This window comes from Vreelandella nigrificans (genome assembly GCF_002374315.1).
Classification (GTDB): domain Bacteria; phylum Pseudomonadota; class Gammaproteobacteria; order Pseudomonadales; family Halomonadaceae; genus Vreelandella; species Vreelandella nigrificans.
This window is the reverse complement of record NZ_NWUX01000004.1, coordinates 173,015-230,357: the sequence shown is the minus strand read 5'-3', so window position 1 is coordinate 230,357 and position 57,343 is coordinate 173,015. Positions and strand designations below refer to the sequence as shown.

55 protein-coding genes (2 of these 55 cut by a window edge) are annotated in these 57,343 nt (G+C 53.9%); 25 read left to right on the top strand and 30 right to left on the bottom strand.

The annotated features are described in order from the left end of the window. On the top strand, positions 1-63 hold the final stretch of the coding sequence (locus CPA45_RS07840; RefSeq protein ID WP_096650997.1) for a TVP38/TMEM64 family protein. It extends 657 nt beyond the left edge of the window; the window shows 63 of its 720 coding nt (coding positions 658-720); its start codon lies off the left edge, out of view; it ends in the stop codon at positions 61-63. A gap of 515 nt (positions 64-578) precedes the next feature. Here the strand turns inward: CPA45_RS07840 and CPA45_RS07830 are convergent. The 5 genes from CPA45_RS07830 to CPA45_RS07810 are packed head-to-tail and all read right to left on the bottom strand — an operon-like array spanning position 579 to position 5,777. After that, a complete protein-coding gene (locus tag CPA45_RS07830) occupies positions 579-2,120 on the bottom strand; it encodes a TolC family protein (RefSeq protein WP_096650995.1) in 1,542 nt (513 codons plus the stop codon). Then, positions 2,110-3,945: an FUSC family protein gene (locus tag CPA45_RS07825; RefSeq protein ID WP_096650994.1), complete on the bottom strand. Its 1,836-nt coding sequence runs from the start codon at positions 3,943-3,945 to the stop codon at positions 2,110-2,112. The genes CPA45_RS07830 and CPA45_RS07825 overlap by 11 nt, the downstream gene beginning before the upstream one ends. Continuing rightward, positions 3,938-5,077, bottom strand: a complete 1,140-nt coding sequence (locus CPA45_RS07820) for an HlyD family efflux transporter periplasmic adaptor subunit (protein WP_096650993.1) — start codon at positions 5,075-5,077, stop codon at positions 3,938-3,940. The genes CPA45_RS07825 and CPA45_RS07820 overlap by 8 nt, the downstream gene beginning before the upstream one ends. Then, positions 5,074-5,379: a YtcA family lipoprotein gene (locus tag CPA45_RS07815; protein WP_096650992.1), complete on the bottom strand. Its 306-nt coding sequence runs from the start codon at positions 5,377-5,379 to the stop codon at positions 5,074-5,076. Before CPA45_RS07815 ends, CPA45_RS07820 begins: the two co-directional genes overlap by 4 nt. Further along, positions 5,376-5,777: a PLP-dependent aminotransferase family protein gene (locus CPA45_RS07810; protein WP_096650991.1), complete on the bottom strand. Its 402-nt coding sequence runs from the start codon at positions 5,775-5,777 to the stop codon at positions 5,376-5,378. The genes CPA45_RS07815 and CPA45_RS07810 overlap by 4 nt, the downstream gene beginning before the upstream one ends. A 744-nt stretch (positions 5,778-6,521) precedes the next feature. On the opposite strand from CPA45_RS07810, the gene CPA45_RS07805 reads away from it, so the two are divergent. Then, complete coding sequence (locus tag CPA45_RS07805) at positions 6,522-7,676, top strand: linear amide C-N hydrolase (RefSeq protein WP_096650990.1); 1,155 nt, start codon at positions 6,522-6,524, stop codon at positions 7,674-7,676. 76 nt (positions 7,677-7,752) lie between these two features. Here the strand turns inward: CPA45_RS07805 and pobA are convergent, their stop codons facing one another. Beyond that, positions 7,753-8,952, bottom strand: coding sequence for a 4-hydroxybenzoate 3-monooxygenase (gene pobA / locus CPA45_RS07800; RefSeq protein WP_096650989.1), 1,200 nt, complete (start codon positions 8,950-8,952; stop codon positions 7,753-7,755). Between the two features lie 215 nt (positions 8,953-9,167). Between pobA and CPA45_RS07795 the strand changes: the two genes are divergently transcribed. Continuing rightward, the gene (locus CPA45_RS07795) at positions 9,168-10,070 is read left to right on the top strand and encodes a helix-turn-helix domain-containing protein (RefSeq protein ID WP_096650988.1); all 903 of its coding nucleotides are present in this window, start codon (positions 9,168-9,170) and stop codon (positions 10,068-10,070) included. Between the two features lie 179 nt (positions 10,071-10,249). Here the strand turns inward: CPA45_RS07795 and CPA45_RS07790 are convergent, their stop codons facing one another. The 6 genes from CPA45_RS07790 to CPA45_RS07765 all read right to left on the bottom strand — a co-directional run bounded on the left by CPA45_RS07790 (position 10,250) and on the right by CPA45_RS07765 (position 16,357). After that, the gene (locus tag CPA45_RS07790) at positions 10,250-10,948 is read right to left on the bottom strand and encodes a hypothetical protein (RefSeq protein WP_096650987.1); all 699 of its coding nucleotides are present in this window, start codon (positions 10,946-10,948) and stop codon (positions 10,250-10,252) included. A gap of 199 nt (positions 10,949-11,147) precedes the next feature. Next, the gene (locus tag CPA45_RS07785) at positions 11,148-12,599 is read right to left on the bottom strand and encodes an aldehyde dehydrogenase (RefSeq protein ID WP_096650986.1); all 1,452 of its coding nucleotides are present in this window, start codon (positions 12,597-12,599) and stop codon (positions 11,148-11,150) included. A 25-nt stretch (positions 12,600-12,624) separates the two neighbouring features. Continuing rightward, positions 12,625-13,914, bottom strand: a complete 1,290-nt coding sequence (locus CPA45_RS07780) for a TRAP transporter large permease (RefSeq protein WP_096650985.1) — start codon at positions 13,912-13,914, stop codon at positions 12,625-12,627. Further along, the gene (locus CPA45_RS07775) at positions 13,904-14,446 is read right to left on the bottom strand and encodes a TRAP transporter small permease (protein WP_096650984.1); all 543 of its coding nucleotides are present in this window, start codon (positions 14,444-14,446) and stop codon (positions 13,904-13,906) included. Before CPA45_RS07775 ends, CPA45_RS07780 begins: the two co-directional genes overlap by 11 nt. A 6-nt stretch (positions 14,447-14,452) precedes the next feature. After that, positions 14,453-15,484, bottom strand: a complete 1,032-nt coding sequence (locus CPA45_RS07770) for a TRAP transporter substrate-binding protein (RefSeq protein WP_096651027.1) — start codon at positions 15,482-15,484, stop codon at positions 14,453-14,455. Between the two features lie 192 nt (positions 15,485-15,676). Beyond that, positions 15,677-16,357 carry a GntR family transcriptional regulator gene (locus tag CPA45_RS07765; protein ID WP_096650983.1) on the bottom strand — a complete coding sequence of 227 codons (681 nt, stop codon included), beginning with the start codon at positions 16,355-16,357 and terminating at the stop codon, positions 15,677-15,679. 150 nt (positions 16,358-16,507) lie between these two features. Here CPA45_RS07765 and CPA45_RS07760 point away from each other — a divergent pair, with 150 nt between their 5' ends. From CPA45_RS07760 to CPA45_RS07750, 3 genes are all read left to right on the top strand, one after another. Further along, positions 16,508-17,590 carry an aromatic ring-hydroxylating dioxygenase subunit alpha gene (locus tag CPA45_RS07760; RefSeq protein ID WP_096650982.1) on the top strand — a complete coding sequence of 361 codons (1,083 nt, stop codon included), beginning with the start codon at positions 16,508-16,510 and terminating at the stop codon, positions 17,588-17,590. After that, positions 17,587-18,552 carry a PDR/VanB family oxidoreductase gene (locus CPA45_RS07755; RefSeq protein WP_096650981.1) on the top strand — a complete coding sequence of 322 codons (966 nt, stop codon included), beginning with the start codon at positions 17,587-17,589 and terminating at the stop codon, positions 18,550-18,552. Before CPA45_RS07760 ends, CPA45_RS07755 begins: the two co-directional genes overlap by 4 nt. Positions 18,553-18,624: 72 nt before the next feature. Continuing rightward, entirely contained in the window at positions 18,625-19,653 is a 1,029-nt protein-coding gene (locus CPA45_RS07750; protein WP_096650980.1) for a TRAP transporter substrate-binding protein, read from the top strand. 72 nt (positions 19,654-19,725) lie between these two features. Here CPA45_RS07750 and pcaG read toward each other — a convergent pair whose 3' ends face one another. The 8 genes from pcaG to CPA45_RS07710 all read right to left on the bottom strand — a co-directional run bounded on the left by pcaG (position 19,726) and on the right by CPA45_RS07710 (position 27,548). After that, positions 19,726-20,358 (bottom strand): protocatechuate 3,4-dioxygenase subunit alpha, encoded by a 633-nt coding sequence (gene pcaG, locus CPA45_RS07745; RefSeq protein WP_208858466.1) that lies wholly within the window; start codon positions 20,356-20,358, stop codon positions 19,726-19,728. 30 nt (positions 20,359-20,388) lie between these two features. Further along, on the bottom strand, positions 20,389-21,120 hold the full coding sequence (pcaH, locus tag CPA45_RS07740) for a protocatechuate 3,4-dioxygenase subunit beta (protein ID WP_096650979.1): 732 nt from the start codon (positions 21,118-21,120) through the stop codon (positions 20,389-20,391). A gap of 32 nt (positions 21,121-21,152) precedes the next feature. Then, entirely contained in the window at positions 21,153-22,349 is a 1,197-nt protein-coding gene (locus CPA45_RS07735; protein WP_096650978.1) for an alpha/beta fold hydrolase, read from the bottom strand. Between the two features lie 11 nt (positions 22,350-22,360). After that, a complete protein-coding gene (pcaF, locus tag CPA45_RS07730; RefSeq protein WP_096651025.1) occupies positions 22,361-23,563 on the bottom strand; it encodes a 3-oxoadipyl-CoA thiolase in 1,203 nt (400 codons plus the stop codon). 16 nt (positions 23,564-23,579) lie between these two features. Further along, the gene (locus CPA45_RS07725; protein ID WP_096650977.1) at positions 23,580-24,353 is read right to left on the bottom strand and encodes a CoA-transferase subunit beta; all 774 of its coding nucleotides are present in this window, start codon (positions 24,351-24,353) and stop codon (positions 23,580-23,582) included. Then, entirely contained in the window at positions 24,353-25,183 is an 831-nt protein-coding gene (locus CPA45_RS07720; RefSeq protein WP_096650976.1) for a CoA transferase subunit A, read from the bottom strand. Before CPA45_RS07720 ends, CPA45_RS07725 begins: the two co-directional genes overlap by 1 nt. A gap of 200 nt (positions 25,184-25,383) precedes the next feature. Continuing rightward, positions 25,384-26,724, bottom strand: coding sequence for a class-II fumarase/aspartase family protein (locus tag CPA45_RS07715; RefSeq protein ID WP_096650975.1), 1,341 nt, complete (start codon positions 26,722-26,724; stop codon positions 25,384-25,386). A 140-nt stretch (positions 26,725-26,864) separates the two neighbouring features. Further along, entirely contained in the window at positions 26,865-27,548 is a 684-nt protein-coding gene (locus tag CPA45_RS07710) for a TetR/AcrR family transcriptional regulator (protein WP_096650974.1), read from the bottom strand. A gap of 167 nt (positions 27,549-27,715) precedes the next feature. On the opposite strand from CPA45_RS07710, the gene CPA45_RS07705 reads away from it, so the two are divergent. The 7 genes from CPA45_RS07705 to CPA45_RS07675 all read left to right on the top strand — a co-directional run bounded on the left by CPA45_RS07705 (position 27,716) and on the right by CPA45_RS07675 (position 35,206). Then, positions 27,716-28,780 (top strand): DctP family TRAP transporter solute-binding subunit, encoded by a 1,065-nt coding sequence (locus CPA45_RS07705; RefSeq protein ID WP_096650973.1) that lies wholly within the window; start codon positions 27,716-27,718, stop codon positions 28,778-28,780. Positions 28,781-28,864: 84 nt separating this feature from the next. Next, on the top strand, positions 28,865-29,362 hold the full coding sequence (locus tag CPA45_RS07700; protein WP_096650972.1) for a TRAP transporter small permease: 498 nt from the start codon (positions 28,865-28,867) through the stop codon (positions 29,360-29,362). Then, positions 29,359-30,624 (top strand): TRAP transporter large permease, encoded by a 1,266-nt coding sequence (locus CPA45_RS07695; RefSeq protein ID WP_208858465.1) that lies wholly within the window; start codon positions 29,359-29,361, stop codon positions 30,622-30,624. Before CPA45_RS07700 ends, CPA45_RS07695 begins: the two co-directional genes overlap by 4 nt. A gap of 28 nt (positions 30,625-30,652) precedes the next feature. Further along, complete coding sequence (locus CPA45_RS07690; RefSeq protein WP_096650970.1) at positions 30,653-32,521, top strand: bifunctional sugar phosphate isomerase/epimerase/4-hydroxyphenylpyruvate dioxygenase family protein; 1,869 nt, start codon at positions 30,653-30,655, stop codon at positions 32,519-32,521. Further along, positions 32,518-33,396 carry a shikimate dehydrogenase family protein gene (locus CPA45_RS07685; RefSeq protein ID WP_096650969.1) on the top strand — a complete coding sequence of 293 codons (879 nt, stop codon included), beginning with the start codon at positions 32,518-32,520 and terminating at the stop codon, positions 33,394-33,396. The genes CPA45_RS07690 and CPA45_RS07685 overlap by 4 nt, the downstream gene beginning before the upstream one ends. 72 nt (positions 33,397-33,468) lie before the next feature. Then, the gene (locus CPA45_RS07680) at positions 33,469-34,419 is read left to right on the top strand and encodes an AEC family transporter (RefSeq protein WP_096650968.1); all 951 of its coding nucleotides are present in this window, start codon (positions 33,469-33,471) and stop codon (positions 34,417-34,419) included. A gap of 43 nt (positions 34,420-34,462) precedes the next feature. Next, complete coding sequence (locus tag CPA45_RS07675) at positions 34,463-35,206, top strand: SDR family NAD(P)-dependent oxidoreductase (protein ID WP_096650967.1); 744 nt, start codon at positions 34,463-34,465, stop codon at positions 35,204-35,206. 21 nt (positions 35,207-35,227) lie between these two features. Here the strand turns inward: CPA45_RS07675 and CPA45_RS07670 are convergent, their stop codons facing one another. The 3 genes from CPA45_RS07670 to CPA45_RS07660 all read right to left on the bottom strand — a co-directional run bounded on the left by CPA45_RS07670 (position 35,228) and on the right by CPA45_RS07660 (position 38,328). Next, a complete protein-coding gene (locus CPA45_RS07670) occupies positions 35,228-36,733 on the bottom strand; it encodes a tripartite tricarboxylate transporter permease (RefSeq protein ID WP_096650966.1) in 1,506 nt (501 codons plus the stop codon). 27 nt (positions 36,734-36,760) lie between these two features. After that, a complete protein-coding gene (locus CPA45_RS07665) occupies positions 36,761-37,267 on the bottom strand; it encodes a tripartite tricarboxylate transporter TctB family protein (protein WP_096650965.1) in 507 nt (168 codons plus the stop codon). A gap of 74 nt (positions 37,268-37,341) precedes the next feature. Continuing rightward, positions 37,342-38,328, bottom strand: coding sequence for a Bug family tripartite tricarboxylate transporter substrate binding protein (locus CPA45_RS07660; protein WP_096650964.1), 987 nt, complete (start codon positions 38,326-38,328; stop codon positions 37,342-37,344). A gap of 222 nt (positions 38,329-38,550) precedes the next feature. On the opposite strand from CPA45_RS07660, the gene CPA45_RS07655 reads away from it, so the two are divergent. Then, positions 38,551-39,330, top strand: a complete 780-nt coding sequence (locus tag CPA45_RS07655) for an IclR family transcriptional regulator domain-containing protein (RefSeq protein ID WP_096650963.1) — start codon at positions 38,551-38,553, stop codon at positions 39,328-39,330. Here CPA45_RS07655 and aroQ read toward each other — a convergent pair. Then, a complete protein-coding gene (gene aroQ, locus CPA45_RS07650) occupies positions 39,323-39,760 on the bottom strand; it encodes a type II 3-dehydroquinate dehydratase (protein WP_096650962.1) in 438 nt (145 codons plus the stop codon). The genes CPA45_RS07655 and aroQ overlap by 8 nt on opposite strands. A gap of 222 nt (positions 39,761-39,982) precedes the next feature. Here aroQ and CPA45_RS07645 point away from each other — a divergent pair, with 222 nt between their 5' ends. Continuing rightward, positions 39,983-40,837, top strand: a complete 855-nt coding sequence (locus CPA45_RS07645) for a DUF72 domain-containing protein (RefSeq protein WP_096650961.1) — start codon at positions 39,983-39,985, stop codon at positions 40,835-40,837. Positions 40,838-40,993: 156 nt separating this feature from the next. After that, positions 40,994-42,337 (top strand): sodium-dependent transporter, encoded by a 1,344-nt coding sequence (locus CPA45_RS07640; protein ID WP_096650960.1) that lies wholly within the window; start codon positions 40,994-40,996, stop codon positions 42,335-42,337. Positions 42,338-42,465: 128 nt separating this feature from the next. Here the strand turns inward: CPA45_RS07640 and CPA45_RS07635 are convergent, their stop codons facing one another. Beyond that, positions 42,466-42,678, bottom strand: a complete 213-nt coding sequence (locus CPA45_RS07635) for a PA3496 family putative envelope integrity protein (RefSeq protein ID WP_078089591.1) — start codon at positions 42,676-42,678, stop codon at positions 42,466-42,468. A 341-nt stretch (positions 42,679-43,019) separates the two neighbouring features. On the opposite strand from CPA45_RS07635, the gene hexR reads away from it, so the two are divergent. From hexR to CPA45_RS07620, 3 genes are all read left to right on the top strand, one after another. Beyond that, on the top strand, positions 43,020-43,874 hold the full coding sequence (gene hexR, locus CPA45_RS07630; RefSeq protein ID WP_096650959.1) for a transcriptional regulator HexR: 855 nt from the start codon (positions 43,020-43,022) through the stop codon (positions 43,872-43,874). 77 nt (positions 43,875-43,951) lie between these two features. Beyond that, on the top strand, positions 43,952-46,150 hold the full coding sequence (gene uvrD, locus CPA45_RS07625; RefSeq protein WP_096651024.1) for a DNA helicase II: 2,199 nt from the start codon (positions 43,952-43,954) through the stop codon (positions 46,148-46,150). Between the two features lie 131 nt (positions 46,151-46,281). Then, positions 46,282-47,370: a TRAP transporter substrate-binding protein gene (locus CPA45_RS07620; RefSeq protein WP_096650958.1), complete on the top strand. Its 1,089-nt coding sequence runs from the start codon at positions 46,282-46,284 to the stop codon at positions 47,368-47,370. 57 nt (positions 47,371-47,427) lie between these two features. Here the strand turns inward: CPA45_RS07620 and CPA45_RS07615 are convergent, their stop codons facing one another. Then, positions 47,428-47,841 (bottom strand): acyl-CoA thioesterase, encoded by a 414-nt coding sequence (locus tag CPA45_RS07615; protein WP_078089594.1) that lies wholly within the window; start codon positions 47,839-47,841, stop codon positions 47,428-47,430. Between the two features lie 84 nt (positions 47,842-47,925). Between CPA45_RS07615 and CPA45_RS07610 the strand changes: the two genes are divergently transcribed. The 6 genes from CPA45_RS07610 (at position 47,926) to cysZ (ending at position 53,878) form a co-directional block, all read left to right on the top strand. Beyond that, complete coding sequence (locus CPA45_RS07610) at positions 47,926-48,891, top strand: PstS family phosphate ABC transporter substrate-binding protein (RefSeq protein WP_422822017.1); 966 nt, start codon at positions 47,926-47,928, stop codon at positions 48,889-48,891. A 98-nt stretch (positions 48,892-48,989) separates the two neighbouring features. Next, positions 48,990-50,108, top strand: a complete 1,119-nt coding sequence (locus CPA45_RS07605) for an ABC transporter permease subunit (RefSeq protein WP_096650957.1) — start codon at positions 48,990-48,992, stop codon at positions 50,106-50,108. Next, positions 50,105-51,523: a phosphate ABC transporter permease PstA gene (pstA, locus tag CPA45_RS07600; protein ID WP_096650956.1), complete on the top strand. Its 1,419-nt coding sequence runs from the start codon at positions 50,105-50,107 to the stop codon at positions 51,521-51,523. Before CPA45_RS07605 ends, pstA begins: the two co-directional genes overlap by 4 nt. Next, a complete protein-coding gene (gene pstB, locus CPA45_RS07595; RefSeq protein WP_096650955.1) occupies positions 51,517-52,332 on the top strand; it encodes a phosphate ABC transporter ATP-binding protein PstB in 816 nt (271 codons plus the stop codon). Before pstA ends, pstB begins: the two co-directional genes overlap by 7 nt. Before the next feature lie 30 nt (positions 52,333-52,362). Then, entirely contained in the window at positions 52,363-53,088 is a 726-nt protein-coding gene (gene phoU, locus CPA45_RS07590) for a phosphate signaling complex protein PhoU (protein ID WP_078089599.1), read from the top strand. A gap of 70 nt (positions 53,089-53,158) precedes the next feature. Continuing rightward, positions 53,159-53,878 (top strand): sulfate transporter CysZ, encoded by a 720-nt coding sequence (gene cysZ, locus CPA45_RS07585; protein ID WP_096650954.1) that lies wholly within the window; start codon positions 53,159-53,161, stop codon positions 53,876-53,878. Between the two features lie 350 nt (positions 53,879-54,228). Here the strand turns inward: cysZ and CPA45_RS07580 are convergent, their stop codons facing one another. The 4 genes from CPA45_RS07580 to ubiA all read right to left on the bottom strand — a co-directional run. After that, positions 54,229-54,549, bottom strand: a complete 321-nt coding sequence (locus CPA45_RS07580; RefSeq protein WP_096650953.1) for a hypothetical protein — start codon at positions 54,547-54,549, stop codon at positions 54,229-54,231. A 388-nt stretch (positions 54,550-54,937) separates the two neighbouring features. Then, a complete protein-coding gene (gene phoR, locus CPA45_RS07575) occupies positions 54,938-56,245 on the bottom strand; it encodes a phosphate regulon sensor histidine kinase PhoR (protein WP_096651022.1) in 1,308 nt (435 codons plus the stop codon). A 2-nt stretch (positions 56,246-56,247) separates the two neighbouring features. Beyond that, the gene (gene phoB, locus CPA45_RS07570) at positions 56,248-56,937 is read right to left on the bottom strand and encodes a phosphate regulon transcriptional regulator PhoB (RefSeq protein WP_078089602.1); all 690 of its coding nucleotides are present in this window, start codon (positions 56,935-56,937) and stop codon (positions 56,248-56,250) included. A gap of 108 nt (positions 56,938-57,045) precedes the next feature. Continuing rightward, on the bottom strand, positions 57,046-57,343 hold the 3' end of the coding sequence (gene ubiA / locus CPA45_RS07565) for a 4-hydroxybenzoate octaprenyltransferase (RefSeq protein ID WP_096650952.1). 593 nt of this gene lie beyond the right edge of the window; 298 of the gene's 891 nt are visible here — the last part of the coding sequence; its start codon lies off the right edge, out of view — the gene reads right to left on this strand; the stop codon is at positions 57,046-57,048.

Sequence of the window (57,343 nt, the reverse complement as noted above, 5' to 3'; positions counted from 1 at the left end):
GCTTTCGCCATGATAATCGTGGCCATTGTCGCCCACCGCTGCCGCAAATTGCTGTTCACGTGACACATAATTGGGGCTCGATAAATACCCGTATTCAATAAAAACTGGTTACGAGGCGCTTTTCAAACTACGTTGGCTACTGAGCGGTTCGATCCATGCTCACGGACCTAGTTGTATTACATCACAGGTACACAGTCTGCTTGCTTACAGCTTGCTAGCGTTGGAGCTTTACCATGTTATCGGTTCGCTTTTATCCTTTGCGCTGCTGTGCTGGGACTGGGTATGCTGGTTGCTAGTAAGGCCGAGAGTTGCACACGAGTGGTCTACCTGGGGCCGGAGGAGCGCATACTGACCGGGCGCAATATGGACTGGAAGATGTCTATGGACAACGAGTTATTGGCGCATCAATACCTTCACCGAGCCCCGGTGTGGGTAGGGCTTTTGCCCACAATACGCAGGGAGTCAAGCGACCGCATGTCAAGTGTGTCGATACCGGATTAGCGAGCCGCCCGCCGAAAGGTGGTTTACACAGTCTGAGTGAGATCGCCACAGCCGTCTAAATCGCACAGGCTACAGCATCATAACCGGGCTGGTACATCGCGGCTGGTGAGACGGCCTGTCGCAAAGGCGAGGCCGGTCGCAGCAGCAAAGGTGTCGGCAAAGGCTTGCGCTTGAAGCAGACGAGCGTCATTCAGCGCGATTTTTGACTGACTGACCTCAGCCATCGACGCAAGGCCATTTTCGTAAAGACCGAGAGCAGTCTCATAGGTTTCACGCCCAGCTTCGAGTAGTGGGCCGGAGGCCGTGTAGGCAGCCAAGCTACTGTGCAAAAGGCTGTACGCGTCGACAATCTCCTGGGCGGCCAGGTTGCGGATTTCCAGGAGATCCTGCTCGGCGGCTTCGGCTTGCATGCGTGCCTGGGCATGCCGAGTTTGGCGTCGACCACCATCGAACAGCGGCATGGTAAACACAATGCCAGCCATAGCTTCGTCGAGCGATCGATTCATAGAGGCTCGCTCGCCAAAGCGACTGTCGTGCAGACTGAAGCCACCGATAGCCCGCCCGACCTGTGCCACAGCTGCAATTTTGGGCCGGGATGCCGATGCCACCAAATCTACCTCTGAGCGGGCAGCCCGCACCTGGGTCAACGCCGCTTGGATGTCAGGGCGCTGCGCCAGCGAGGCCCCAATCAGTTCATCAAGCGGCATTGGGACCTCTTTCGGCAGCCGCCGATCAGCGAGGTCCGCTACCTGAATAGAGGTTGTGGGCGATAACCCCATGGCATGCATCAACGCCGCCCGTGTCTTGTCCTCTCTGCTTTCAGCCAGTGTCAGATCAAACTGTGCTTGGGCCTCGAGCTGTCGGGCTTGAGCCACTTCTACCCTAATCGCCAAGCCTTCTTTGAGCCTGCCTTCAGCAATTCTGCGCAAGGTGTGAGCGTCCTCCAATCGTTCCCGTACGATGTGCGTTTCCGCTCGTGCTGCAGAGAGCTGGAAATAGGCCTCGCTGACCTCGAAAATGACTCTCTGATGAACACCGTGAAAAGCGATATTGCTACCGATAGAGGCCTGTTTCGCAATTTCCAGAGCAGCATCCCGCGTGCCAAAATCAAACAGCAGCCACTCCACCGCAAGATTAGGCACAACCTGATGCCCAGTTGCCGTCAATCGCCCTGTGCCAATGCCAAGTTCCGGGATGGCTGATTCGAATTGCGAAGTCGTTGCGAAACCTGCCAGCACGTTGGCAGACAACTGTGGCAAATACGTTGCCTCTACCACATCCACAGCTAGAGCGGCTTCCCGGGCTCTCAGCCAAGCCGCTCGGGTAGCGGGCTTGTTACGCTGGGCGATGTCGATCAGCTCTGGGAGCGTGTAGATGCGTTGAGGGTCGATTGTGACTGACAAATCGTTTGATATCTGCGGACGGACGAGTGTAGATACAGGATCCTCTGCCAGTGACAAACCAGCGGGTAGCGAGAAGTCCGCAGCACCAGATTGCGTTCGTACAGCACCTATGGGGGTCGAGGCGTCGGGCGAGGTTGGGTGGATAGTCTGTTGCGCGCAACCCACTATCCCGGCACAAAGCGTAACAAGCGCGATTCGATGAAACTCAACTCTCATTCGCTTTCCCTTCTCCTGTCAGTATCCCGACCAGAACTCGTGCGCGGTCGTGTATGGCGTCACCGGTTGCATTAATGGCTACATAGGGAGTAGCCGATTTGCCCCCAGCAGATGTCTCTAGAACATTGGCCAGGAGCACTGCGTTCTTCCCGCTCATGAGCGGCAGCAGCCGCGCCAGCTGCTCGGTGGCAGCGAGTCGCTTGGCGCCGGCTGTCTGTCGGCTGGCAGCGGGCACAGCCCACTCGAACGTCATGACCTCCTCGGCGTGGCGTGCAGCACCGATATGGCGGTACACATCATCAAGACGCTCCTCGCCGCGGAGCACCTCGGCTATTACCGTGAGCGCGGCGTCGGTCTCGCTATCGCGGGTATCATTCGCACTCTCCGGCCAGATCAGCGAGAACACTAGCCCCATAATGCCAATCCCCACGAGAATGCCGAGCACTCGATAGCCCGCATCTGAGAGATCATAGTTCGGGCCGAATTCCAGCGGTGACCCGGGTAGAACGCAGATGAAAAAGGCGAGTGCCATCTGAAAGCCTGCATACTGCACACGGTAGGATCCCGTCGCTACCCAGCCAGCGATCAGACTGCCCGTCGCGATGAGCAGGAACAGGTGACCAGGATCATCCAGGTGTGGCATCACAAAGATAACAGCGAAGCCCCCCATCGCAGCCCCTATCAGGCAGCCAATGATGCGCAGGGTGCTTTTGTGGAAAGTCTCGCCGGAGGTGCCTAGTGCGACGACAAAACAAGTCACCATCGCTGTATGGATCTCGAACAGACCAATGCTGGTGTACAAGGCATAGGTCAGAAAAACAGCAAGCAGCACCTTTAACGCAAAGCGGGTATAGACAGGATTAGCGAAAGCATCCGGTTTCAGAAACGAGCTACCGGCCTCGGGCTTCGTAGGGGCAGTGACACTAGCGGCATTGCGAGCAGTGACAAGGGCACGGGCAGCGTCGGCAACCGGGCCTCCGCCCGCAGGCAAGGCCGGCACCTCCCCCTCAGCCATCCGGCGCAGCGCGGGCGCCAGTTCTGGCTCGGGGTGGCCTGCGGCTATCGCTGCCTGAGCTGTAGCGAGCAAACCAAAGCTCGCCGCGAGCTCTGCCACGAGCCGATCATGCTCCTCTTTCGATACCTGAGCCAGCATACGTGCTATACCCGCGTGCTTTTCGGCCTCTGCATTACCATCCCGCAGCAACCGGTCGGCTCGGGCAGGATCGCCACCTTCGGAGAGGCGCGCTGATTCATGCAGCAGCTCACGCAACCGCTCGTGCACCAAGCGTAGCGGGCTGCGTCCGACAAATACATTGAGGACAACCAGCAGTACCATCGGTATGAAGACCACCATCCACACCCAAGACAAGCCGCGCAGCACCAGTTCAGGCATGGCGATATAGTCGTAGAACGACAGGATGAACACGATGATGAAACCCAGCAGGCCGGCGGGTTCACCCAGCTTACTGGCGCGCGCCAGCCACATGCAGCCGAAGGTCACCACCCCCATCATCGCCAATCTCAGGGCTGGTGCATCGGCCACGAACATCATGAGCAGAATGCTCAAAGCGATAATGACAGTCGCCGCGAGGATCAAGCCGACGCCAATCGCAATGTTCTCGCCTGCGTTGTCTCGGTACATCAGGAAGATCAGATAGCAGGAGAGCAGCGTCAGAGGCACTTGCAGAGCCATTGCAACAATCGCAGTCAGTCCACACAACAAAGCGATGTGCAGTGTCATCTCCAAGCGCCCGGCATAAGGACGGAGATCGTCGAGGATCAGGCTTAGCACCCCGCGAGTCGACACTGCGGAGTCTCTACTCATACTCATCAGCCGAGTGGATGATGACAGAAGCGGAGGCACCGACACGCATCAGCTCTTCGGGTGCTTCCTCAAGATGAATGGTGACTGGGAAACGCTGAGCAACCCGGACCCAGTCGACTGAACTGTCGATGATTGGCATACCGAGAATACTTATCTCATCGGTGGTTCTGACCCCGTAGCCGAGGCTTTGTACACGACCTTTCAGGCGTTGTGTCGGCGCCGACATTACGAAGACATCAACCGGTGCTCCGATGCGAATTCGCGGTAGTTCGGTTTCGCGAAACATGGCCGTGACTTTCCAGTCCTCGCTGTCGATGAGCGAGAACAGCGAAACGCCGGTAACGACATAAGTGCCAACACCAAGATCGAGCCCGGTGATGAGACCGGAGATCGGCGCACGCACCTCGGTTCTGCGCAGCTCGCGTTCGGCTAGCGCCAGACTGGTTCGTGCCAGATCCACTTGTGCCTGAGGGGCATCAAGCGTCCCGATCATGGTTTGCGCTGCCAGCTGCTGGCTCAGTGACTCATCCAATGAGATCAGGGCATCCTCGTGAGACGTACGTGCGATATCGACTTGCTGGGCAGTCACCATGCCCCGTGGCAATAGGTTCTGGAGTCGTTCCAACGTCTGACGGGTAAGATCTACGTGATTGCGGGCACGATCGATCTGGCGATTGGCAATCTCGGCATTGGTCTGCTGGGTGGCGAGTAAGCGACCGCCGGTGTCGAGTTCAGCTTCGGCTGTTCTCAGCATGGCGCGCGCCTGCTCCACACGCAGTTCGTAAGGCTCCGGGTCAATGCGAAACAGCAGCTCGCCTGCTTCCACGAAGACATTGTTCCCAACGAATACCTCTGCGATAGATCCCGGAACATTGGCCGATACGGGCACGATCGTGGCACTCACCGAGGCATGGTCGGTGCGCAGGGTGGTGCCGCGCTGCATGGCTGCAAAGACGATAGCAGCGATGGCACCAGCAATCAGCGCGAAGCCGATCAGACGTGCGAGGGGGGCGCGTAATCCAGGCCTGGGCGGTGCAGGTACAGCATTCTGGTCGCTCACATCGTTCTGGTTACTTACATCGTTTTGGTTACTTACATCGTTTTGGTTACTTATATCGTTCTGGTTGGTCATATTGCTAGCCCCCCTGTCCAGAACGCCCAGATCATGATGCCGCTGAGGATTGTCGCGCTGAGATAGGTCAGCGGCGGCATCGGCAGATGTTCATGTAGCCCGATGCGTATGAATAACAACCGTAAGACAACCGTACAGATCACGCCAAGTAGAGCAGCGATCAGCCAGACAGGAAAAAATGAGCCATACAGGGATAGCGTCGGCGAGTGGGCCTGCATTGAGCACCCCGTAAGCATTATTGGCACCAGCAGGATCGCCGACCAAAAATAAAGTGGGTGGCCTACCCTACCGGCTGGAATCATGCTTTCACTGCTCCCTTAAATGCTTGATATGCCTGAACATAACCGCTAGCGATGGCCCGAACCGAACGTCCGATGGCTGCGTAGGACTCGTCGTCTAGATTGGCGAAAGAGACGCGCGCCGACCAGTTCAGCGCATCGAACCCAGAACTTTTGAGCAGCACGATCCCATGGTGCTCAGCAAGCTTGAAGCTGATGTCGAGTGGGTGGATATTAGCCTTGACCCAGTCAACAATCTCTTCGTCTACATACTCTTCGCCTACATACTCTTCGCCTACATAGTGGCGTAGCCAAAACTCGAAGTCGATGATCCCATAGTAGGCGTCATAGCGCTGACTCGGACTAAATTCAATGCCCATGCCTTTAACAAGCAGATTGTTGTCCTCATGTATGGCGATCACCGCTCCCCCTCGGCAAGCGTGAGAAAAATCGCTAACTCCGGGTGCTCGCGCAGCATTTCCAAAATCCATTCCCACGTGACCATATCGCATACTCCCTTTTGTTGTTCTCCGAAGCGACAGGGATTCCGATCAAGCTCACCAGCTATGGTAGGTATGTGTTGAGTTTTTATATCGACATCTTGTGTGCAAAATTATCGTGCCATATAAATTTCCCTGAGGACTCACACTGACATGGAATCGCATGTGACTGTCAACCCTTGAAATTCAACAGGTGGGCCTAAAAAAGAGTGAAGTGAGTGATTTCTCATAGTAAATCAATCTGTTCCCTGAGAAAGAATAGCTCAAAAAAACCGTTCGTCATGAGAGAGTCTTTTGCGACCTAGTCGTCCCCCTACAAAAGCTCGGCTACCCTGCCGGAGCAAGCTATATTGACGATATTCCTAATTATTTTTGGCAAAAGCATTTTCTTGCATTACTTTTAATGTGAAAGACACATTTTATGAGAGCACTCGCAGCAGGCAAACAACTCAATAAAGGGCTGCATCACACACCACTTCCCTACCCAACCTGACTCATCTAAACCACTAGCTAAGTAACATGGCAGACCGCGCATTTGAGAGTAGTGATACTCCGGCAGGCAATGCGCAATTAACGTTCACTACTGTGTTGAAGAACCTTGCCGTGCCAAGGAGTAATCAACTCCAGAAACTGTAGATCTCAATTAATGCTGTGAGGAGATAATTAATGCTGCGCTTTCCCAAATTCAAATTTCCGGCAGCTTGTATGGCGATTGCCTGCACTGCCCTGGCACCCGCTGTCCTAGCCTGTACCTCTCTTCTGTATGGCGACTCGAATAATCAGTTCTATGCTGGGCGCACCTTAGAGCTGCCTATGGAGCTGCCCTACAAGGTATCCTACTATCCAGCGGGAACCACTTTTGGGTCACAGGCTGATAAGCATCATGTACTGGAGTTCACTGGCCAAAACGCATTTTTGTCAATCGGCATGCCTGACCCCGTATCAGGGGATGTCAAAGTGGTCGAAGGCGTTAACGAGAAAGGACTAACTTTTAGCTTGCTGGCCTTTTCAAGCGCAGAAGGGCCTGTAGATATGGTCGATAACACCCAGGCTGTATTATCGGCGATCGATCTAGGCGAATGGACGCTGTCTCAGTTTGACACTGTGGCCGAAGTGAAAGAGGCTCTGGAAGAGCAACCGGTCATGGTTACATCTCTGCTTCCTCTTGGTTTGATGAAAACACCCTTCCATTACGCTCTGCACGACGCTACTGGTAAATCAATAGTGATAGAGTTTGCTAACGGCGAGAAAAACGTCATCGATAATCCTCTAGGTGTCATGACTAACGGCCCCGAGTTTTCCTGGCATATGACCAATATGAACAACTACACGTTCATGAGTAACATAGATCAATCCAAGCTTGAGATTAACGGGGTAAAACTTGAGCAGCCGGACTCAGGAATAGCAACCGCAGGACTGCCAGCCTCTAATACGTCTGTCGGCCGGTTTGTACGTGCCGTTTACTACTCACATTTTGCTGAGAAAGCTGATGATGCTGACAGTGCAATCACTACGCTGTCGCATGTGATGAATAACTTTGATCGGCCTCGCGGTATTACCATAGACAATCGTTTTCGTGATTCTATTGAAAACATTACCGCTCCAGGGGTCAATCACAACCGCGTTTACACCTCTGAATACACGACGTGGATTTCATTGACTAATCTCCAGAAGCGGCAACTCTATATACGCACCTACGACAGCCTCAACTACATTCGCTTCGATCTTGATGACCTAACTGATGTTGAAGAAATTCGGCACGTCGAACTTAAAGACGTTGCCAGTGGCCCGAGCAATGCCACAGCTGCCTTGAACCCTTAAACATCGAGTTTAACCAGCATCACCTGTAGCATGGCAGCTTGCTCCAAACCTACGACGAAGAGCCTCTGGTGAGATTCTACTCAAGGGACTCATAGGGCAGGCCAACATAGTTTTCTGCGATGGTGGTCATCCCCGCTTTAGAGTTGGTTACGTAGTCCAGCTCGGCCAACTGCATGCGGCTGTTGAAATCGTCCTCATCAGAGCTCTTGTCTAAAGAGAAGTTATGCAGCATAGAGGTCATCCACCAGGAGAAACGCTCAGCTTTCCAGATGCGCTTCAGGCAGGTTTGCGAGTAGCGCTCAATCAGATCCGTGCGGCCTTCCTGGTAGACCTTCACCATTAGGCGATAAAGGGTGTTGACGTCGCTGGCCGCTAAGTTAAGGCCTTTAGCACCGGTAGGCGGCACAATATGCGCGGCATCGCCGACCAGAAACAACCGCCCGTACTGCATGGGTTCGACCACAAAGCTACGCAGTGGCGCAATGCTCTTCTCAATGGAGGGCCCAGTCACAAGCTTGGCGGCGACCTCTTCCGGGAGGCGGCGTTTTAGCTCTTCCCAGAAGCGCTCATCAGACCACTCTTCCACTTTTTCGTCCAATGGCACTTGCAGGTAGTAACGGCTGCGGGTAGCGGAGCGCATGCTGCAGAGACTGAAGCCGCGTTCATGGCGCGCGTAGATTAGCTCATCGGACACCGGTGGCGTATCAGACAGCATCCCCAGCCAACCAAACGGATACACCTTTTCAAACGCCTTGATGCGGTCCTGAGGAATCGATTGGCGTGATACGCCATGATAACCATCGCAACCGGCGATATAGTCGCAGTCGAGCCTGACCGTTTCACCATTGTGCTCAAAGGTTAGATACGGGCTGTCACTCTCAAGATCATGGGGCTGAACGTTTTCCGCCTCATAGAGCGTTACCGCGCCTGCGGCGGCACGGGCCTCCATCAGATCCCGCGTTACCTCGGTTTGACCGTAAACCATAACGCTACTGCCGCCGGTCAACTCCGCCAACGGAACACGCACGCGGCGATTGTCGAAAACAAGCTCAAAACCGTCATGGGGTAAACCCTCTTGATCCATGCGCTGATCAACGCCCGCTTCGCGTAGTAAGTCCACCATGCCCTGCTCGAGTACACCAGCACGAATTCGGCTAAGTACATACTCACCGCTACGCTGTTCAACAATGACGTTATCGATGCCTTGGCGATGCAACAATTGGCCTAGCAATAAGCCAGAAGGGCCTGCACCTATAATCGCAACCTGCGTTTTCATTGGGGATGCCTCATTGTTATAAAAACTTATAGCTTGTATTTTTCAATGAAACAGGCCGCACAATAAGGCATAATTTAAAATAATTATTGGACTTTTAGCGCATCACCACCCAACCTTAGTCGTAGCTGAAGTTACCTATAGGTGGAATTGCGCATCGTTTAAATCGAGCATTGTTAAAATCAAGCGCCGTTAACATAAAGCGTTGAGAGGTAGAGATGGCAGCCTCACCCGCCACGTCCGTTCCGATATTTAAGCTCTATGGCGAGACCCAGCACTGGCCCACGCCGGATTTGCTCCACTGCGAATCCATACCTGAGCGCAGCCAGCTACATAACTGGCGTATCCGCCCACACCGACATGCAGATTTGGTGCATATCCTGTTTATCAGCCAAGGTAGCGTTGAGTTAGCCCTGGAGGGAGCAAACCATCAGTTGCAGCACTCCTCCGCCATTATTGTTCCCGCTATGGCCATCCATGGTTTTCACTTTTCACCGGATGTACAAGGGCACATTATTACTCTGGCCAAACCACTGGCGGATCACTTACATGAACTAATGGGTGAGAGCAGTGCGCTAAAAAAAGCTGGTTTTTTCCGCTTTAATCTTCCGCATCAAAGCGAGCGAATTGCCACGTTGGTCACTCAGATCGATCAGGAGTACCGCCAACCGGCACCTGGGCGAAACCAGCTGCTTGAAGCTCTGGTACAGGCGTTAGTCGTCGAGTTGTCACGTCTTACCACTTACCCAGACAGAGTTGCAAAGCGGCATGGCCCACGCCAAAGCGATAAGGGGCGTCAGCACCTTGAGAACTTTCAAGCATTAATCGAAGAGCACTATCGTGAACAGCCAAGCATTGAACAGTTAGCCGAGCGGATAGGGGTGAGCAGCGCACACTTAAATATGCTGTGCCGCCAGCTTGCCGAGCGCAGTGCCCTGCAATTGCTGCATGAGCGCTTACTGTTAGAAGCCAAGCGCCAGCTCACCTACACCAATATGACCATAAGCCAAGTTTCCGATAACTTAGGCTTCTCTGAACCTGCCTACTTCACCCGCTTTTTTAAACGTAATACCACCCTGTCACCACGGGATTTTCGACTGCGCCAGCATGCCCAGTCATAAGAGCACAGCCGCTCATATGCAACGTAGGACTTTCATAAACATTGTCATGCTCAGACATACGGCAGCGATCTCCTCTCTTTTAGGAGCCGTGATTTGACATCTAACTCTTGCATTGTGCCATCGTTGGTTTGGGTGCACCCGAAGTAGCGAACAAATGAGTATCTTGCTATCTACACTGCCTAGCGATACCAGTTACAGCCAGGGCTATTTCTTGAGTGACAGTCGAGGGATATATCCTCAAGATAGAAGTGGTGAGGTTCAGCGATTCGGCTCCATAATGCTGAAGGGGTCGTTTCCTCAAACATATTGCCGCCGGTTATGGTTTTCTTCTGCTCCGTTAGGTAGTTAACGCTAGTCTCCGTCATTTCCCCCGAGTTGCGAGAAAACGCTGAGTAGTCATAGCCGATTAGCCTGAATTGTTCGCTCTCAAGCCGAAAGGTGAATGTCTGCCGCGAGACACCATAGCTTCCACAGCTAAGCCAAGTGCCTAGCTCGACGATGATTCGCCCGCGCTCTATCGAGATCCCACCTTCGCCTAGCAACGGATCTTCCAAACACGGAACCTCTTGATTGTGCTCACTCGGCAGCAGGTTGTCCCGGGTTATGAACTCCTGGTACCCGTCCTGCGTATTGAACAATATGATAAGACGGCGGGGGTTAAGGTTGAGAACAGGCGGCCCGAACCCGTCATTCTCAAATAGGTTTTCAGCACTCACCTCCTCGACCACGAGCACCGCGTCATCGGCACCGTCTTGGTTCAAATCGCCCGTTGCACTTGAGATGAGCTTCCAGCCAGAGGGCACCCAATGCTCAAAGCGGGTTGGCGACTCGGCAAATGCCAAACCGGTTGCAAGCAGTAACGCAACGGCCAGTGTCACAACCGATAATCGCGGCTTAATGGTCAGCCTCCTTTGTGAACGAAATCGACGGCAGCATAATGCTATCAAGAGTGGTGAATCACCACTCTTGACCATATTGCCCAAGCTAAAAAAGCAGCTATGCTAGACAGACTTTTAAGCTTAGCCAGTTTAAGTTTAGATGGGTTAAGTTAGATAGGTTAAGTTAAATAGACTGTCCTTAAATAGGATAGTGACGCGGCCCGAGCTGCATGGTAATCCAGCGCAGTTCGGTAAACTCTTCGATACCGGCTTTCCCACCAAAGCGCCCGTGGCCGCTGGATTTGACGCCGCCGAAGGGCATTTGCGGCTCATCGTGGACCGTCGGGGCATTGATATGGCAAATGCCGGTTTGTAAGCGCCCGGCTACTTTCATAGCTCGGGCGCTATCACGGCTAAACACCGCGGAGGAAAGTCCGTACTCGCTATCGTTGGCGATGCGCACTGCTTCGTCTTCACCATCAACACGGATCACTGCGACGACCGGGCCAAACGACTCTTCGCTATACAGCCGCATGTCGCTGGTTACGCCATCAACCACCGTGGCCTGCATCACCACACCTTCGGCTTTACCCCCCGCCGCTAGCCGCGCGCCTTTAGCCAGCGCATCGTCAATTAAACCGTTGAGCTTCTCACCCGCTTCGCTGTTGATCAACGTGCCTAGGGTATTGCCTTCATCCCGCGGGTCGCCTGCTGTTAGCGCCTGCGCACGGCGGGCGAGCTTTTCGACAAACGCCTCTGCCACTTGGTGATCGACAATCAGCCGTTCGGTGGACATGCAGATCTGGCCTTGGTTAAAGAACGCGCCAAAAATCGCCGCGTCCACGGCAGCGTCTATATCCGCATCATCCAATACCAAAAACGGTGCTTTGCCACCCAGCTCAAGCAGCACGGGCTTTAAATGCTTGGCCGCTTGCTCAGCAATGATTTTGCCAACCCCGGTAGAGCCGGTGAAATTGATCCGACGCACGGCGGGGTGTGCGACTAACGCGCTAACCACGTCAGCGGCATCGTCCGGTGCGTTAGTAATCACATTGACGATGCCATCACCCAACCCCGCTTCCTGTAACACTTCACCGATTAAGTGGTGGGTAGCCGGGCACTGTTCAGAGGCTTTCAGGATCACACTATTGCCGCACGCCAACGGGGTGGCAATAGCCCGCGTACCCAGAATAATCGGCGCATTCCAGGGCGCAATTCCCACTACAACCCCACAGGGTACGCGCACGCCCATGGCCATACTGTCGGGTACGTTAGAGGGAATAACATCGCCGTGAATTTGCGTGGTTAACGCCGCTGCCTCACGCAGCACGTCCGCGGCTACCTTGACGTTAAACCCCGCCCAGCCGGGCGTGGCGCCGGTCTCAGAGACCATTCGGTCAATGAAATCGCCCTGTCGAGATTCCATTAACTCGGCGGCTTTCAAGAGCTTAGCACGGCGCGCGCCTGGGCCTGTTTGTGACCATGCTGCAAACGCTCGCCCTGCGGCATCGGCGGCCGCGTTAGCGTCGCCCGCACTTGCCGCCGCAGCGGTCGTCACGGTGTCACCGCTGAGCGGATTCGCTCGGGTAAACGTGGCGGATTTCTCGGCAGCGATGGCTTGGCCTGCCGACAACAATTGAGTGGTAAACATGGCGTTAACTCCTTAATAAAGCTGCCTAGAGCAGAAACAGCGTGCTTAAAATGGGGAAAGCAATCAGCAGTGCCAAGCGTATTAAGTCAGCAACCACGAAGGGAGCTACCCCTCTAAAAATCTCGCCTAAGCCCACATGTGGCGCCATCGCTTTAATCACAAACACGTTCATCCCTACCGGCGGAGTCATCAGCCCCAGCTCTACGGTCAGCACGGTAATAATGCCGAACCAAACCGGGTCAATGCCCATCGCCAGAATAATCGGGTACACCACTGGCACGGTGATCACCAACATGGCGATGGAATCCATAAACATGCCGAGGACAAAATAGAGCAGCAGAATACACAGCACGACTACCATCGGCGTGAGATCCATGCCATAGAGCACATCAGTAATGGAGAAGGAGATACGTGATACAGAAATGAAGTAACCCAGCGTTTCAGCCCCTACCAGCATAAAAAACACAACGGCCGAGAGTGCTAAGGTCTCCTGCACACTGCGCCAAAACTGGGCGCCGCGCATGCCTTTCACTAAGGCATAAATCAAGGTGGCGAACGCGCCTACGCTAGCCCCTTCAGTGGGCGTAAAGGCACCAAAGTAGATGCCCAGAATCATCACCAGGAAAACGCCGAAGAAGGGCACCAGGCCGGTTAGAGATACAAGCTTCTCTTTCCATGCTGTCGGCTCACCGGCTACTGCTAAGGAGGGGCGTAACCGCATGACAACAGTGACTGTCAATGCGTACATGACCAAGCCTAGCAGGCCGGGAATCAACCCCGCCATAAACATATCGCCCACCGACTGCTCGGTCAGAATGGCATAGATAAGCAGCGCGATACTGGGAGGAATCATAATCCCCAGCGTGCCGCCTGCGGCAAGTGCGCCGGTGGCTAAACCACGGTTATAGCCATAGCGCTCCATTTCTGGCAGCGCTACTCGAGTCATGGTGCTTGCCGTGGCTAACGAGGAGCCTGAAATCGCAGAGAAAATGCCGCAAGAGCCCACCGCCGCAATCGCCAGACCGCCCTTCCAGCCGCCGCAAATAACCCGGGTTGAATCAAATAGTTTACCGGCCATGCCTGAATGGGCAGCCAAAACGCCCATTAAGATAAACATCGGCACCGCACTGAAACTGTAGTTGGAGAGCACTTCCACCGGCACGGTTTTTAGCTGTGCAATGGCCGCATCCCAACTAATAATGTAGGCAAACCCGACTACGCCCACGACCAGCATGGTTAAGGCAACGGGAACACGTAGAATCATCAGTACCAGCAGGCACCCTAGTCCAATGGCACCTATCGTTTCACTCCCCATGAGATGCCTCCTCACCACGGGCATAAACAATGCCTAACACCCCATGGATAAAACTACGTAGCCCTAGCAACAAGCTGAGGACCGCCGCGAGCTGGTAAATAGGGCCCATGGGGAGTCGCAGGTCTTGGGTGGTCGTGCCATGGCGAGCCGCCGCTGCCGCTGAGTCCAATAAGCCGATAAACAAAATAAGCCCCAACACCATAAAGCCAAGGAAATAAACGCCCTGTAAGCGATTCTTAATGGTTTGCGGCAAGCCATGGGAAAACGCCTCTACCACCACTTGGCTTTTTTCAACATTGGCCGCCATGGCTGCTAACAGTGCGAATAGCATCAAATAGCTGACTAGCTCCACGCTTCCTGATACCCGGAATGCAATAGCGCCCTCCGTTACGCGGGAAAGATACCGGGTACTGACATCAGCCATCGTGACTACCAGCAAGCCAACCAGCGCAATGCCGGCGACAAAACGACAAATGAGAGCCAGCCAATGGCTAGCCCTATAGAGAATGTGTTGAGGATAAGACGTCTGCATAGCACCTTACCCCTGCTCGGCAGCACAAGACTCGCTAGCCGCTAGCGCCGCCTCATAAACCTCACGGGCTTGGCTCAAACCGCGCGCTTCCAACTGTGTTAAGTAGTTTTCGATACCGGTTTGTAGCGGCTCCTGCCAGTCTGGGTGCTCAAGGGGGTTCTCAATTTCACGGATGGTATGGCCTGCATCAACCGCTTCTTTCTTGCCTTCTACGTCCAGTTGATCAAAAACTCCACCGGCCTTTTCCGCCCATTTCATACCGGAGTTGTTATCAATGACCGCCTGCTGCTCGGGCGACAGACGGTCGTAGGCACGCTGGTTCATGGTAGCGACGAAGATCAGTGTGTAGAACGGCACTTCGGTGTGATAACTCACCAGCTCATTGACGCGGAACCCTTTCAGGCCTTCCCACGGGAAGCTAAGACCGTCAATAACACCGCGCTGCATGGAGGTATAGATATCCGGTGCTGGCATGCCCACTGGGCTTGCGCCCATATTCTCGAGCATTTCACCCGCCACAGCGGTGGGACGGCGAATGCGCAGCCCTTGCAGGTCGGCAGGCGTTTGCACGTCCGTATCGATGGTGTGGATTCCACCAGGGCCGGTGGTAAACATAAATAGCGGACGGGTATCTTCGTATTCGCTAGCTAAATGACCATCATCGTAGAGGGTTTGCAGTACGCATGCCCCTTGCGTGGCGGTTGATGCAACTCCCGGTAACTCAACAATTTGTGATAGCGGGAAACGCCCAGCAGTATAGCCCTGGGCGGTAGCACCGATATCAGCAATGCCGTTGGCGGCCGCTTCATAAATAGAGTCCGGCTTGGCTAGGGTACCGGAAGGAAACATCTGAATGACCAGATCACCATTGGACTCTTCGGCAATGGTATCCGCCCAGGCTTGCAAGACATCTTGATTGATGCCGGAAGCTCCTGGCCAGAAATGCGCCATGCGAAGAGAGGTCGCTGCCTGCGCAGTGCTAACAGCAAAACTGGCAATCGTTGCTGCTAACGCGCACCGGGATAATATCGTTTTCATGGAAGCCTCAAGGAATCGTTGATTATTATATGTTCGCATAGCGAACATTAGTTCGCCTTTATCACCAACGATAATCCACAATTCGCCATTCAGCTAATCGACATTGGTCTATACGGCTAGCACGTTGACCAAACCGTCTCCAATGGCCGCTTAGAAGTGCCGTTCACATCGGCCATCAGTGGGCTGTATTTATTAGCTATAGCCCGAGCCTAATAGCTCTGGGTAGCGCAAGCCGATAAGCGCATGCTCGCGCATCAGCATCTCTGCCCGAGCGCCCTCACCGCGACTAACCGCTTGGAATATAAGCTCATGATGAAATTGGGCGAGCTGCAACTTTTTGAACTCTCGCGTTAAGTTGTCACCATCGATGATGATCGAGTCTGCCGCTGCGAAAGGGAGATGGTTATTACGGGCGATCGCATCCGCCACCACACCGCTGCCAATGGCATGAATAATAGTGCCGTGAAAATGGCTATTTATTTCACTCCAATGATTAATGTCTGTCTCTAGGAGATAGCCTTTTTCAAGTAAGTCCCGCCCTGTTTGGATCCAATGCTTCAATTCCTCACCAACGCTAGCTGGCATGCCCTGTTCTGCCAATAAGCGAGCAGCTAACCCCTCCAGAACGCTTCTTACCTCGACCGCACAATGCACATCCGATTCAGTAAATTCGCGCACCATAAAGCCCCGCTTACCCGCTCTCTGCAGTAACCCCTCTTGCTCCAGTGTCCGGAATGCCAGCCTAACCGGCGTTCTTGAGACCTCAAACCGCTCAGCGACAGCCTCCTCTCCCAGCCGCTCTCCCGGTGAATAGTGGCCTTCTCTGATCAATTTACGCAGCCTGCTCAACAGGCTTTTATCGTTGTCATTCATTTATTTTTCTCTCATATCAACAAGATCATTCTCTTCAAAGTCTGGATCCAACAAAAGTCTATATTGACTACAAAAACCCTAATAGTCTTTACTTTGGATCCAATAACAACAGTTACGCTACTAATAAACAATACCAAAAAGGAATTAACCGTGACCCAACAAACCCTCCCTCCCTCAAACACATTCCCAGTCAATACATGGTACGTTGCTTGCACTCCCGAAGAGCTGACCGACAAGCCGCTAGGGCGCACTATTTGCAATAAGCCTCTAGTGTTCTTCCGCGGAGAAGAGGGCCGAGCAGCCGCTGTCGAGGATTTCTGCCCCCACCGTGGCGCACCGCTCTCCCTAGGCTTTGTGCGTAATGGAAAACTGGTGTGCGGCTATCACGGCCTGGAAATGAACTGCAGCGGCAAATGCGACAGCATGCCTGGCCAACGTGTCCGCGGGTTCCCCAGCATTCGTGCCTACCCCGTTGAAGAACGCCACGGTTTTATTTGGCTTTGGCCTGGCGACCCGGACAAGGCAGACCCTGCATTGATTCCTGAGTTGCACTGGGCCAACAACCCCGACTGGGCATACGGTGGCGGCCTATATCACATTCAGTGTGAATATCGCCTGATGATCGATAACCTCATGGACCTCACCCATGAGACCTACGTACACGCCTCCAGCATTGGACAACCGGAAATAGAAGAAGCAGCGCCAGAAACAACGGTTAACGGTAGCGAAGTTATCACCAGCCGTCAGATGGAGAATATACCCGCACCGCCCTTCTGGCAGGCTGCCCTGCGGGGCAATGGGCTTGCTGACGATGTGCCCGTCGACCGCTGGCAAGTTTGTCGTTTTACACCTCCCAGCCACGTGCTCATCGAAGTCGGTGTGGCTCACGCGGGGCATGGCGCAGATAAGGCGCCAGCGAATGTAAGAGCCTCCAGTATTGTGGTCGACTTTATCACCCCCGAGACCGACACCTCTATTTGGTACTTCTGGGGCATGGCCCGCAACTTCAAACCTGAAGACCATGAGCTTACCGATAAGATCCGCGAGGGACAGGGCAAGATATTTGCCGAAGACCTGGATATGCTCGAAGCCCAACAGCGCAACCTGCTGCTCTATCCGGAAAGGCAATTACTCAAGCTCAATATTGATGGCGGAGGTGTACAAGCACGCCGGATTATTGACCGAATCTTGGCAGAAGAGAAAGCAGCGCAAACTGAGGAGACAAAGGTATGAATCCCTCTTTGTCACTGATCGTCGAGGTCAAAGCTCGCCATGAGGAGGCGCTTGGCATTGCCACCTTCGAACTTGCCGACCCGCATGGTCGGCCGCTTCCCCCCTTTAGCGCAGGTGCCCATATTGATGTGCAGGTGAAAGAGGGGCTGATCCGTCAATATTCACTGTGCAACCACTCAGAGGAGCAGGATCGTTATTTGATCGGCGTGCTCCGCGACGAGGCCTCCAGGGGAGGCTCCATCGCCATGCATGATGAGATTAAAGAGGGCAGCTTACTCCTTATCAGCGCCCCCAAAAATCACTTCCCGCTGCTGCCTGCAAAGCGCACCTATCTGCTGGCGGGCGGCATTGGCATCACACCGATACTGTGTATGGCGGAGCGGTTAGCACGCACCGACGCAGACTTCGAGCTGCACTACTGCGCCCGCTCCGTCGAGCGTATGGCCTTTGGTGAGCGCATCAAGACATCGAGCTTTTCCGATAGAGCGCACTTCTATGTGGATAACGATGCTGCGTCCCCGCCGCTTGAGCTTGCAAAACTGCTCGAAGAGCCAGACGCAGATGCCAGAGTCTATGTATGCGGCCCGTCAGGGTTTATTGATGCCGTGCTGGCGGCAGGAAAAAAGTGCGGCTGGCCAAGTGATCGCTTACACACCGAGTACTTTACTGGTGCTGCAATAACCACCGACAACGACGGTAGTTTCGAGGTGCGTATCGCCAGTAGCGGTGCCGCCTTTACAGTACCCGCAGACAAAACCGTTTATCAGGTCCTGGCTGAAAATGGCATCGACATTATGGTGTCCTGCGAGCAAGGGGTATGTGGTACCTGCCTAACCCGTGTGCTTGAAGGGGAGCCGGACCACCGGGATTTATACCTGGATGATGACGAGCATGCGCTCAATGACCAGTTCACCCCCTGCTGTTCCAGAGCGAAGAGCAAAACGCTGGTATTGGATCTTTAAACGGTCTCAAAAGCGGCCTCAAGAACAAGCATAAAAACGTGTCCCCGTTGACTAGTAATCAGGATAACGACAATGAAAAAAATACCCCGCACTCTAGCCAAGGCTAGCCTGTTTAGTGTGTTCACCGTTTCGTTTTCACTCATCACTCCCCTTGCTGAAGCCAGCACCACGCTTCGGGTGGCGCATGTTTGGCCGGGGGGCTCCATGGTAGACCGTGAGCTGTTTCAAGCCTGGGCTAAAAGCGTTGAAGAAGCCTCAGGCGGCCAGCTCAAGGTGGAGGTTTATCCCAGCCAGACACTAGCCAGATCGGGCCAGACTTACGAAAGCGCAGTAATGGGTATTGCCGATATCGGCGCCTCTGCCCAGGGCTACACAGCAGGCCGTTTTCCGCTGACGCAAGTGGTTGAACTGCCGGGTGTTTCATCAAGCGCTCGCCAAGGGGCCTGTATTCTTCAATCGCTGTATGACCAAGGACACTTTGAGCAAGAGTATGCCGATACGCGACCACTGTTTTTATTCACCACCGGCCCTGGGTACCTGCATACCAAAGAGCGCCTTATTAAAGCACCTGCTGATATCGAAGGACTGCGCTTGCGGCGCCCCACACCGGTGGTGGGTGATATGCTGGAAAGGCTCGGCGCACAAGCGGTAGGTATGCCTGCACCGGATGTGTTTACCTCTATGCAGCGTGGTGTGGTCGACGGCCTCAGTTTTAACTGGGAGGGCATGAAGACCTTCCGGCTGAACGAGCTGGCGCAGTACCACACCGAGGTCCCCCTGTATGACCTATCCCTGTTCGCCACCATGAGCCAACGCAGTTATGACAGCCTGTCAGCCGATTTGCAGCAAGTGATAGATGACCACAGCGGGCTGGAGTGGTCGCTGCGCGCAGCAGAGGTGTACGATGAATTGATACACCAAGGACGCCAGGAAGCCGTAGAGGCAGGGCATGAGTTTATCGTCATCGAAAACGCACTCGAAGACTCTGAATGGGGGCCTGTATTACAGCAAACCATTGATGGTTACTTGGAAGATATTGGCGGCACTGCCAGCGAGGTCTATAAGGCGGCGATGGATTTACAGCAACGCTGTCCGGTTTAGCATTTCCTCGTATTCATAACAAAAGGGCAGCCCGCTGGCTGCCCTTATTGCTTTAGAGCCCCTCCGGCATAATCAAAAATCAAAAAACACCGTCTCCCCCTCGCCTTGCAGGCGGATATCCAGCCGGTAACGCACCTTGCCATCGACCTCTTCACGCTTGGCGATTAGGGTTTGGCGGCGGGCCGGTGATTCGATGCGCGTTAGCACCGGGCACTGAGCGTTCGCCTCAGCTTCGTCATCAAAGTAGAGCCGTGTTTGCAGGTGAATATTCACCCCGCGGGCAAACAGCGTCAGGTTAATGTGCGGCGCCATTAGCTGGCCACTAGGGTGCTTCACCGCGCCGGGTTTGATGGTAGTTAACGACCACTCGCTACCGTGATCGAAGGTAGTAGCAGTGCGACCAAAGCTATTAAACGGCTTGCTTAGGTCATAATCGGCTTGATAGTGACCATTAGCATCCGCTTGCCACGCTTCTACAAAGGCATCGCGCACTAGGTCGCCGTTGCCATCAATCACAGTACCGACGACTTCGATAGGCTCGCCCTCGGTATTAGGCTTAGCCATCTCGTTCCAGATCTCTTCGTCGCGCACCGGATTACCAGCAGCGGCGAGAGCAAGACCAATATGCACGTAGGGGCCAGCAGTTTGCGAGGCAGTTTCGCGTAGCATAAGTGAACTGGTCGGCTGGCTGTTAGGCTGATTCATGATGTATCCCCTGCCCTTATTGATTTTCAGCTATTGGTTTTCGAAGAAGGTCTGCAGCTCGCCGCGCACCACCACATCAAAGCGATAAGCCAAGTAATCCATCGGCTTGCTGTGGGCCATATCGAGCCGCCCAACCATGGTCTCAACCGCAAGAGGATCTTTCAGTGTATGCACGATGGGGCACAGGGGAATCAGCGGGTCGCCCTCAAAATACATCTGAGTAATCAGCCGGGTAGAGATCGAAGGGCCAGTCACTGAGACGTGAATATGCGCTGGGCGCCAGCTGTTCATATCGTTGGGCCATGGGTAAGGACCGGGCTTGATAGTACGGAAGCGGTACATCCCATGCTCATCGGTCAAACAGCGCCCCACACCGCCAAAGTTAGGGTCTAGCGGTGCCAGGTACTTATCGTTTTTATGCCGATAGCGTCCGCCCGCGTTGGCCTGCCACATCTCCACTAGGGTGTGCGGTATTGGCTTGCCGAACTGATCCACTACCCGGCCAAACATGATAATCCGCTCGCCCTGGGGCAGTCCGGCATGGCTTGGGTCCTGGCGAAAGTTAAGCAGCAGATCGTTATCGTGGGGGCCCATGCGTAGGTGGCTGAAGTCCGGGCCTGTCAATTCAGACGCTGTTGGCTGCTGCATACTTACCAGCGCCTGCTGGGGCGAACGCGCCACCGAAGTTTTATAGCCGGGCGCATAGGCAGGCGGATGCCAGTTGCGGTCACGGGCCACAAAGCGTTTGTTATCGTGGGTCATCACCCTTACCTCTCATCAATTATTTCAATTCGCTACTCGCCCCAGCCCAGCTCTTTGGCGAGGGCAAAAGCGTGATTGGCTGCCGGTACGCCGCCGTAAATCGCCACATGCATCAGCACTTGGCGCAGCTCACCCTCACTAAGGCCGATGCGCTTGGCGGTCTTAAGATGCAGCGTGAGCTCTTCGCGACCGAGGGCGGCGAGAATGCCGGTGGTGATCATGCTGCGCTCGCGGCGGGTTAAGTCGTCGTTGCTCCACAGCTCGCCCCAGGCTAGCCGGGTAATCATCTGCTGGAAGGGGGCGTCCAGGCTGTTGGCGTTAGCGGTGGAGCGTGCCACATGCTCTTCGCCTAACACTTGTTTGCGGGTCTCCAAGCCAGTGGTATAAGCCACGCCATGGTTGGCTACATCACCTAAATCAGTCGCCAGTACATTGAGCAGCTTTTGCGCAAACAGCGTCGGGGCTTCTACCGAAGGCACATGGCCCACGCCATCAAAAATTTCCAGCAGTGCGTCATCAAGTTCTGCCGCTAGGGCTTTCAGCGTTGCAGACGGGGTGGCCATATCTTCACTGCCGCCAAATAGCTGTACTCTGACCTTTTTAGGGATGACCTTATGAGGGCCGCTCTTACCTGAAAGCTTCCCGGTAAAAGTATCGCGACCAAGCATCTCACACAGCTGGGCGTAGGACTCATCGTCACCACGGCCCATCTGGGTGCACCAGCCTGCTTTCAGCGCGGGGCTTGCCTCAAACGCTGCCGGGGCAAACCAACGCGGTACGATCTCTTGAGACATCGCCACCAGACCTTCCTGGCGTACGCGACCTGCGCGGGTATTCCATAAATCAGGGTTGCCGATCACCGCGCCGGTGTTGGTCAGCGTGGCGGAGAGGAGCCGCTCGCTATGCTCGGCAATCAACTGCTGGCCCACTACGCCGCCAATGGAAGTACCTGCAAAGTGAAAGCGTGTAGCACCCGCTAGTTCTGCCAGCGCTAATACCTCCGCCGCTAAGTCAGTAGGGGTAATCTGCCCACCACTGACCGCCTGACTGGCGCCATGGCCGGGAAGATCCCAGCTCAGCACTCGGTAGCGGGGCAGCAGCGCGGGAATCACGTCATCCCATACCGCTTGGCTCATGCCCAAAGGGTGCGCCAGCACAACCAGTGGGTTCACTTCTGCGCCAAGCAGGCGATACGCCACGCTGCGGCCGTTGATGGTATGAAATGCCATGATTGCCTCCGTTAAACCCGTTCAATCAGCGTTGCTATGCCTTGGCCGACACCCACACACATGGTGCAAAGCGCGTAGCGTTTGCCGCTGTTTTGCAGCTCATGTGCGGCGGTCATTAACAAACGCGCACCGGACATGCCCAGTGGGTGACCCAGCGCAATCGCACCGCCGTTGGGGTTCACCCGGGGATCGTCGTCGTTAAGGCCCAGGTCGCGCATACAGGCCAGTGCCTGAGCGGCGAACGCTTCGTTGAACTCAAACACATCGATATCGTCCATGGCGATACCGGTGCGCTTAAGTAGTTTCTGCACTGCCGGTACCGGGCCATAACCCATAATGCGCGGCTCTACGCCAGCAGTGGCCATGCCGATAATCTTCGCCATCGGAGTCAGGCCATGCTGTTTAACCGCCGCTTCGCTGGCCACCAACATCGCCGCTGCCCCATCGTTGACGCCAGAGGCGTTGCCTGCGGTAACGCTACCGCCGTCACGGAAAGGCGTGGGCAGACCAGCGAGTTTCTCCAGGGTGGTTTCCCGCAGGTGCTCATCCTGATCGAAGATCAGCGGTTCCTGCTTACGGCGTGGAATCTCAATGGCGGTAATTTCTTGGGCAAAGCGCCCGGCCTTTTGAGCGGCAGCGGCTTTCTGCTGGGAGCGCAGCGCAAAGGCGTCCTGGTCTTCCCGGGAGATATTGAACTGTTCGGCGACGTTTTCTGCCGTTTCCGGCATGGAATCCACCCCAAACGCTTTCTTCATCAGCGGGTTGATTAAACGCCAGCCGATGGTGGTGTCTTCAATTTTTTGACTGCGGGAAAAGGCGTTATCGGCCTTGCCCATCACGAAAGGCGCACGGGACATGGACTCCACGCCACCTGCCAGCGCCAGCTCCATCTCACCGGCTTTAATGGCGCGAAACGCCGTGCCTACCGCATCCATACCTGAGCCGCACAAGCGGTTCATAGTGGTACCGGGCACCGAAGTAGGGATGCCCGCCAGCAGCGACGACATGCGTGCTACGTTGCGGTTATCTTCGCCAGCCTGATTGGCACAGCCCATAAAGACTTCTTCAATCGCGGCGGGGTCAAGATCCGGCGCTTCTGCTAATACGGCTTTGAAAACCGTCGCGGCGAAATCATCCGGTCGCACGCTGGCTAAGGTGCCGCCAAAGCGGCCAACAGCGGTACGGCGGGGATGACAAAGAAAGACATCTTTCATGCTCATAAAGAATCCCTTATGCGCCAGCGTGGACGCGTTCAGTGCGGGCTTTTAGCTCACGAAGAATTTCAAGCTCATTAGCACTGGGTTCTGGCGTGCTTTCAAGCTGCTCAGCAAAGCGCACTTCCCAACCAGTGGCCTCAATCACGTCCTCGCGGCTCACGCCTGGGTGCAGCGATACCACTACCAGCTCTTTGGTCTCGGGGTCAGGCTTCATGACGCACAGGTCGGTAATTACCCGAGTGGGACCTTTACCAATATTGGGCACGTTGTCGCGCCCTTTACCATCGCGGCCAAAGCCCAGGGTAGTGATAAAATCAACGTCTTTTACAAAGGCACGCTTGGAGTGCTTAAGGGTGATAAACACTTCACCGGCGTTAGTGGCAATTTCCGGCGCACCGCCGCCACCCGGTAGGCGAACTTTGGGCGCTTTGTAATCGCCGATCAGGGTGGTATTGAGGTTTGCAAAGCGGTCAATTTGTGCGGTGCCTAAAAATCCCACACCGATTTTTCCTCCCTGCAGCCAGTAGCGGAACATCTCCGGTACTGCCACAGTGGTGAGCGCTGATTCGCACAGTTCACCATCGCCAATGGAGAGTGGCAGGATCGCAGGCTTGGTTTGCAGCGTACCGGATTCGTAAATCAGCACCACGTCCGGCGCATGTGTTAGCCGCGCCAAGTTGGCAGCCTCTGAGGGCAAGCCGATACCCACAAAGCAGGTCATGCCGTTTTCCAACGCCCGCGCCGCGGTCACTGACATCATTTCAGAAGAGGTATATTCCAGACTCATCAGGCTTGGCCTCCCACGTTATCGGTGGCGTTAAAGACGTTGTCGTCGAGCCACTGGGTAAAGGTGTCACGATCACGAGCAATGGCATCCCACTCTTTGTAGAAGCGATTGCTGCGGCCGTAGTAGCCGTGGGTATACGAAGGCAGTGCGCCTTTCTCAGCTATCGCAATGGCGCTGATGGCCCAGCTGGGGATCACGCAGGCATTGGGGTGGGCGTTGAGATCATCGACGATCTCTTCCACCGTGACGATGCTGTGCTTCGCCGCTAGCACGGCCTCTTTCTGTACACCGACAATGCCTTCTACCAGCACGTTGCCCTGGCGATCCGCCCGCTGGGCGTGAATGATCGAGACATCCGGGCGCACTGAGGGCACGGCGGCCAGACGCTCACCGGTAAACGGGCACTCTATGAACTTGATTTGATCATTGACGCTGGGCAATTCGCTGCCGATGTAGCCGCGAAAAACCGCCAGCGGAAGACCGGCGGCACCTGCTTCAAAAGCGCAGGCCATGGCGGCATGGCTATGCTCAAGAATCTCAACTTTATGCGGCCAGCCCTTCTCAACCGCATCACGCAGGCGATGTAGTGAACCCACACCGGGGTTACCGCCCCAGGAGAAGATGACTTTTTTGGCGCAGCCCGCGCCAATCATTTGATCGTAGATGATGTCCGGGGTCATGCGGATCAGCGTCAGATCACGCTTTTGCTGGCGGATCACTTCGTGACCAGCGGCAAACGGAATCAAGTGGGTAAAGCCTTCCATAGCCACCGTAGCGCCGTCTTGGACGTAGCGCGCTACCGCGTCATGCAAGCTGAGAAACTCGGCCATGATGGATGCCTCTTAGCGGGTCGTTAGCGTATTTGTTAGTGGGCTTCTAATGAATTGTTCGCAAGACGAACATAGATCCTCTATACGAACAAGTTACTGCTGAACGCCAATCAGGTCAAACCCGCCACTCATCGCCTAACGTCTTATCGCCCGCACTTTCTCCGTCACAACCTAATGTAACAACTTGTTTTTAAATGCAATTATTGCGCTTCCAGCCACTTTTTGGCGCGCGTAACCTGAGCCGTGCTGCTACCAAGGTATAAAGCTGGGTCGCATGCATTGCGCAGCTCATCTGCATCTACAGCCCCTTTTGCATCAGGATCCTTAGCGAGCACCTCTGTCAGAACATCAAAGTAGGCTCGTGATTCGCGGCGTGAGGTTTCTGCAGCATCCGCGCTCACTGCTTTGGCTCTGTCCACCCCTAACGTCGGCGCCAGCAAACGCGCTACCGGCTCCGCCATAATGCCGCCACCAGTGGCCGCTAGGTTTCGCCACATATTGCTGGGATTGACCTCAAGACCTTCCAGCAGCACAACCACTTGCTCCAGCGCGCCTTCTACCAGCAGAGCGCTTTCTATTAACGGTGCCCACTCCGCGTGCCACTCCCCAAGCCCGCGCTCAAGGGGCTGAGCGGCAGCACAGATCAACACGCTGGTATGGCCATGCACTTGCCGCGCCGCACCGCGAATCAGTGCGCTGCGTACAGGGTTACGCTTATGGGGCATGGATGACGACTCCCCCATCCCTGGTGCCGAGGGTTCCGCGACCTCGCCGACTTCGGTTTGGGTGAGCAGCGACACATCCAGGGCGATTTTTTCAGCGGCCCCAGCGACAGCATCTAACGCCGTACCGAGAGCATGAATGGGGTAGCGGTCGGTATGCCAGGGCAGCACCGGCACCGACAAGCCTAAACGCTCGGCTAGCGCGTCCATCCACTCAAGCCCGAGGTTATCCCAACCCGAGTGCACGCCCACTGCGCCACCAAACTGAACAGGTAGCTCAACAGCGCTTAAACGGCGGCGCGTTTGCTCCAGCCCGACTGCCCAGTGAGCCACCTTCACCCCAAAGGTGATCGGCAGCGCCTGTTGCATCAGGGTGCGCCCTACCATGGGCGTGTCGATATGAACATCCATTAGCGCCGTCGCGGCCGAGCGGCAGCGCAATAGCAGATCGTCTAGTGCTGCTAAGCGTGGCTTAAGCAGCAGCATCAGCGCGGAGTCGACCACGTCCTGGCTGGTCGCTCCCTGGTGCCAGTAGCGCTTAAGCTCACTGGGTAGCAGCCCACGACTCTGTTTAACGAAGGGAATCGCCACGTTGCCACCGCTGGCGATGCCTTGGGCAATCTCAGCAACATTAAAGTTGGCACCCTCCAGTTGCTCACGCATTTGCTGGCTGGCGCCGCTAGGCACAGCTCCGCTGGCTTCCTGAACCTCGGCTAGGGCCAGCTCAAAGGCCAACATGGCGCGTACCATAGCGTCATCGTTGCACGCGTCTATTGCGTGCTGGCTCATGAAGGGGTGCTTTAAAAATGCAGTGGGCATGGGCGAGAGCCTCCTATTTAGCGTTGTGCAGAGCCTAAAAAATCGTAAAAGCATGGCTCAGAACAATATTGTACATATGTTCGCTATTCGAACTATACGTCAAATAGGTAGGCGCGAGTCCACTATCATCGTTCTGCTAATTACGGCTGGGGCGTTACTTCGTCGGGGCGCACATAGCGCAGCACCATATCAGTAACGTGCTCTTCTAATTTTCGCTGATTTTCCGGCGCAGCCTGCTGCCAATCAAAAATGCGCGAGAAGGTGTGCTGATTTGAGACATTAAAAAATGACAGCGCACTAATCAGCCAGTGGAGTTCTCGTGGGTCTAAACCTTCGCGGAAACACCCCTCCTCTACGCCACGAAGATAGACGTTAGTAAGCGCATCAATGACGCCCGCATTAAGCGATTGAATCAACTTTGACTGAGCTAAAAACCGGCCATGATGAATATTTTCGATCATTACCAGCCGGATAAAGTCGGGATTTTTGGCGTGGTGACAGAAAGTAAACCGCACTAGTCGACTGAGCGCTTCTAAAGGAGGCAGGTGGTCAAGATCCAGCTCTGCTTCCTGAAGACGAACCTTTTGATAAGCGGCTTCCAGAGTGTGCAGGTAGAGCGTCTCTTTATCACTAAAGTAATAGTAAATCATGCGCTTGGAGGCGCGGGTTTGCTCGGCTATCTCATCAATCCGTGCCCCAGACAGGCCTTTTTCCGAGAATTCACGGGTGGCCACCGCCAGAATATCGGCACGCACGGATTCAGGGTTATTTTTACGCCGACGCCGCGGTTCTGGGGGGCTGGTCTTGGTCGAAGTGGCTGTCATGGAGCGTACCTTTTATTGTCGTGGTCGTCTTTTGTCTAGTATGCCATAGCTTGACTGAACGTACCATTTCGTACATTGTTAATTTGGATAGAATGAAAAGCCCCTGCGCGCCACTGCTTACGGCTTTTAACTTCCTATAACAACGGCCCGACAAGAGGACAACAACAATGTCTCTGCAGCTAATTACTTCATCAACATCCACGCTTTCCGCAAAGCCGGCGTCTATAAAACGCACCTTAGTAGCAGCTATTACGGCAGCCACACTGGTGGCTGCGGCCAATGCCTCTGCTCAAACGTTGCGTTTTGCCCACGTCGATCCTGACGACTGGACCACCTCTAAGAAAGGGGCAGCAGGCCACGTGTTCAAAAACCTGGTGGAAGCTGAAACGGACCTCACCGTAGAGCTATATCCTGCCGGCTCTTTAGGCGGTGAGGTCGAGCTTATTGAAGGTGCTCAGGATGGCACTATTAGCATTGCGATGGTTTCCGGTTCCTATGCCAACTTCTGCCCGGCGGTCGCCGTCACAGATATCCCTTATACCTTCCCGTCAGCACCCGTCGCTTGGCAGGTGATGGACGGTGAGTTTGGCACTGCGCTTGCCGAGCATTGCTTGCAACAAACAGGCCTGAGAACGCTGGCTTACGGCGAAACCGGCTTTCGCCATTTCACCAACTCCGTGCGCCCTATCCACTCACCGGAAGATATGCGCGGACTGAAGTTCCGTGTGCAAACTATTCCGCTCTATTTGGAATTGGTACGCGGGCTTGGCGCCGAGCCCCAGGGCATTTCCTGGGGTGAAGTGCCGACAGCCTTGGCAACCGGTGTAGTCGATGGCCAAGAAAACCCTATTTCGGTTATCTACGGTAACAACTTCTACGAGTTTCAGGATTACCTGACCCTGGATCGCCACGTTTACGGCGTCGACCACCTGCTCATTAACGATGACATCTTCCAGTCACTTAGCGATGAAGAACAAGCCGCCGTTAAGCGGGCTGCCGTGGTGGCTGGAACCACGGGCCGTGCAATTCAGCAGTTCAACTCAGCCGAAGGTATCGCCAAGTTGGAAGCAGCTGGCATGGAGATCACCCAACCCACCGCTGAACAGATGGAAGCCTTCCGTGAAGCCGCTCAACCCCGGGTTCAGGCTTACCTGCGTGATGAGCTGGGCGATGATGCAGAGTGGATAGATCGCCTCTCTTCCGCTGTTGATGAGGCCTCTGCACGCTTCTAAGCCCACCACCAAGCGCTTTGTGAGTGGGCCTATCATTGCCCACTCGCGACCCTGCGTGCCTGACTATCGATTGAAGGTGCCCTCATGTCATATCTTCTCGCCCGGATACACCGTGGCTTGATCCTGTTCAATGGCAGTTTGGCTGGTCTTGCCATGATACTGATTTTTCTACTGGTCGCAGGCAATGCCTTTGCGCGCTACACATACGGCGGTTCCATTAGCTGGGGAGAAGATACCGCCATCTATCTAATGATTTATGGCCTGATGTTTGGCATGTCCTGGGCGTATCTTCAGAACAAACATATCGGCTTTGACCTTATCCGTCGGCTACTGCCACCACGCTGGCTGCGCTGGCAGGCAGTTGTCATTGATCTAGTGGTGCTCTTAGTAGGTATTGGCTTGATGGTATCGGCCTTTGAGTTCATTTCTGCCCGAGGGGCGCGTACTTCCTCAAGCACCGGCATGCCAATGTGGCTATTTCAAACGTCCATATTTGTTGGCGGCGCACTGCTTAGCCTCTCGGCTCTAGTAATGAGTGCGCTGCGTTTTAACGAGCAGGCGGGTGAGGAGGCTTCATCATGATCTTTATTCTGCTGATAGCCCTGGTTTTGCTCGGCGTGCCGTTTGCATTTGCCATTCTGGGTACGCTCACGGTGCTGATGAGCACTGGTGATCTGCCCTATCACATACGTATTGTGTCGCAGCAGTTCTTTGGCGGGTTGGAGTCCTTCCCTTTACTGGCAATTCCGCTGTTCATCCTGGCTGGCGAGCTGATGAACGAAGCGGGCATCACACACCGTATTATTAACTTGGCCACCGCCATTGTCGGCCGTATGAAGGCAGGGCTAGCGCATGTGAACATCTGGGCATCGGTAATTTTCGCAGGCCTTTCTGGTTCAGCGATTGCCGATACCTCAGCGCTGGGCCGAGTATTTGTGCCCGCTATGGAGAAAGAGGGTTATCCGAGGGATTTCGCCGCGGCACTTACCGCAGCTTCCTCGGTCATTGGGCCGATTATTCCTCCCAGTATTCCGGTGATTATTTACGCGTTAACGGTTTCTGGTGTGTCAGTACCGGGTCTTTTTTTGGCAGGAATTGTGCCCGGGCTATTACTGGCGCTGGGGCTATCCCTCTACGTCTATTTTTTCGCTGGAGATCTGGGGGCTACCCAGACCAAGAAGCAGTCGCGCCGCCATGCCTTCCTCCACGGCCTGCTGCCCGCGCTAATGCCTGTATTCGTAGTGGGAGCCATTCTCGCCGGTATCGTTACGCCTACCGAGGCAGCGGCTTTTGCCGTGGTATACGCGCTGATCCTAGGAGTGGTGCTCTACCGCAATATCAAACTGGTCAACCTGCCCGGCATCTTCGCCCGCGCTATGCGCGATAGCGCGGTGATCATGATCATTATGGGCGCGGTCGCTGCAGCCAACTGGGTGCTGACATTCGAGCGTGTGCCCAACATGCTTACCGAATGGGCACTGATGAATATCGATACCCAGTGGACCTTCCTGATTGCCGTCATCCTCCTGCTATTGGTGGTAGGGCTCTTTTTAGAAGGTATTGCGGCCATTTTGGTACTGGTACCGATTCTCCACCCCATCGCCATGGCGCTGGGCATCGATCCGCTGCACTTCGGGATTATCGTGATTTTCAACCTGATGATGGGGCTGATCACTCCCCCCATGGGGCTCTGCCTGTTTGTTGCCGACTCCGTTTCCGGTGTGGGCATGGGGGCCATTATTCGTCGCATTCTGCCAATGCTCGCCGTGCAGTTTTTGGTCCTGCTGCTAATTACCTTCGTACCAACGCTGGTCACCTTCCTGCCTCGCCTGGCGGGATACTGATATTCATCAATGTAAGGAGCATGATGTCATGTACTCATCCATTGCCACGGTTTGCCTGAGCGGCTCGCTGGAAGAGAAGGTAGACGCCATTGCGCAGGCGGGCTTTGAAGGGCTTGAGCTATTTGAAAATGACTTGACGGCGTTCTCCGGCACACCACGGGAAGCGGGTGAGTTAATTCGCGCCCGCGGGCTGAAGCTGGTAACACTACAGCCGTTTCGCGATTTTGAAGGCCTGCAAGGCCGCGCCCGGGAGCGTGCGTTTGATCGCGCCGAGCACAAGTTTGACCTGATGGAGGAGCTGGGTACGGATCTGCTTATGGCGTGCAGTACCGTTCATCCCGACGCTCTACCGGGTTTAAGCAGAGCCGCCGATGACTTTTATGAGCTGGGCGAGCGTGCTGCGCGGCGTAATCTGCGCGTAGCCTATGAAGCGCTGGCCTGGGGTCGCCATATTCACGACTACCGCGACAGTTGGGAGGTGGTGCGCCGCGCCGCCCACCCCAATGTCGGCCTGGTGCTGGACACCTTCCATATTTTCTCCCGCCAGACGGAGCTAGGCACCATCGGCCGCATTCCTGGCGATCGCATCTTCCTGGTACAGACCGCCGATGCGCCGCGTCTCTCCATGGATCACCTATCGTGGAGCCGCCACTACCGCTGCTTTCCTGGCCAAGGCGAGCTACAGATGGATAAGTTCATGGCCATGCTGGAAGAGACCCGCTACGACGGCCCGCTCTCCCACGAAATCTTTAACGATGTCTTCCGCATGGGTCACAGTGACCAGACCGCCCGAGACGGGCTGCGCTCCTACCACTTGCTGCGCAGTATGCAGGGCGACAGTGGTATCCCCGCGCCGCAGCCGATTGAGTCGGTCGCCTTTCTCGAAATCGCCGTAGAGCCAGACGATTTAGCACCCCTGCGCGAACTGCTCGGCACCCTGGGCATGGCCTGCGTCGGGCGTCACCACACGTTGAGCGCTGAGCGCTGGGCCGCAGGTGACGTCAACCTGGTGCTCAATACCGAATCGAGCTTTACCGGTCGCACGCCAGGGCGCCATGCCACAGCGGTAACGGCGATTGGCCTGCGTGTGGCAAATGCCTATGAGGCATTTAAACGGGCAGACAAACTTGGCTACGATATTGTCGAACCTGAAGAAGTCGGCGCCAGCCACCGTATGAGCGCGCTGCGCAATGTGGATGGCAGCCTCTCCTATATCATCGACGACTCGCAGCTAAGTCGCACCTGGGACCAAGAGTTCCCTGTGGATGGTCAGCCGGTTCCCCAAGGGGCTCTGGTGGATATCGACCATATCAGCGTTGCTCTCTCTTACCACGACTATCTCTCGCTGATGCTACAGTACCGCGCCATTTTCCAGTTGGCGCCAACCCCCTCATTTGATGTGGCGGATCCGCGTGGACTGATCCAAAGCCAGGTGCTGCAAAACCACAATGGCCGCTTTCGCCTGGCGCTTAACGCCAGCGCCTCGCCGGATACCGCCAGTAACCGCTTTGTTCGCCAGTATGGTGGTTCGGGGGTTCACCACGTCGCCCTGCGCACCAACTCCATGCGCGAGACCAGCGTAGCACTGCAACAGGCGGGCACGCCGGTACTGCCCATTCCCGGTAACTACTACCGTGACCTTGCCGCCCGCTTTAACCTCCCAGCGCAAACCCAACAGTGGATGCAGGAGCATCACATCCTTTTTGATCAGGACAGTAACGGCGACTTCCATCAGCTATATACGCAACCCGGCCGACAAGCGTTCTTTTTTGAGTTGGTGCAACGTGAGGGTTACCAAGGACTGGGGGCACCGAATGCCTTTGTGCGTGTAACGGCACAACAGCGTTTAGAAGCGACTATTAGTAGTCATCAAGACAAGGGAGTGAGCCAAGCATGATCAAACTCGGACTGGTAGGGGAAGGCATTGCCAAGTCACAATCCCCCGATTTACACGAACGCCTGGGGGCATCATTGGGCGAGCCGGTACGCTACGATTTAATCGATAGCCGAGGCGTAGCGAACTTTGACTTTCCCAACGCTATACAACGTCTGCGTACCGATGGCTATCGTGGTACCAACGTCACTTTTCCCTTTAAAGAACAAGCCGCGCAGCTAGCTGATATTCGCGGCGAAGGCGTGCGCCGAGTAGGTACCGCAAATACGCTGCTTTTTGATGCCGATGGCCTACGGGCAGAAAATACCGATTACACCGGTTTTATAAGCGCCTACCGCCACTCTTTTGGCCACCAACCCGCAGGCGAAGTACTATTGATCGGTGCCGGCGGCGTGGGCCGAGCAGTGGCCTGTGCATTGGGAGAGCTGGCCGTTAGTCACATCCATATTCTCGAACACGATGCTTCTCGGGCAGAAAGTCTGAGCAGTGATCTTAACACCATGGGAATTAGCGCAGCATGCGTCACGCCAGAGCAGGCTCAACGTGAGCTACCTAGCTGGCACGGGGTGGTCAACTGCTCACCGATTGGACACATTAACCATCCTGGCTGCCCTATTGAGACCACGGGGCTTGGCTCCCAGCACTGGGTGTTTGATGCGGTGTACATTCCCGCCCACACAGAGCTTTTAAACGCTGCCCACCAAGCGGGCGCCAAAACGCTTTCGGGTGTGGATCTGTTTGTATTTCAGGGCGTGGATGCGTTTCGCTTTTTTACCGCCGATTGCATTCCCTCTGAACAGGTTGATCCACATGTGATACCGCTACGTACGCACTACATAGAACAGCTCGTCACACATTCATCTCATCTAGTGCCATGAAGTGCCAAAGAATAGCGTACAATTATTCGTCATTCGAACACGATAATTCACGTCATGCGCTAAGGGGCCGCCATGCTCGCTATACTCGGGATTACGACGCCCATATTCCTACTGATTGGCTTAGGGTATATAGCGAGATGGAGCGGCATTATCCAGCGCGAGCAGATGCAGGGGGTGGGCATATTTGTGCTTTACTGCGCGCTGCCCGCGCTAGTGATTCGTGCGTTAACCCAGCAGCCTCTGGAAGAGATTTTTAAGCTCAACTACCTGGTTGCTTACGGCCTGGGCTCTATCTCCGTTTTCGGTGCGGGGTTACTGCTCTGCTTAAAGCTACAGCGCCAACCACTTAACGCCAGCGCTATGCAGGCATTAGGCATGGCCGCTTCCAATAGTGGTTTTGTCGGTTATCCCGTGGCAGCCATGGTGATCGGTTCACCTGCTGCTGTCCTGTTGGCGCTTAATATGGTCATTGAGACGTTGATTATTATCCCTTTGGCACTGATTCTGGCCGAAATGGGTAGCCATCAAGGTGCTAGCGTATGGAAGACGATTAAGAAGACCGCCCTCAGCTTGATCAAAAACCCGGTGCTAGTAGGTTTATTGATAGGCATTAGCATAGCCGTTACGGGCTTTAAGCTTCCTCTGCCGCTCTTTAAAGCTGTTGATATGCTGGCCGAGGCAGCAGGGCCAGCAGCGCTGTTTGTGATCGGCGGCGCACTATTTGGCTTGCAGGTTAAAAGTATGGCAAGGGACGTAGGTCAAATTGTCATCGGCAAACTGCTTATCCACCCGCTCGTCATTTTCATTGCTTTCTATTTTGTTCCAGACATTGATCCGCTTTATATGGCAGGTGCGTTGCTATTTGCCGCCGCGCCGATGATCAGCATTTACCCACTGTTTGGCCAACGTTATGGTTTAGGCGGCGTTAGCGCTGCTGCAATGCTTGTGGCGACAGTTGCTTCCTTTTTCACGCTTAGCCTGATAATCGGGTTGATATCACACATGGGGTTACTAGCGTTTTAAATTCCAATAAAACAGAGTCTTAATACGCATAAGGACAATAAAAATGGGCCAGCATTCTGATCAAAACAGCGCATCACAACAATCGTGCGCCGTTGTCACCGGTGGAGCGAGAAACATCGGCCAAGCCATTTCACTGCGTCTTCAGCAGGATGGCTATCACGTTATTGTGGTAGATATCGTCGCGCCGGAGGCAGGCTCTTTGCAAGCAGACGCCTATCAAGTCGACCTAGCCGATGCGGATGCCACCAAGCGGGTAATGGAGGAAATCGCCAAGCGTTACGTGGTCACCCGGCTGGTTAATAACGTAGGTATTGTTGCGCCAGCACTGCTTGAAGACGCAAGGCTTGAGGACTTCGATAAGTTAATGCACCTAAACGTACGCTCGGCGCTAGTCTGCACCCAGACACTTTTACCCACCATGAAAGTACGTGGCATGGGCCGTATTGTGATGAATACCAGCCGCGTGGTACTAGGCAAAGAGGCGCGCACCATCTACAGCGCCACCAAGGGGGCACTGCAATCCATGGCTAGAACTTGGGCGCTGGAGCTGGCAGAACACGGTATTACGGTCAACTGCGTTGCCCCGGGCCCCATCGCCACAAGTGCCTTTTGGCAGAATAACCCGCCTGATTCAGAACGTGCTCGCCGCATCATCGACAATATTCCACTCAAGCGTATGGGCCAGCCGGAAGATGTGGCCCAGGCGGTTAGCTTCTTCTGCGACGAGCGTAGCGGCTTTATTACCGGGCAAACACTGTTTGTCTGCGGCGGTGTCACCGTCGGCTAGGCCTCCGCGGCCCAGCTCAACTCACTCTTGTTGTGATTTGCCAGCAGCATTACGCGCGTCACGGCGCGCTGAGATAAAGCGGTAAAGCGCTAATGCGATAGAACCTACGGTTAATGCAATGAAGGTCCAGGTAATGGGGCCACGCACGAAGATCGACAGATCGTTATGGCCAATCAGTAAGGAGCGACGTAGGTTATCTTCAAACATCGGCCCAAGGATAAAGCCGATTAAAAAGGGAGCTGCCGGTATAGCGGCACGGTTGAAGATATAGCCCACAACACCAAAAGCCAGCATTAGCCACACGTCAAAGGTGTCATTATTGACGGCGTAAGCGCCATATACGCAGAACATTAAAACGATGGGAAACAGAATTGATTTAGGGATATCGGCAATTAATGAGAAGTACTTAATGGCCACATTGCCCACTAGCAGTAATACAATTGAGCTAAACATAATGCCCATAAACAAGGCGTAGATCAGCGACAGGTTCTCTTGGAACATGATGGGGCCGGGTGTTAGACCATGTACCATAAAGGCACCAAGAATAATGGCCGTGATGACATCACCTGGAATACCCAACGATAGCAGGGGGATCATCGTCGCCCCGGCGACACCGTTATTACCTGCCTCGGCAGCGGCAACGCCTTCTACCTCGCCCTTACCAAAGTTGGCCTTATTGGGAGAACGGCGGCGGGCATCGCTATAGGAAATAAACGCAGCAGCCGTCGCCCCGGTTCCAGGGATTGCTCCGATAATCACACCGATCAAACTGCCCCGCACAATGGTCGTTAAGCAGCGCTTCAGTTCAGAAAACGCCAAGCCAGCACCGCTCGCCTTTGCCTTAATATGCGGCAGCGCCTTTTTACGGTAGAACTCGATGATCTCGGGAATGGCAAACAGGCCGATCAATAGCGGAATAAAGGAGATGCTGTCCATCAAGTTGTAGTTGCCAAAGGTAAACCGCTGGGAGCCATAGACTTCATCCAGCCCCACCAGGGAAAGCAGAATACCTAACAGCGCCGCCATTAAGCCTTTGATCATAGAGCCGCTGGCTAAAGAGATGATGATGGTCAGTGAAAAACAGATCAGCCAGAAAAACTCAGGTGCACCAAAGTTCAGGGCAATCTTTGCCAAATAGGCAGCAAAAAAGATCAGCGCGATGTTAGAGATAAAATCGGCAATTACCGATGAGTAAAGGGCTGCTTTGAGTGCCTTCTTGGCATGCCCCTGCTGTGCCATAGGGTAGCCGTCCAGCAATGTGCATGCAGAAGCAGGCGAACCCGGTGTTCTTATTAAGATGGCGGTAATTGAGCCGCCGTACATTCCGCCTTTGTAGATACCCACCAACAGCAGGATAGCGGCAACCGGCTGCATCGAGAAGGTAAAGGGCAGTGCCAACGCAACGGCCATGGTAGCGGTCAACCCAGGAATCGAACCAACAACCACACCAATAACAACCCCCATGGCTATCGCTATGAAGTTGTCCAAACTAAAGAATATCGCGATGACTTCCGAAAAATTTTCCATACATCACCCAGAAGAATAAGTGGCCAATCAAAAACCGATTGGCGCTATCGGAAGCGGCACATTCATCACTTTTACAAAGATGAATGTCACAGCGATAGGAAACACGAATGCTAGGCTATAGACCCACCAAGTGCGTACGGGATGCGCCACAAAAAGCACCAGCGTTGCCAGAATGCCGGTAAATACTGCCCCCATGGATTCAAACAACGCGACATAGATCACCAGGGCGACCACCATCAATACAAAACGCCGTGTCGTTCCTTTCTCAATACTTCTCTCATCCTCCTCACTGCTTCTGTCCAACAGTAAGCCTTGCAGAATAAGCAGAATAGAAAACAGCACAATCAGCCATCCGACGATCCCCGGTAGCCAGCGAGGCGACATCATTGGGTTTTGCAAGATGGGCGGCTCGTTGATGTAGTTAGGCACTAAGTAAAAGACCAACACAATGGCGAAGCAAAGTAGGACGATACCCGCGAATACGTCACCGGCATCTTTTATTCTCACTGCGCGCTTGGAATGTGGTGTAGCCATCGCGGCCTTCTCCAGAGAAACAAATGGGGCGAGGACGCCAGCCCTCGCCCCATACTTGATAGAAGACGACTTAGTTACTGGCTAATGCCAGCCTGCTGGGCGACACCTTCCCAACGCTCCAAGTCCTCAACGATGAACTGCTTGAACGCATCACCCGACACTTGGCCAGGCTCTGCACCTAGCTGCTCAGCGAAGTCCAGGAACTCTTCCCGCTCCATTACCCTGTCCAATGCATCGTGCATCACGTTTTGTGCTTCTTCCGAAAAGGAGCTATGCGCAATCAGTCCAAACCAAGCCGTGGTGATAAATTGGTCAAGGTTATACTCACCCACTTCCGACAGGGTCGGCACATCAGGCAGGTACTCGGAGCGTTCTGCGGAAGTAACCGCCAGTGCGCGCAGATCCCCGGAGCGGATATGAGAAAGAACGGTTGGCATATTCTCGAACGAGACATTCACATCGCCACCCAGTAGAGCGGGTAGCGCCGCGCCACTGCCGGCGAAAGGCACAGCGGTCATATTGGTTTCAGTCAACGTTTTGAACAGCTCGCCCGACATATGTATGGAGCTGCCCACGCCACTGTGGCTGAAAGTCATGTCTTGTTCTTTTGCAGCCTCTACAAATTCGATAACGCTTTCATAGGGGCTGTCTGCGGGCACGACCATCACGTTTGGGATGTCGATCATATTTTGCAGGAAGACGAAATCTTCCACTGGGTCATAGCTTAAATCAGCATAGATAGCGGCACCGATGGTGTGTCCCGGTGAAGCCATCAAAATAGTATGTTGAGCGTCGCGGCCACCTCTAGCAAGACGGCCGGTGCCCACGGTAGAACCTGCTCCTGGGCGGTTTTCCACGATCACGTTAGCATCGAGCTCTTGTTGTAGAAGATCTGCGACGCGACGCGATAAGACATCGGTGGTCCCCCCAGGGGCGTAAGGTACGACTAGACGTATATCGCTTGTCGGCCACTCGTTGGCACTGACCGATGAAACGGACAAGCCGAGCGCTAAAGCGCCGCCACAAATACTTAAACAGGTTGTGTGAAAAGCATTATTCATGTTGTTACCTTTGCGTTGTATTTCTTGTTCGCAATACGTACTTATATTCGCAGCGCCTCTCTGGAGACTACTCTTTTGATGAGCTCATCAAAAATACAACTTTAGTATTGATTTAAATCGTATCTTTTCAGCAACCCGTCACTAAAAACACCAACGTTCGCAATGCGAACTTTTTTACGCTAACCTTCGACCCAAATGACTCAAGACAACGGATAGTTAACAATGCAAGAAGAGATGCTGAGTGAAGATAGCCGTGACTTTGTAACAGCGCTTGCTAGCGGCCTGGAGGTAATACAGGCATTCGACCATGAACACACGCGCATGACATTAAGTGAAGTGGCTACGCGAACGGGGATGAATAGAGCAAAAGCTAGGCGCTTCTTACTGACCCTACATGCGCTGGGGTACGTCAGGAAACAACAACGCTATTTTGAATTGGCACCGCGTGTTTTACAGCTTGGTTACGCTTTCTTATCCGCCAACAACTATCAGGGTGTTATTCAACAGTATCTAGAAGAAATAACCGCTGAGACAGGTGAATCCTCATCACTTGGCGTGCTAGATGGTAGCGACGTTATTTATGTCGCCCGCTCGGCAGCCAAACATCGCTTGATGGCGATTACACTATCCGTGGGTACAAGGCTGCCTGCTGCCCATACGTCCATGGGGCGCATACTACTGGCCCAGCTCAGCGAGCCTGATCTTGATCACTTCCTATCAACAGTTTCGCTAGAACTCTACACCGATAAAACAGTGACCGATGTGAATGAATTACGCAGCCAAATAGTAAAAGCGCGGCAGCAGGGCTATGCGATTTCAGATCAAGAGCTTGATTCTGGCTTACGCTCTATCGCTGTTCCGGTTTTTGACGCCAAGCAGCACTTAATGGGTGCGATAAATGTTAGTACTAATGCTGCTCGGGTCGATCTCGACACATTGGTTAATACTTACTTACCGGTCTTACAAAATAAAGTGGCGCAAATACGTTCGCACATTAATTAGCCATCACTGCATCTAACGCAGCCCGATACCCTTGCACCCCTAACCCGGCAATCACTCCATCGGCGCGCAGCGATACGTAGGAGTGATGCCGGAAAGACTCTCGCTTATGTACATTGGAGAGATGCACCTCAATCACTTTGCCATCAAAGGCATTGAGCGCATCGAGAATAGCCACGGAGGTGTGCGTATAAGCAGCAGGGTTGATGATAATAGCCTGGGTGCCATCAAGACGTGCGGCATGAATGGCATCGATCAGCTCGCCTTCATGATTACTTTGCAGGCAGATAATGTCCCAATCGGCCATCACCGCTTTCTCCCGCAGGATGTTATTCACGTCCTCTAACGTCTCGTACCCGTAGATTTCAGGCTGACGACTGCCCAATAAGTTGAGATTGGGGCCATGTAGCACTAATACTTTTCCCTGAGGCATAACTCTCTCCCGAGCTAATGTTTCACCAACGTTGGTTACTGTTAAAACGACACGCGTTGTTCTATCACCTTCTTAGCACCACCACCAGCGCTTGCTCAAAGGAGGCTTACTAACATAGCCCCTTGGCACTAAAAGCATTTACCTACCAGACTGCCAAGATTTACGTATGCAGTGCCCTTACATTTACACTCCCATTTCTTGTGATGATTTAAGGCACACCTTATGACGCTTCCTTTGTATATAGGCTTACCCATGTGGGCCAACCAAGATTGGCTGGGCAGCCTGTACCCACGCCATGCCAAAATAGAGCTACTGAGCGACTATGCAGCGGTCTTTTCAAGCGTTGAAGGCAATACCACCTTTTATAGCGGCGCGCCTAAGCCGGAAACGGTAGCCGCCTGGGCTCGTCAAGTGCCAGCTTATTTTCGCTTTTGCTTTAAGCTACCCGCCAGCGTTACCCACGACCAGCGCTTAACCCGCCTTGAAGACGCTTGGGCATTTCTAGACGCCCTAACACCGCTGCATGACCGTCTGGGCCCCACCATGGTGCAACTACCGCGAGATTTTGGTCCGCAAGAGCTGCCACAGCTAGAAGCACTGCTCTCCCAATGGCCCACCCACTTACCCTGCGCGGTCGAGGTACGTCACCCTGAGTTTTTCCACAAAGGGGCCGCAGAGCAAGCTCTGAACCGTCTGTTGATAACTTATTCAGCCAATCGTGTCATGCTTGATGTCCGCCCAGTATTTTCAACGCCATCCCATGGCCACCCAGGGCTTGCACATGCCCAGCAGGAAAAGCCGAGAGTCCCGTTACACGTGCTTTCCACAGCACAACATCCTGTCATTCGCTTCATCGGGCATATTGACAAAGCTATTAATAGCAGCTACTTCAGTCCTTGGAAATCTCGCCTTGCCCTGTGGATAAGTCAGGGGAAAACCCCTTTCTTATTTGTGCATACTGCGGACAACTGTGAGTCCCCTGAGATGGCACGCATACTCTATAAAGAGCTACAAACACTGACTTCACTTCCCTCTCTCCCACCATTTGCTAGCGATAAGCAGAGCCAACTGTTTTAAACAGCCTTTTTAGCTGCATTTACTGGTATGCACCCTGTTGATCGGATAAATTGCGCTTACTTTCGGAAAATAACGCTGGCAAACCATCTATTTTCCGAAAATTGGCGCAGTGCGCTAATAACACCTCATTACAATCGAACCCATTACAGGTGAATCATGGCAAAACTTGCACATGCACAGTGGTCATCACGGATGGCCTTTGTGCTCGCTGCCGCAGGCTCGGCAGTTGGCTTAGGGAATATTTGGCGCTTCTCATACATGGTAGGTGACAGCGGCGGCGCGGCTTTCGTACTGGTCTATCTCGCCTGTGTGGTACTGGTGGGGTTACCTATTCTGGTTGCAGAATGGATGATTGGCCGTCGCGGCCAGAAAAACCCGATTAACACCATGGCCGAGCTCGCCGCTAATCACGGCAAGTCCAAAGCGTGGGCACTGATCGGCGTTAGTGGTGTTTTAGCGGCGTTTTTAATTCTGTCGTTTTACAGCGTGATTGGCGGCTGGTCGCTTAACTACACACTTAGTTCGGTGATTGGCACCTTTAACGGTCAAGATGCAGACGCTATTAGCGGCCTATTTGGAGGAATGCTAGGCAGCCCAACCACCCTGCTGTTATGGCACACTGCGTTTATGGTGCTGGTAGTAGGTATTGTGGCCCGCGGCGTCACCAAAGGACTTGAGAGTGCAGCAAGGTTGATGATGCCTGCCCTTATCGTCCTGATGTTAGTACTGGTTGGCTACGGCGTAGCCAGCGGTTACTTTGGTGAAGCACTGGCCTTTATGTTCCGGCCTGACTGGGATGCACTAAACGGCGGCATCGTGCTGGCAGCCATGGGCCAAGCCTTCTTCACCCTATCACTGGGTATGGGCATCATGATGGCTTACGGCTCTTATCTGGGTGAAGACGTTAACTTGATTAGCACCGCTCGCACGGTGATCATTCTGGATACCGTCATCGCTCTTTTAGCCGGTTTGGCCATCTTCCCGATTGTCTTCGCCAACGGCCTTAGTGCCGGTGAGGGGCCTGGCTTGATTTTTGTCACGCTGCCCTTAGCATTTGGCAATATGGCAGGCGGTACCATCCTTGGCTTAATGTTCTTCCTACTGCTCACTTTTGCTGCGCTCACATCAGCGATTTCATTACTGGAGCCTGTCGTCGAGACGGTGGAAGAGCGAACTTCACTGTCCCGCTTAGGAGCAACATTTGCTAGTGGCGCAGCCGTGTGGGCGCTTGGGGTTGCCGCGCTGCTCTCGTTTAACGTGTGGTCTGAGGTGCTGTTCTTCGGTCTCAACATCTTCGACTTACTGGATACGTTTACCAGTAAGATTCTTCTGCCGCTAACCGGCCTTGGGGCGATTGTGTTCTTTGCTACTTGTCTGGATAAAGAAGAGACGCGCAAAGAGCTAAGACTGGATATTTACGACTACAGCCTGTGGAACCTGCTAGCTAAGTACATAGCTCCCATCGGAGTTATCGTCGTTTTCTTAGCAGGCTTTTTCTAAGGTAAGTCGCAAAGTAGCCTGCCCTGGCTAACAGTGGTTAGCCAGGCGGGCTTAGGCTGAATTGGCAAAGGTGGCTGCGCTACTAATCAGTCAGTGGCGCAGTTACTAATGCCATTAACCCCGTTCTGCTAGTGTAATTCGCTCTCTTGCTCATCTTCTGGCAAGGGGGAGATATCCCGCGATAACTTCTGAAACTCCCGGTGTAGCTCTATTCCTCTACGCGCCCTTAGGCTGCGCTGAGCGGAGCTGCGCCGTCGCTGGGCATGCTCATCAACCTCCATGCTCATAAAGATGTCGAGCAGTTCGTTTTTTACCGAGGTGATTCGTTCGACATTTCTCATAATCGACGTTCCTCCAGGTGAATATGCCTATGTCCACCTGCATCCGTGACGACTGTTTTTAAATGATGCAGTGCGGCACTTCACTTCTTACTATAACCTACTTGACAAAATGATGACGAATCTTACAGAAATGTCTTAACGCCATCTAAACGTCCATAGGTTAAGCGCTGTTTTTACTAACGTGTTACTAGCCCTGGCTGATGACTCAGGCATACTGTCATCAGCCGTGTTAGCGCAAGTGCCGTACCTAGTGACAAATAGCAACTAAAAACGATCGTTTAAAACAGGTGTATTTTGTCGTACTGTTGACCCCTGTTTGCTGGATATCCAAGGAGCTGAACGTGAGCCGCGCCCTGTTCGATGAAATGAGACGCCGCATGGAGCACTTCCGTCGCTCCGAACAAAAGGTTGCGCGGTTTGTGCTGCGCAATCCTGACGACGTTATCCATATGCGAATTGTAGATCTTGCGACGGAGGCCAAAGTTAGCGAACCCACAGTGGTACGCTTTTGCCGTGCACTCGGCTGTAATGGCTTCCAGGACTTCAAACTGCAGCTTGCTCAAATGCTGGCCAGTGGCAGCCAATTCGCCCAGTTCTCCATGAACGACAGCGACTCAGTGGCGGAGTTTTCCCACAGTATCTTCGACTCCACTGTCGGCACATTGCTATCGGTACGTGACCGGCTCGACAACGAAGCCTTAGGCAGAGCGGTGAACGCGCTGGCCATGGCTAACCGCGTTGAGTTTTATGGCTTTGGCGCCTCTGGTGCCGTTGCCTTCGATGCCCAGCACAAATTCTTCCGTCTTCAAATTTCCACCTCCGCCTATGCCGACCCGCACATGCAGAATATGTCGGCGGTCACGCTAAAAGAGGGCGATGTGGTGGTGGCGATCTCCCAAACAGGACGCACCAAAGCACTGGTCGCCAGCGTTCGCTTGGCACGCGATGCGGGCGCAACAGTGATTGGCCTCTGCCCCAGCGACTCACCCCTGGCCAGCGAAGTAAGCCTGCCGCTGTATATCGACGTTCACGAAGATACCGAGATCTATACGCCTCTAAGTTCTCGTATCGCTCACTTAGTACTTATCGATGTATTAGCAGTAGGCGTTGCCAAGACCCGTGGGCCAAAACTCGCTGAGCAGCTTAAAGCCGTTAAAAAGAGCCTAAATACCCTGCGCTATCCCGAAGAGGGTTAAACGCCTGTCCTGTACACACAGCCAGTTCCTTGGCTGTGCTAAACTGGTTGCCCATTTTCGAACCGGCAGCGGCTTATATGGACGACGTCACGGCGATTCTAGATCAGCTCAACCCCGCCCAGCGCGAGGCAGTTAGCGCTCCTCAGGGTAATTTACTCGTGCTGGCTGGCGCGGGGTCGGGTAAAACCCGCGTGCTGGTTCATCGCATCGCTTGGCTAATGCAGGCCGAAAGGCTCTCTCCTTACGCGCTGCTGGCAGTTACCTTTACCAATAAAGCCGCTAAAGAGATGCGTACACGCCTAGAAGCGCTACTCGGCATTTCCATGCGCCACGTATGGGTTGGCACCTTTCACTCCATCGCCCACCGCCTGTTACGTACGCATTGGCAAGATGCACGGCTACCCCAACACTTCCAAATTATCGACTCTGATGACCAGCTGCGTCTGGTGAAACGGCTGTTGAAAGATTACTCAATTGATGACGAGCGCTATCCGCCGCGTCAGGTGCAGCATTTTATTTCCGGTTGTAAAGAGGAAGGACTGCGCCCACACCAAGTTAATGTGGACGGCGATGCCTATATGGGCCAAATGGTCGAGCTTTACGAGCGCTACCAACTAACCTGTGAGCGGGGTGGTCTTGTCGACTTTGGTGAGCTGCTACTGAGAAGCCTAGAGCTACTGCGCGATAACCCAGCGCTGTTAAAGCACTATCAGGAGCGTTTTGGTCACGTACTGGTGGATGAGTTTCAGGATACCAATACGCTGCAATACGCTTGGCTAAAGCTGCTGACGGGAATGCAGACTCCAATGACCGCGGTGGGTGATGACGACCAGTCGATCTACGGCTGGCGCGGCGCCAAAGTGGAAAATATCAGCCGCTTTGAGCAGGAGTTCCCACACACCCACACGGTACGCCTGGAACAGAACTATCGTTCCACCAGTGCGATTCTGGAAGCTGCTAACACGCTGATCAGCCACAACAGTGAACGGATGGGCAAAAATCTCTGGACCGATGGTATCGAAGGCGAGCCAATTTCGATCTACGCCGGGTTCAACGATTTGGAAGAAGCCCGCTATATCGTCGACACCATCAAAGAGAAGGTCAACGAAGGCTTTAATCGGCGCGATATTGCTATTCTCTACCGCTCGAACGCCCAGTCTCGGCTACTTGAAGAGACACTGATTCGCCAGGGCATGCCCTATCGTATTTATGGTGGCCACCGCTTCTACGAGCGTCTAGAGATTAAAAATGCCCTGGCCTATTTGCGTCTGCTGCTCAATCGGGATGACGATGCCTCTCTGGAGCGGGTAATTAACGTACCCACTCGAGGGATCGGCACCCGCACCGTAGAAATTGTTCGCCATCGCGCCCGAGAGCAGGGCGTGCCACTCTGGCAGGCGTTACACGACGCAATTAATGACGGTACCTTAAAGGGCCGAGCTGCCAATGCGGTGCAAGCTTTTGCCAACCTGATCGAACAACTAGATAACGATGCTTCAGGGCTGCCCCTGCACGAAATTATCGACCATGTGACCGTACACACCGGACTGATTGAGCACCACAAAAGCGAGCGCGGCGAGAAAGGTCAGGCACGGGTGGAAAACCTGGAAGAGCTGGTCACCGCCGCCCGTGCTTTCACCCACGGCGACGCTTTTGAAACCCCGGAAGCGGGTGAAGGCATGGCTGCACTGGAAGCATTTCTATCCGAAGCCGCACTAAACGCAGGCGACCATGAAGCCGAGGAATTCGAAGACAGCGTTCAGCTAATGACGCTGCACTCAGCAAAAGGTCTGGAATTCCCAGTGGTATTTATTGCCGGCGTTGAAGAAGGACTGTTTCCCCATAAGATGTCCCTTGAAGAACCTGGCAGGCTCGAAGAGGAGCGGCGCCTCTGCTATGTGGGCGTTACCCGCGCCATGCAGAAACTCTACCTGACCCATGCCGAAACCCGCCGCCTGCATGGCAAAGAGGTATTTCCCCGCCCATCACGATTTTTGCGCGAGCTACCGCCTCACTTACTGGAAGAAGTCCGCTTACGAGGACATATTTCTCGCCCCGTTACTGCTACACGGTCTAGTTTTGCCCAGCAGCGGATTGAGAGTGACGGTGACCTACCCGCCCTACACGTGGGCCAGCAGGTGGCACATCCAGTGTTTGGTGAAGGGGTTATTCTCAATGCAGAAGGCGAAGGAGCCCGCGCACGAGTGCAGGTCAGCTTTGAGGGTGATGGCGTTAAATGGTTGGTACTGGGGTTTGCTAAGCTAACGCCTCTGTAAGCCGCTAGCTACATGGCGTTGAGTTCAATGGCTTGCCGATTAAAACCTGCTTAGCGCATACTGGCTAACGGACACCGCGCGTACCTGCGCGCTAACAAAAATACCCTATAATTTCCGGAGTTCTGCTCGCCATGCAACGCCGTAACTTTCTCAAAACCGTCGGCCTAGGTGCCGCCGGTGTCGCTGCCGCCCCATTTGTTTCCACCGCCAGCGCTAACGAAACTTATACTTGGGATATGGTCACCTCCTGGCCGAAAAACTTTCCTGCTCTAGGCACCGGCGCGAATGACTTCGCCCGCCGGGTAGAGCAGCTCTCGAATGGCCGTATGCGAATCCGTGTACACGGCGCAGGCGAGCTGGTACCTGCCATGGAGGTGTTTGATGCGGTGGCCGCTGGCACCGCTGAAATGGGCCACTCCGCCTCTTATTACTGGCGCGGTAAAGTGGCCGCGTCGCAGTTCTTTACGGCGGTACCTTTCGGTATGAATACCACCGAAATGAACGCCTGGTTATACCACGGAGGTGGCCAAGAGCTGTGGGACGAAATCTACGCCAACCATAACCTGAAGCCTTTCCCAGTTGGCAACACCGGCGCTCAAATGGCCGGTTGGTTCAAAAAAGAGATTAACTCTTTGGCCGACATGCAAGGTCTACGCCTGCGCCTACCAGGACTCGCGGGCGAAGCCATGAACGGCATTGGGGTTACCACCGTTAACATGCCTGGCTCAGAAATCTTCACCTCACTACAGACCGGCGTGCTTGACGCTGCTGACTGGGTAGGCCCCTACAACGATATGGCGTTTGGCCTGCACCAAGTAGCCGACTACTACTACACCTCGGTGTGGAATGAGCCTACTGCAGTACTAGAAGGCACCGTCAATCTGGATGCCTGGAATGCGCTGCCGGAAGACCTCCAGGACGTTATCCGCGAAGCTGCTCGCGCCTCTAACCTCGCCATGATCAGCGAGTTTGCCTATCGCAACGCTCAAGCGCTGGAAACACTGGTAGATGAGCACGGCGTCCAGCTGCGCACTTTCCCAGAAGATGTTATGGAAGCGCTCTATGAGTCATCTCAAGAGGTCATTCAGCGTCAGGTAGACGGCGATGAAGAATCTCGACGGGTATGGGAGTCCTATGCAGCCTTCCAGCAAGTACTTCGACCGTTTAGCGATGTGGGCGAATACGCTTATTTGAAAAGCCGTGCTGACCTAACCGGTTAATCGTATTGCTCTCATTGACAAAGGGCGCTTCGGCGCCCTTTTTTAGCGCTGCTGCTGTTAACTATGCACTGCGCGAATACGGCCGTTCTCGTCGAGTGCCACCATCACAAAGCGCGCCTCGGTGACTTTCTGACGCTCTTCTTCGTGGCGCCCCTGGGGCGGGCGTACCCATACCTCGACATCAATTTTAATCGAGCTGTGGCCAATTTCCTGCACTTGGGTATAAACACTCACCATAGAGCCCACACGCACGGGGCTTAAAAAATCCATCGCTTCAATGGCAACGGTAGCCGTTCGCCCACCAGCCTCTCGGCCTGCGGCAAGCTCAGCAGCCTGATCCATCTGATTGACTAGCCAGCCACCAGGAATATCGCCATAGAGATTGGTATCTTGTCGAGAAGCCAGTAGTTTTAAGGTGAGCTGCCCCTGTGGAGCAGGTACATCGTCCAAATCAGAATCCAACGGTGTCATAAGGTGGTCGCTTTGTGGGTTTATTGTTGTGATGTTGCTGCATCGCAATAGAGTGGCTTTAGTTAATCACAAGAGGAAAGACGTTTGAAGGGTAACGGTTTATGGCTAAGGAAGAAATATCCCCTGCGCCTAGCGCTGCTGGGCACGCTATTCATGGTCGCACAGCTAGCATGGGGGCAGCCTACCACCACAGCTCCCTCCCTTCCGAGCGGCACACTGGGTGCCGTTGGATCCGACACCATGGCAGGGCTGGTATTGCGCTGGGGCGAAGCGCTCACTGCTCGCCACCCGGAAATTAGCTTGCAGTTTCAAGCTGGTGGCTCAGCCAGCGCTCCCACAGCGTTAATAGCGGGCACCACACGCCTAGGCCCTATGTCACGCCCAATGTCCGACAGTGAGCACCAACAGTTTGTCGACCGTTATGGCTACCCTCCCCTTGAGCTTCGCGTGGCGCGGGATGCCCTGGTCGTCGTCGTGCATCGCCATAACCCGCTTGAAGCGTTAACCCGCCAACAGGTCGATGCGATCTTCTCAACCGGCCTTACCTGTGGCGCAGACCACGCTATTAGGCGCTGGGAGGAATTGCTTGAGGCCCAGCTATGGCCCTACGGCCAAATTGCGCTACATGGGCGTAACTTGGCGTCGGGCACCCATGGGTTATTTCAGCAGCAGGCGCTGTGCAGCGGTCAGTTTCGTGTGGATATCAGCGAGCATCCTGGCTCTTCCGCCGTAGTCGCCGCAGTGGGAGAATCTCCTAATGCAATAGGCTATGCAGGCTATAACCACCTATCTCCAATGGTAAAAGCACTGCGCCTAACCGACCAACAAGGCCGTGATGTAGCGCCTACTGAGTCATCGATTCAGCGCGGCGAGTATCCTTTATCCCGAGATCTCTATCTCTACGTTAATCTGCCACCGGGGGAGTCGTTACCCGCCGCAGAGCAGGCATTTATTGAGTTGATTACGTCCGCGGAAGGCCAGCAAATTATCCGCGCATCAGGCTTCGTGCCACTGCCACCTAGCGATCCGAATGCCCAGCAACCGTGGTAACCGCTGTCACTTAACTGTCATAAAAATGTTTTAGGGTAAGGAGACTTCACCATGCATGTTAATTTTAGCGATGGCACCTGCTTCTCTATGATGTCGACATGACTTCCCCTCGGCTACCCCGTGTTTATCTGCCACTGCGCCAGCTTCAGGACCGTATTGCCACCGGGCTAATTACCGCTGGGGGCATTGGGGTGCTATTGGCGATTCTCGCCATTGGGGTTTTTCTCGCCTGGGAAACGCTACCACTTTTAGCACTAGGCGACACTTTCGCGCTTAGCAAGCTGTCACCGCTTGCCTGGGGCACCTTAAAAGCCGCCATTGCCGCCATGCTGTTTGCAACCCCTATCGCGCTAGGCGCAGCAATCTACTCAGCGCTGTTTATGTCGGCACGTTTACGTAGTCGACTCAAACCTGCGCTGGAGCTTATGGAAGCGGTGCCTGGCGTCGTTGTGGGCTTTATTGCCGGCTTAGTACTGGCGCCCTGGGTAGAGCGTCACTTAGCCAGCACTCTCCTACTTATTGTCTGGTTACCCTTCAGTGCTATTTTAGCGGGGGCTTTATGGCACCTTGCTGCTGCTCGGCTACGCCGGCGTCTGCCGCACTCATGGGCAGGGCTTTGGCTAATTCCATGGCTGGTGTGTATGGTTGCAGTCGCCCTATGGTTAGCACCGTGGCTGGAGCACCACCTGCTGGGAGGCGATCTGCGACGTTTGCTCGACCAGCAATATGGTATGGATTACGCCACACGAAATGCGCTAATCGTCGGAATTGCCATGGGGTTTGCGGTCATCCCGAGTATCTATGCCCTGGCGGAAGATGCTCTCGCGGATATTCCACCGACCTTAATGGAGGGGGCACAAGCGCTAGGTGCCAGTCGTTGGCAGGCGCTTTGGAAAGTGGCACTGCCCACGGCTGGCCCCGGTATTTTTTCAGCGGTCATGATTGGCGCAGGCCGTGCCGTGGGTGAAACCATGATTGTACTGATGGCCAGCGGCAACACTGCGCTGTTTAGCGCCAGTCCATTTGAGGGGCTGCGCTCGCTTTCCGCCGCTATCGCCATTGAGCTACCCGAGGCTTCACCCGGCGGGCTTACTTACCATCTACTGATTTTGGCAGCCCTTTCGTTATTCCTTTTCACCTTCTTAGTTAATACCCTCGCAGAAGTGGTGCGTCAGCGCCTACGCCGTCGCTATCACCGTCTGGGGGGCAGACCATGAAGCCACTATCCGAGCAGAGCAAACGGCGTGTTAACTGGCTAAACGATGGGCTCTGGCCGTGGCTATGTGCTGCCTGTGTAGCGCTTTCACTACTGATGCTAGCAGCGCTTCTCACCCTGCTGGCAACCCGCGGTTTAGGGCACTTCTGGCCGGCTACCCTGGAGGAGGTCACACTTACCTCAGGTGACATCGTCATCGGCCAGCCGGTACGAGAAACACCGCTGCCGCTAAACGCGGGCATGGAGAGGCTCTACTTCACCGGTAACCGTGATATCAACGGCGCCAACTGGCGCTGGATAGCCGTAGATGACATCTCAGCACAAACGACCCCTAACGACCTTATTCGCCTAGAGCGCACCCCGTGGGGCGACTTTATTGGCCGCCTAGTCGCCGTGGAAAGCGATGGCCAGCGTCTAACTGGGCAGGCAGCCTGGGACTACATTACCACCGCACTCGCACAGCCAGCGAGCCAGCAAGGCAGTAGTGATCTGCTGCTTATCACCGCTGATGGCCATGCTCTGCGCCAACCGCTCTCCAACGTCAGCCATTTCCAAGCTCCCAATGCCATGTCTTGGGGGCAAAAAGTCACTGCCTGGGGGCAAAACGTTTGGCGTTTTCTCAGTGAAGGACCACGGGCAGCCAATACTGGCGGCGGTGTTTGGCCTGCTATTTTTGGCACCGTGCTGATGGTCATTCTAATGTCGGTGATCGTTACACCGTTTGGCGTACTAGCGGCAATTTATCTTAATGAAATCGCCCACCAAAATCGGCTCACCCACTTAGTGCGTATTGGCGTGCGCAACTTGGCAGGGGTGCCATCAATAGTTTACGGGGTGTTCGGCCTTGGGGTATTCGTCTACGGCATTGGCGGGTCTATCGATAACTGGTTCTTTAGCGATGAGCTGCCCTCACCAACCTTCGGCACGGGCGGGCTTTTATGGGCGTCGCTAACCCTTGCGCTATTAACGCTGCCAGTGGTGATTGTGGCAACTGAAGAGGGCTTGGCACGCATCCCCGATGCCCAACGCGAAGGTGCCGTAGCGCTAGGAGCTACACGTCTAGAGATGCTGACCCGGGTGGTGCTACCCATGGCTACCCCCGCGATGCTCACCGGAGTGATATTAGCCGTTGCCCGTGCGGCAGGAGAAGTAGCACCACTCATGTTAGTCGGGGTCGCCAAACTGGCACCGCAAATGCCGTTAGATGGTGAATTCCCTTATTTACACCTTGAACGCAAGTTTATGCACCTCGGCTATCATTTATTTGATACGGCGTTTCATGGGGAAGATGTTCAGGCCGCCATCCCACTGGTTTACGCCACAGCGTTACTGTTAGTGCTGATTGTTCTGGTGCTTAATCTAACTGCCATATTTCTGCGTCATTATCTAAGGCGTCAACGAGGAAACGAATGCTAGCGCCCCTAACGTCAGCCCAGTCATCACAAACTCCGGTGATCACCTTTGCTCCCGAGCAGTGCTGCCTGAGTATCAATCAGTTTCACCTCGCTTATGCGGGGAAACCTGCATTGCGAGACTTGACGCTAGACGTACCGCGCCATCGCGTTACCGCTTTTATCGGCCCGTCTGGCTGTGGCAAATCCACACTGCTCAGGGCGATTAACCGGCTGCATGATCTTAACGAATCTGTTTCCCACCGTGGATATATAGCGCTTGAAGGGCAAGACATTCATGCACCCCAGATGAACGTAACAGAGTTGAGGCGGCGTGTGGGTATGGTGTTTCAAACCCCCAATCCATTTCCGATGTCAATTTATGAAAATGTCGCCTTTGGGCTGCGATTACAGCGCCGCTTACCCAAGCGCAAGCGAGACGACATTATTGAGTGGGCGCTCACCTCAGCCGCGCTGTGGGATGAAGTTAAAGACCGGCTACATCGCTCAGCATGGCAGCTTTCCGGCGGGCAGCAGCAGCGTTTAGTGATTGCCCGCACGCTGGCCGTACAACCCGACGTACTGCTGCTAGATGAGCCCGCCTCGGCGCTCGATCCTATATCAACACTCAAGATAGAGGAGCTAATCCGCAATCTTAAATCGCAGCTTACGTTGGTGCTGGTGACCCATAATATGCAACAGGCAGCGCGGGTTTCCGATTACACGGCTTTTCTGCAGAACGGCGAACTCGTTGAGTTCGGTTTAACCGACCAAGTATTCACTAACCCGCGTTTACAGCGTACTGAAAATTACATCACCGGCCGCATGACCTAGGCCCCAGAGACATCACGTCAGGAGTGCTCAATGGATATTACGAGCGATACCCACAGCCAGCATATTTCTCGCCAGTTCAACCAGGAACTGGAAGAATTAAAAACCCACCTGATGGCCATGGGCGGTTTGGTGGAAAAACAAGTTCAGGATGCGGTGTATTCATTGCTAGAAGGCGATAGTCATCTCGCTGAAAAAGTACGTGATAACGACCGCCAAGTAAACGACCTGCAACTCCAGATAGATGACGAGTGCACCCGCGTACTGGCGCGCCGTCAGCCAGCAGCTTCTGATCTTCGCCTGGTGCTGGCGGTAATTCGCGCTACCTCTGACCTTGAGCGTATCGGCGATGAAGCTAGCAAAATTGCCCGCAACGCGATGCTGTTAAGTGAAAACAACGGTAATACCCGTGGCTTGGTGGAAGTGCGACACATCAGCGAACATGTACGTAAGATGCTGCGCGATGCGCTAACTGCGTTTGCCCGTTTTGATACCGAATTAGCCATGCAGGTAGTCCGCGAAGACGAACTCGTGGACGACGAGTACGGCAGTGCCATGCGCTCTCTAATGACCTTTATGATGGAAGATTCCCGCTCGATTAGCTCCGTGCTCAGCATTATGTGGGTGCTGCGCGCCCTGGAGCGGGTGGGTGACCATGCCAATAACCTCGCGGAGTACGTGGTTTATCTTGTCAAAGGATTGGATATTCGCCATACCGACCTCGATAGTTTAGATCAGAAGGTGCTTAAAAAGTCTTGACCTAACGCCAAATGCCTCCTGCAATACGCCCAGATGCTCTGTCTGGGCGTTTTGATAAGGAGTGAGTACTTTGGATGCATTTACCGCGCTAAGTCGAGGAACTCGGCTGGTATATCAAAAGGGCCTGCGGCGTTATGTTTTCCTGCCGATTCTGGTCAATCTTGTCGTTTATACCAGCATGCTAGGCATCGTAGTTAACCGTTTTTCTGGCTGGTTAGACAGCGCTATGGCAATGGTACCCAGCTGGCTTGAGTGGCTATCCTGGCTAATTTGGCCGCTATTCTTTGTTAGCCTACTGCTGGTAGTGTTTTTTACCTTTACCCTGATAACCCACCTGATTGCCGCACCATTCTATGGCTTTCTGGCTGCCCAAGTAGAGCGCCAAGCGACAGGCCGTGAACCTTTAGACGACCGCGGGCTGGCTAAAACCGCCATCGATGCCGTGGGGCGCGAACTGGTAAAACTAGGCTATATCCTGCCACGCGCAGCGGTGCTGTTCATCATTAGTTGGATACCAGGACTTAATCTATTTGCGCCAGTGCTATGGGCGCTGTTTTCTGCCTGGATAATGGCCATTACTTACTTGGATTACCCAATGGATAACAACAAAATAACTTTTCAGGACATGCGCGGACGATTGTCTCGGCGCTGGTGGCAAAGTTTGACTTATGGGGGGTTAGTCACAATAGTAACCTGGATTCCGCTGGCAAATTTATTCTTAATACCAGGGGCAGTCGCTGGAGCCGTTTTTATGTGGGATAACCATTACCGTGGAATTATTACCAAGTAAGCAATCCGTTCAATAATCCATCAGAAAACCATCCATTAGAAAAAACTAGACCTCGCCTAAGCGAGGTCTGGTTAACTCTTACATTGGACGGTACCTAGCGTTAGCTTCCTCTCCTTTTGCGGGACTCCAACCATGGAATTAACCCTGACTAACGCATTGTACGTCGCTTGATTCATCCTTTGAATCGGTAAGCATCCGTGCAGCGGGCATCCTTGCCCCTTATATTGCTCACTCCTAAGCGTAAGAGTTATTTGCTACTCTGTAAAGTTACTCACCATAATTTAACACTATTTAACAAATGCGGTTATTCACTAATCGAAAAACCTTATTTCACATAAAACCGACAATAATTAAGACCCGTCATTCTCTTCCATAACATCTTCAGGCGTATATTCAGCATCGCCACTCGTGTTCGTTGAATCAGGGTCATCAATAACATCGGTACCTCTAGTACCGTGGTCAGTTGTCAGGTCCTCGGCATCGTAGTTACGCTCATCCGCGTTATCGTTACCGTGTGAATTTGTTTCCATTGGCTGCTCGTCAGCCGTTATATCCTGATTTTGATCAATTGATGAATGTTCAGTAGTGTCAGCGAAAGCTAATGGGCTAGCCATCAAGCCAAAAGACACACCTAAGATGCCAGCTTTCTTGAGTAGTTCCTTGGATATCATATTCCATCTCCTCGAGCGCTGTTTAATACCGCTAAATTTAAGGAAGAGTGCCATATAGGCTTACCAGTTCCAGCGGTTATCTTCCTTACCTATATAACTGCACCTACCATGCCACCCTTTAAAATTAAAAAATAAAACAATTAAAATCAATAACTTAAAAAATAAAAAAACGTTTATAAAGAGCCACGCTGAGTGCGCTAGAAGCTTCTAGCATGGTTAAAAATGACACATGAGTAAGGCTTAACCATGTCTGGCTGGCAGTTAGGCACACCTATACAAGGGTTATCTTTTATAAAAGCTAAACACCTCAAAAACCATTCACCTTAAGAAGTGGATACACAAAGAGCACTAAAAAGAAGCAGCCGAAAAGAGCGCGCTTAAGCTGTGGTCACTGGTGGATGACTTGAGTGGCGGGGAACACACAGCGGAACTGTGCGCCTTCACCTGGACGGGATGTTATATGCAACTGAGCATCGTGGCGCAGCAGCACATGTTTGACAATGGCCAAACCTAAGCCTGTGCCCCCAGTAGCGGTACTGCGCCCTTTATCTACTCGATAAAAGCGCTCAGTTAACCGTGGAATATGCACAGGATCAACGCCTTCACCATTATCTACCACTTCTATATAAGCGCTGCCGTTCTCCATAGTGGTCCAGCGAAGGGTTATTTGACTGCCCACCGGAGTGTAACGAACCGCATTAAAGACAAGATTTGAAACTGCACTGCGTATTTCCGGCTCGCTACCTATTAATTGCGCTTCAGTCTCAATGATCACCTGTACATTATGCGTCTGATTGTTATGTTGCTGACCAGATAGCGCTAAAGCATCCCGACGAATACTCTCAAGCAAGGATTTAATATCGAGTGGCTGGTGGTCTTTCCCACCTTGATCAATTTCCAGCCGCGATAGCAGCAGCAGATCATTCACTAGATTTTGCATCCGTGTAGCTTGCTCCTGCATCTGGCCGATTCCTCGGCCTAACCGTGGAGGCAACTGATCGCTTAAGTCGCTATAGGTTTCTAAATAGCCAGAAAGTACCGTTAGAGGTGTACGCAGCTCATGGGAAACATTCGCTACAAAGTCCCGCCGCATCTGCTCAAGGCGGTGTAAACGGGTAATATCCCGAGCCATCAGCAAGCGCTCATCATCTCCGTACAGAGTGATTTGATACTGCAGAATGCGGCTCTCATCTATCGGTGAGGTAAGCGTCAGCGGTTCACCATACTCACAGGCATTGAAATAACTGATAAAACGCGGATCACGCAGCAAGTTGGTAATATGCTGCCCACGATCATGGGCCGTTTGTAAGCCCAACATCTCTGTAGCCGCACTGTTCCACCATTCAAGATCGCCGTGGCGGTCTAGCATAACCACGCTATCACGCATGGCTTCCGATGACTCTTGAATACGTGCCAGAGTAGCCCGCAAGCGGCTTTGGGTAATACGCTGGCTTTTTTGATAACGATAGAGTCGGTCAAGTAGCTCACCCCACATGCCTCGTGCAGAAGGAGGCTCATCCTGGGGGTGCAGCGTTAGCCATTGGAATAGCGCCAGCAACTGGCGTAGATGATAAAACAAGCACGCAGCAAGCCCTGCGGCTAACCCAAGTCCGGGCGCGTCCAGTAGCCAGCCCAGCAGCACCCCTAAGGTAGCCAACCAGGCAATACGCCACAGCTCACGGCTCCACAGGCGCACCATTACACCCGAGCGGAGAAGCGGTACCCAGTGCCTCGCACCGTTTGGATAAGGTTTTGGTGAACTTCGCCTAACGCTTTACGCAAACGACGGATATGGACATCAACGGTACGCTCTTCAACATACACATTGCCACCCCATACCTGATCTAGCAGCTGGCTACGGGTATAAGCCCGCTCCTGGTGGGTCATAAAGAACTGCAACAAGCGATACTCAGTGGGACCCATTTCCAGCGCTTTGCCATGGGCACTCACCCGGTGGCTCACTGGGTCAAGTAGCAAACCATTAATCTCAATGGGGTCTTCTACGCCGCGAGGCGTGGTGCGCCGCAGAACTGCTTTTAATCGTGCGACCAACTCGCGGGGCGAAAAGGGCTTAGTGATGTAGTCGTCGGCGCCCGCCTCAAGGCCTTGGATCTTATTATCCTCTTCGCCTTTCGCCGTGAGCATAATAATCGGTATTTCAGCCGTTGCCTCTTCGCGCTTTAGGCGCCTTGCCAGCTCAATACCGCTAGTGCCGGGCATCATCCAGTCCAACAGTAACAGATCTGGCTGGTGATCAACGACTATCGCATGGGCATCCTGGGCGTTATCCGCTTCAAGCACGCGATAGTCAGCCATTTCCAGCGCCACCGCGATCATTTCGCGAATTGGCGCCTCATCATCGACAATCAAAACGGTCTTGGCGGTCATTCCAGGGCCTCACGGTGTGCAATGAAAACTAGTTCAAAAAATAGTTCAATGACATGTCAGTGACGATAACACCATGACTTGATGACAATTCTATGACACTCAGCGAAATTAACCAGCTATAGGCCACCAACTAAGCGCAATACCGGCAAAAACCAGCAGGCCTGACCAATAATTATTCAGAAATGCCTGGAAGCACTGATCACGCTCGCGGTGCAAAATCAGCCGCTGCTGATAGGCAAATGTTGCCGCCATGGCGACTAGCCCCAACCAAAAAAATCCCCCCAATCCCACGCGTAACCCTACCCAGGCCAACAACACCAAGGTGACAAGTTGCAGTAGGCCGATGATCAAGCGATCAGCGTTACCAAATAGCACAGCTGTTGATTTAATACCGATTTTTAAATCA

Excerpts from the sequence above, each read along its gene's own strand:
- CPA45_RS07830 (WP_096650995.1), bottom strand. The coding sequence starts at position 2,120 with ATGAGAGTTGAGTTTCATCGAATCGCGCTTGTTACGCTTTGTGCCGGG.
- CPA45_RS07825 (WP_096650994.1), bottom strand. The coding sequence starts at position 3,945 with ATGAGTAGAGACTCCGCAGTGTCGACTCGCGGGGTGCTAAGCCTGATC.
- CPA45_RS07820 (WP_096650993.1), bottom strand. The coding sequence starts at position 5,077 with ATGACCAACCAGAACGATATAAGTAACCAAAACGATGTAAGTAACCAA.
- CPA45_RS07815 (WP_096650992.1), bottom strand. The coding sequence starts at position 5,379 with ATGATTCCAGCCGGTAGGGTAGGCCACCCACTTTATTTTTGGTCGGCG.
- CPA45_RS07805 (WP_096650990.1), top strand. The coding sequence starts at position 6,522 with ATGCTGCGCTTTCCCAAATTCAAATTTCCGGCAGCTTGTATGGCGATT.
- pobA (WP_096650989.1), bottom strand. The coding sequence starts at position 8,952 with ATGAAAACGCAGGTTGCGATTATAGGTGCAGGCCCTTCTGGCTTATTG.
- CPA45_RS07795 (WP_096650988.1), top strand. The coding sequence starts at position 9,168 with ATGGCAGCCTCACCCGCCACGTCCGTTCCGATATTTAAGCTCTATGGC.
- CPA45_RS07785 (WP_096650986.1), bottom strand. The coding sequence starts at position 12,599 with ATGTTTACCACTCAATTGTTGTCGGCAGGCCAAGCCATCGCTGCCGAG.
- CPA45_RS07780 (WP_096650985.1), bottom strand. The coding sequence starts at position 13,914 with ATGGGGAGTGAAACGATAGGTGCCATTGGACTAGGGTGCCTGCTGGTA.
- CPA45_RS07775 (WP_096650984.1), bottom strand. The coding sequence starts at position 14,446 with ATGCAGACGTCTTATCCTCAACACATTCTCTATAGGGCTAGCCATTGG.
- CPA45_RS07770 (WP_096651027.1), bottom strand. The coding sequence starts at position 15,484 with ATGAAAACGATATTATCCCGGTGCGCGTTAGCAGCAACGATTGCCAGT.
- CPA45_RS07765 (WP_096650983.1), bottom strand. The coding sequence starts at position 16,357 with ATGAATGACAACGATAAAAGCCTGTTGAGCAGGCTGCGTAAATTGATC.
- CPA45_RS07755 (WP_096650981.1), top strand. The coding sequence starts at position 17,587 with ATGAATCCCTCTTTGTCACTGATCGTCGAGGTCAAAGCTCGCCATGAG.
- CPA45_RS07750 (WP_096650980.1), top strand. The coding sequence starts at position 18,625 with ATGAAAAAAATACCCCGCACTCTAGCCAAGGCTAGCCTGTTTAGTGTG.
- pcaG (WP_208858466.1), bottom strand. The coding sequence starts at position 20,358 with ATGAATCAGCCTAACAGCCAGCCGACCAGTTCACTTATGCTACGCGAA.
- pcaH (WP_096650979.1), bottom strand. The coding sequence starts at position 21,120 with ATGACCCACGATAACAAACGCTTTGTGGCCCGTGACCGCAACTGGCAT.
- CPA45_RS07735 (WP_096650978.1), bottom strand. The coding sequence starts at position 22,349 with ATGGCATTTCATACCATCAACGGCCGCAGCGTGGCGTATCGCCTGCTT.
- pcaF (WP_096651025.1), bottom strand. The coding sequence starts at position 23,563 with ATGAAAGATGTCTTTCTTTGTCATCCCCGCCGTACCGCTGTTGGCCGC.
- CPA45_RS07725 (WP_096650977.1), bottom strand. The coding sequence starts at position 24,353 with ATGAGTCTGGAATATACCTCTTCTGAAATGATGTCAGTGACCGCGGCG.
- CPA45_RS07720 (WP_096650976.1), bottom strand. The coding sequence starts at position 25,183 with ATGGCCGAGTTTCTCAGCTTGCATGACGCGGTAGCGCGCTACGTCCAA.
- CPA45_RS07715 (WP_096650975.1), bottom strand. The coding sequence starts at position 26,724 with ATGCCCACTGCATTTTTAAAGCACCCCTTCATGAGCCAGCACGCAATA.
- CPA45_RS07710 (WP_096650974.1), bottom strand. The coding sequence starts at position 27,548 with ATGACAGCCACTTCGACCAAGACCAGCCCCCCAGAACCGCGGCGTCGG.
- CPA45_RS07705 (WP_096650973.1), top strand. The coding sequence starts at position 27,716 with ATGTCTCTGCAGCTAATTACTTCATCAACATCCACGCTTTCCGCAAAG.
- CPA45_RS07700 (WP_096650972.1), top strand. The coding sequence starts at position 28,865 with ATGTCATATCTTCTCGCCCGGATACACCGTGGCTTGATCCTGTTCAAT.
- CPA45_RS07695 (WP_208858465.1), top strand. The coding sequence starts at position 29,359 with ATGATCTTTATTCTGCTGATAGCCCTGGTTTTGCTCGGCGTGCCGTTT.
- CPA45_RS07690 (WP_096650970.1), top strand. The coding sequence starts at position 30,653 with ATGTACTCATCCATTGCCACGGTTTGCCTGAGCGGCTCGCTGGAAGAG.
- CPA45_RS07685 (WP_096650969.1), top strand. The coding sequence starts at position 32,518 with ATGATCAAACTCGGACTGGTAGGGGAAGGCATTGCCAAGTCACAATCC.
- CPA45_RS07680 (WP_096650968.1), top strand. The coding sequence starts at position 33,469 with ATGCTCGCTATACTCGGGATTACGACGCCCATATTCCTACTGATTGGC.
- CPA45_RS07675 (WP_096650967.1), top strand. The coding sequence starts at position 34,463 with ATGGGCCAGCATTCTGATCAAAACAGCGCATCACAACAATCGTGCGCC.
- CPA45_RS07670 (WP_096650966.1), bottom strand. The coding sequence starts at position 36,733 with ATGGAAAATTTTTCGGAAGTCATCGCGATATTCTTTAGTTTGGACAAC.
- CPA45_RS07665 (WP_096650965.1), bottom strand. The coding sequence starts at position 37,267 with ATGGCTACACCACATTCCAAGCGCGCAGTGAGAATAAAAGATGCCGGT.
- CPA45_RS07660 (WP_096650964.1), bottom strand. The coding sequence starts at position 38,328 with ATGAATAATGCTTTTCACACAACCTGTTTAAGTATTTGTGGCGGCGCT.
- CPA45_RS07655 (WP_096650963.1), top strand. The coding sequence starts at position 38,551 with ATGCAAGAAGAGATGCTGAGTGAAGATAGCCGTGACTTTGTAACAGCG.
- aroQ (WP_096650962.1), bottom strand. The coding sequence starts at position 39,760 with ATGCCTCAGGGAAAAGTATTAGTGCTACATGGCCCCAATCTCAACTTA.
- CPA45_RS07645 (WP_096650961.1), top strand. The coding sequence starts at position 39,983 with ATGACGCTTCCTTTGTATATAGGCTTACCCATGTGGGCCAACCAAGAT.
- CPA45_RS07640 (WP_096650960.1), top strand. The coding sequence starts at position 40,994 with ATGGCAAAACTTGCACATGCACAGTGGTCATCACGGATGGCCTTTGTG.
- CPA45_RS07635 (WP_078089591.1), bottom strand. The coding sequence starts at position 42,678 with ATGAGAAATGTCGAACGAATCACCTCGGTAAAAAACGAACTGCTCGAC.
- uvrD (WP_096651024.1), top strand. The coding sequence starts at position 43,952 with ATGGACGACGTCACGGCGATTCTAGATCAGCTCAACCCCGCCCAGCGC.
- CPA45_RS07620 (WP_096650958.1), top strand. The coding sequence starts at position 46,282 with ATGCAACGCCGTAACTTTCTCAAAACCGTCGGCCTAGGTGCCGCCGGT.
- CPA45_RS07615 (WP_078089594.1), bottom strand. The coding sequence starts at position 47,841 with ATGACACCGTTGGATTCTGATTTGGACGATGTACCTGCTCCACAGGGG.
- CPA45_RS07605 (WP_096650957.1), top strand. The coding sequence starts at position 48,990 with ATGACTTCCCCTCGGCTACCCCGTGTTTATCTGCCACTGCGCCAGCTT.
- pstA (WP_096650956.1), top strand. The coding sequence starts at position 50,105 with ATGAAGCCACTATCCGAGCAGAGCAAACGGCGTGTTAACTGGCTAAAC.
- pstB (WP_096650955.1), top strand. The coding sequence starts at position 51,517 with ATGCTAGCGCCCCTAACGTCAGCCCAGTCATCACAAACTCCGGTGATC.
- phoU (WP_078089599.1), top strand. The coding sequence starts at position 52,363 with ATGGATATTACGAGCGATACCCACAGCCAGCATATTTCTCGCCAGTTC.
- CPA45_RS07580 (WP_096650953.1), bottom strand. The coding sequence starts at position 54,549 with ATGATATCCAAGGAACTACTCAAGAAAGCTGGCATCTTAGGTGTGTCT.
- phoB (WP_078089602.1), bottom strand. The coding sequence starts at position 56,937 with ATGACCGCCAAGACCGTTTTGATTGTCGATGATGAGGCGCCAATTCGC.